This window comes from Muricoccus nepalensis (assembly GCF_006438825.1).
Classification (GTDB): domain Bacteria; phylum Pseudomonadota; class Alphaproteobacteria; order Acetobacterales; family Acetobacteraceae; genus Roseomonas; species Roseomonas nepalensis.
Window position 1 is genome coordinate 163093 of the sequence record NZ_RCZP01000004.1, and the last position, 55186, is coordinate 218278.

54 protein-coding genes and 2 tRNA genes (2 of these 56 running past the window's edge) are annotated in these 55186 nt (G+C 72.9%); 36 read left to right on the top strand and 20 right to left on the bottom strand.

Translation table 11 applies throughout. From position 1 onward, the window contains the following. Positions 1–451, bottom strand: the 5' end (the start) of a protein-coding gene (locus tag EAH89_RS07200) for an HlyD family secretion protein (protein WP_140882116.1). 752 nt of this gene lie to the left of the window's left edge; the window shows 451 of its 1203 coding nt (coding positions 1–451); the start codon lies at positions 449–451; the stop codon falls past the left edge of the window. A gap of 116 nt (positions 452–567) precedes the next feature. Here EAH89_RS07200 and EAH89_RS07205 point away from each other — a divergent pair, with 116 nt between their 5' ends. The 4 genes from EAH89_RS07205 to EAH89_RS07220 all read left to right on the top strand — a co-directional run bounded on the left by EAH89_RS07205 (position 568) and on the right by EAH89_RS07220 (position 4078). After that, positions 568–1197 carry a TetR/AcrR family transcriptional regulator gene (locus EAH89_RS07205; RefSeq protein WP_140882117.1) on the top strand — a complete coding sequence of 210 codons (630 nt, stop codon included), beginning with the start codon at positions 568–570 and terminating at the stop codon, positions 1195–1197. Positions 1198–1576: 379 nt separating this feature from the next. Continuing rightward, positions 1577–2707 carry a type III PLP-dependent enzyme gene (locus EAH89_RS07210; RefSeq protein ID WP_140882118.1) on the top strand — a complete coding sequence of 377 codons (1131 nt, stop codon included), beginning with the start codon at positions 1577–1579 and terminating at the stop codon, positions 2705–2707. Positions 2708–2858: 151 nt separating this feature from the next. Then, positions 2859–3428, top strand: coding sequence for a DedA family protein (locus tag EAH89_RS07215; RefSeq protein WP_140882119.1), 570 nt, complete (start codon positions 2859–2861; stop codon positions 3426–3428). A gap of 185 nt (positions 3429–3613) precedes the next feature. After that, complete coding sequence (locus tag EAH89_RS07220) at positions 3614–4078, top strand: Lrp/AsnC family transcriptional regulator (protein ID WP_140882120.1); 465 nt, start codon at positions 3614–3616, stop codon at positions 4076–4078. Positions 4079–4105: 27 nt separating this feature from the next. Here the strand turns inward: EAH89_RS07220 and EAH89_RS07225 are convergent, their stop codons facing one another. Next, positions 4106–5728, bottom strand: coding sequence for an ABC transporter substrate-binding protein (locus tag EAH89_RS07225; RefSeq protein ID WP_408906286.1), 1623 nt, complete (start codon positions 5726–5728; stop codon positions 4106–4108). A 108-nt stretch (positions 5729–5836) separates the two neighbouring features. Between EAH89_RS07225 and EAH89_RS07230 the strand changes: the two genes are divergently transcribed. From EAH89_RS07230 to EAH89_RS07260, 7 genes are all read left to right on the top strand, one after another. Continuing rightward, positions 5837–7426, top strand: a complete 1590-nt coding sequence (locus EAH89_RS07230; protein WP_140882121.1) for an ABC transporter substrate-binding protein — start codon at positions 5837–5839, stop codon at positions 7424–7426. Positions 7427–7447: 21 nt separating this feature from the next. Then, positions 7448–9031 (top strand): ABC transporter substrate-binding protein, encoded by a 1584-nt coding sequence (locus EAH89_RS07235; protein ID WP_140882122.1) that lies wholly within the window; start codon positions 7448–7450, stop codon positions 9029–9031. A 47-nt stretch (positions 9032–9078) separates the two neighbouring features. Further along, positions 9079–10053 (top strand): ABC transporter permease, encoded by a 975-nt coding sequence (locus EAH89_RS07240; RefSeq protein WP_140882123.1) that lies wholly within the window; start codon positions 9079–9081, stop codon positions 10051–10053. Beyond that, entirely contained in the window at positions 10050–10973 is a 924-nt protein-coding gene (locus EAH89_RS07245) for an ABC transporter permease (RefSeq protein ID WP_140882124.1), read from the top strand. The genes EAH89_RS07240 and EAH89_RS07245 overlap by 4 nt, the downstream gene beginning before the upstream one ends. Position 10974: 1 nt before the next feature. Then, entirely contained in the window at positions 10975–11985 is a 1011-nt protein-coding gene (locus EAH89_RS07250; protein ID WP_194152309.1) for an ABC transporter ATP-binding protein, read from the top strand. Beyond that, the gene (locus EAH89_RS07255; protein ID WP_140882125.1) at positions 11982–13046 is read left to right on the top strand and encodes an ABC transporter ATP-binding protein; all 1065 of its coding nucleotides are present in this window, start codon (positions 11982–11984) and stop codon (positions 13044–13046) included. The genes EAH89_RS07250 and EAH89_RS07255 overlap by 4 nt, the downstream gene beginning before the upstream one ends. Positions 13047–13168: 122 nt before the next feature. Then, complete coding sequence (locus tag EAH89_RS07260; protein WP_140882126.1) at positions 13169–13549, top strand: VOC family protein; 381 nt, start codon at positions 13169–13171, stop codon at positions 13547–13549. On the opposite strand, the gene EAH89_RS07265 is transcribed toward EAH89_RS07260, so the two are convergent. The 4 genes from EAH89_RS07265 to EAH89_RS07280 form a co-directional block, all read right to left on the bottom strand. Beyond that, entirely contained in the window at positions 13546–14067 is a 522-nt protein-coding gene (locus EAH89_RS07265; protein ID WP_241666897.1) for a DinB family protein, read from the bottom strand. The two genes, EAH89_RS07260 and EAH89_RS07265, sit on opposite strands and share 4 nt — an antisense overlap. Beyond that, entirely contained in the window at positions 14064–15077 is a 1014-nt protein-coding gene (locus tag EAH89_RS07270) for a GNAT family N-acetyltransferase (RefSeq protein WP_140882127.1), read from the bottom strand. Before EAH89_RS07270 ends, EAH89_RS07265 begins: the two co-directional genes overlap by 4 nt. After that, a complete protein-coding gene (locus tag EAH89_RS07275; protein WP_140882128.1) occupies positions 15074–16276 on the bottom strand; it encodes a pyridoxal phosphate-dependent aminotransferase in 1203 nt (400 codons plus the stop codon). The genes EAH89_RS07270 and EAH89_RS07275 overlap by 4 nt, the downstream gene beginning before the upstream one ends. Before the next feature lie 86 nt (positions 16277–16362). Beyond that, the gene (locus tag EAH89_RS07280) at positions 16363–17250 is read right to left on the bottom strand and encodes a LysR family transcriptional regulator (RefSeq protein ID WP_140882129.1); all 888 of its coding nucleotides are present in this window, start codon (positions 17248–17250) and stop codon (positions 16363–16365) included. A gap of 116 nt (positions 17251–17366) precedes the next feature. Between EAH89_RS07280 and EAH89_RS07285 the strand changes: the two genes are divergently transcribed. Further along, positions 17367–17825 carry a cupin domain-containing protein gene (locus EAH89_RS07285; protein ID WP_161993499.1) on the top strand — a complete coding sequence of 153 codons (459 nt, stop codon included), beginning with the start codon at positions 17367–17369 and terminating at the stop codon, positions 17823–17825. Between the two features lie 21 nt (positions 17826–17846). Here EAH89_RS07285 and EAH89_RS07290 read toward each other — a convergent pair whose 3' ends face one another. The 6 genes from EAH89_RS07290 to EAH89_RS07315 form a co-directional block, all read right to left on the bottom strand. Beyond that, complete coding sequence (locus tag EAH89_RS07290) at positions 17847–18218, bottom strand: GNAT family N-acetyltransferase (RefSeq protein ID WP_140882131.1); 372 nt, start codon at positions 18216–18218, stop codon at positions 17847–17849. 80 nt (positions 18219–18298) lie between these two features. After that, the gene (locus EAH89_RS07295) at positions 18299–19501 is read right to left on the bottom strand and encodes a pyridoxal phosphate-dependent aminotransferase (protein ID WP_140882132.1); all 1203 of its coding nucleotides are present in this window, start codon (positions 19499–19501) and stop codon (positions 18299–18301) included. A gap of 88 nt (positions 19502–19589) precedes the next feature. Beyond that, positions 19590–20384: an ABC transporter permease gene (locus EAH89_RS07300; protein ID WP_140882133.1), complete on the bottom strand. Its 795-nt coding sequence runs from the start codon at positions 20382–20384 to the stop codon at positions 19590–19592. Next, a complete protein-coding gene (locus EAH89_RS07305; RefSeq protein ID WP_140882134.1) occupies positions 20381–21217 on the bottom strand; it encodes an ABC transporter permease in 837 nt (278 codons plus the stop codon). The genes EAH89_RS07300 and EAH89_RS07305 overlap by 4 nt, the downstream gene beginning before the upstream one ends. Further along, positions 21214–22263 (bottom strand): ABC transporter ATP-binding protein, encoded by a 1050-nt coding sequence (locus EAH89_RS07310; RefSeq protein ID WP_140882135.1) that lies wholly within the window; start codon positions 22261–22263, stop codon positions 21214–21216. The genes EAH89_RS07305 and EAH89_RS07310 overlap by 4 nt, the downstream gene beginning before the upstream one ends. Further along, a complete protein-coding gene (locus EAH89_RS07315; protein ID WP_140882136.1) occupies positions 22260–23348 on the bottom strand; it encodes an extracellular solute-binding protein in 1089 nt (362 codons plus the stop codon). The genes EAH89_RS07310 and EAH89_RS07315 overlap by 4 nt, the downstream gene beginning before the upstream one ends. Before the next feature lie 236 nt (positions 23349–23584). Here EAH89_RS07315 and EAH89_RS07320 point away from each other — a divergent pair, with 236 nt between their 5' ends. Genes EAH89_RS07320 through EAH89_RS07340 form a run of 5 tightly spaced genes read left to right on the top strand, consistent with a single transcriptional unit; the run spans position 23585 to position 28339 of the window. Continuing rightward, positions 23585–24235, top strand: a complete 651-nt coding sequence (locus tag EAH89_RS07320) for a hypothetical protein (protein WP_140882137.1) — start codon at positions 23585–23587, stop codon at positions 24233–24235. A 52-nt stretch (positions 24236–24287) separates the two neighbouring features. After that, on the top strand, positions 24288–26696 hold the full coding sequence (locus EAH89_RS32460) for a glycosyl hydrolase family 28-related protein (protein WP_277753782.1): 2409 nt from the start codon (positions 24288–24290) through the stop codon (positions 26694–26696). Continuing rightward, positions 26696–27202, top strand: coding sequence for a hypothetical protein (locus tag EAH89_RS07330; protein WP_140882138.1), 507 nt, complete (start codon positions 26696–26698; stop codon positions 27200–27202). Before EAH89_RS32460 ends, EAH89_RS07330 begins: the two co-directional genes overlap by 1 nt. Beyond that, entirely contained in the window at positions 27133–27951 is an 819-nt protein-coding gene (locus EAH89_RS07335) for a hypothetical protein (RefSeq protein ID WP_140882139.1), read from the top strand. Before EAH89_RS07330 ends, EAH89_RS07335 begins: the two co-directional genes overlap by 70 nt. A gap of 13 nt (positions 27952–27964) precedes the next feature. Then, positions 27965–28339 (top strand): phage tail fiber protein, encoded by a 375-nt coding sequence (locus EAH89_RS07340; RefSeq protein WP_140882140.1) that lies wholly within the window; start codon positions 27965–27967, stop codon positions 28337–28339. Positions 28340–28358: 19 nt separating this feature from the next. On the opposite strand, the gene EAH89_RS07345 is transcribed toward EAH89_RS07340, so the two are convergent. Next, positions 28359–31544: an error-prone DNA polymerase gene (locus EAH89_RS07345; protein WP_241666898.1), complete on the bottom strand. Its 3186-nt coding sequence runs from the start codon at positions 31542–31544 to the stop codon at positions 28359–28361. Further along, positions 31541–33094, bottom strand: a complete 1554-nt coding sequence (locus EAH89_RS32465; RefSeq protein ID WP_241666899.1) for a Y-family DNA polymerase — start codon at positions 33092–33094, stop codon at positions 31541–31543. The genes EAH89_RS07345 and EAH89_RS32465 overlap by 4 nt, the downstream gene beginning before the upstream one ends. 471 nt (positions 33095–33565) lie before the next feature. Between EAH89_RS32465 and EAH89_RS31120 the strand changes: the two genes are divergently transcribed. Then, on the top strand, positions 33566–33733 hold the full coding sequence (locus EAH89_RS31120; protein WP_161993500.1) for a hypothetical protein: 168 nt from the start codon (positions 33566–33568) through the stop codon (positions 33731–33733). A 193-nt stretch (positions 33734–33926) separates the two neighbouring features. Here EAH89_RS31120 and EAH89_RS07350 read toward each other — a convergent pair. Beyond that, positions 33927–34001, bottom strand: a tRNA-Thr gene (locus tag EAH89_RS07350). Positions 34002–34461: 460 nt separating this feature from the next. On the opposite strand from EAH89_RS07350, the gene dcd reads away from it, so the two are divergent. The 10 genes from dcd to EAH89_RS07400 all read left to right on the top strand — a co-directional run bounded on the left by dcd (position 34462) and on the right by EAH89_RS07400 (position 41252). Beyond that, positions 34462–35016: a dCTP deaminase gene (gene dcd / locus EAH89_RS07355; protein ID WP_140882142.1), complete on the top strand. Its 555-nt coding sequence runs from the start codon at positions 34462–34464 to the stop codon at positions 35014–35016. 11 nt (positions 35017–35027) lie between these two features. Next, on the top strand, positions 35028–36287 hold the full coding sequence (gene murA / locus EAH89_RS07360; protein WP_140882143.1) for a UDP-N-acetylglucosamine 1-carboxyvinyltransferase: 1260 nt from the start codon (positions 35028–35030) through the stop codon (positions 36285–36287). A 49-nt stretch (positions 36288–36336) separates the two neighbouring features. Further along, positions 36337–37029: an ATP phosphoribosyltransferase gene (hisG, locus tag EAH89_RS07365; RefSeq protein WP_140882144.1), complete on the top strand. Its 693-nt coding sequence runs from the start codon at positions 36337–36339 to the stop codon at positions 37027–37029. Beyond that, positions 37026–38321, top strand: a complete 1296-nt coding sequence (gene hisD, locus EAH89_RS07370; RefSeq protein ID WP_140882145.1) for a histidinol dehydrogenase — start codon at positions 37026–37028, stop codon at positions 38319–38321. Before hisG ends, hisD begins: the two co-directional genes overlap by 4 nt. Positions 38322–38559: 238 nt before the next feature. After that, positions 38560–38778 carry a translation initiation factor IF-1 gene (infA, locus tag EAH89_RS07375; protein ID WP_043836045.1) on the top strand — a complete coding sequence of 73 codons (219 nt, stop codon included), beginning with the start codon at positions 38560–38562 and terminating at the stop codon, positions 38776–38778. After that, positions 38775–39410 carry a Maf family protein gene (locus EAH89_RS07380; protein ID WP_140882146.1) on the top strand — a complete coding sequence of 212 codons (636 nt, stop codon included), beginning with the start codon at positions 38775–38777 and terminating at the stop codon, positions 39408–39410. The genes infA and EAH89_RS07380 overlap by 4 nt, the downstream gene beginning before the upstream one ends. A gap of 16 nt (positions 39411–39426) precedes the next feature. Continuing rightward, entirely contained in the window at positions 39427–40581 is a 1155-nt protein-coding gene (locus tag EAH89_RS07385) for a ribonuclease E/G (protein ID WP_140882147.1), read from the top strand. After that, complete coding sequence (gene yacG / locus EAH89_RS07390) at positions 40571–40738, top strand: DNA gyrase inhibitor YacG (RefSeq protein WP_140882148.1); 168 nt, start codon at positions 40571–40573, stop codon at positions 40736–40738. The genes EAH89_RS07385 and yacG overlap by 11 nt, the downstream gene beginning before the upstream one ends. A gap of 88 nt (positions 40739–40826) precedes the next feature. Continuing rightward, a tRNA-Phe gene (locus tag EAH89_RS07395) sits at positions 40827–40902 on the top strand. Positions 40903–41018: 116 nt separating this feature from the next. Then, complete coding sequence (locus EAH89_RS07400; RefSeq protein ID WP_140882149.1) at positions 41019–41252, top strand: hypothetical protein; 234 nt, start codon at positions 41019–41021, stop codon at positions 41250–41252. 64 nt (positions 41253–41316) lie between these two features. Here the strand turns inward: EAH89_RS07400 and EAH89_RS07405 are convergent, their stop codons facing one another. Then, a complete protein-coding gene (locus tag EAH89_RS07405; RefSeq protein WP_140882150.1) occupies positions 41317–41622 on the bottom strand; it encodes a hypothetical protein in 306 nt (101 codons plus the stop codon). Positions 41623–41751: 129 nt separating this feature from the next. Between EAH89_RS07405 and EAH89_RS07410 the strand changes: the two genes are divergently transcribed. The 5 genes from EAH89_RS07410 to EAH89_RS07430 all read left to right on the top strand — a co-directional run bounded on the left by EAH89_RS07410 (position 41752) and on the right by EAH89_RS07430 (position 47469). Continuing rightward, positions 41752–42432, top strand: coding sequence for an HAD family hydrolase (locus tag EAH89_RS07410; RefSeq protein ID WP_194152310.1), 681 nt, complete (start codon positions 41752–41754; stop codon positions 42430–42432). A 178-nt stretch (positions 42433–42610) separates the two neighbouring features. Further along, on the top strand, positions 42611–43069 hold the full coding sequence (locus tag EAH89_RS07415; RefSeq protein WP_140882151.1) for a (2Fe-2S)-binding protein: 459 nt from the start codon (positions 42611–42613) through the stop codon (positions 43067–43069). 4 nt (positions 43070–43073) lie between these two features. Then, a complete protein-coding gene (locus EAH89_RS07420) occupies positions 43074–45320 on the top strand; it encodes a xanthine dehydrogenase family protein molybdopterin-binding subunit (protein WP_140882152.1) in 2247 nt (748 codons plus the stop codon). Positions 45321–45643: 323 nt separating this feature from the next. Then, positions 45644–46474 carry a flocculation-associated PEP-CTERM protein PepA gene (gene pepA / locus EAH89_RS07425; protein ID WP_161993501.1) on the top strand — a complete coding sequence of 277 codons (831 nt, stop codon included), beginning with the start codon at positions 45644–45646 and terminating at the stop codon, positions 46472–46474. 317 nt (positions 46475–46791) lie between these two features. Next, positions 46792–47469 (top strand): GNAT family N-acyltransferase, encoded by a 678-nt coding sequence (locus tag EAH89_RS07430; protein ID WP_140882154.1) that lies wholly within the window; start codon positions 46792–46794, stop codon positions 47467–47469. Between the two features lie 95 nt (positions 47470–47564). On the opposite strand, the gene EAH89_RS07435 is transcribed toward EAH89_RS07430, so the two are convergent. From EAH89_RS07435 to EAH89_RS07445, 3 genes are all read right to left on the bottom strand, one after another. Then, complete coding sequence (locus EAH89_RS07435) at positions 47565–49508, bottom strand: ThiF family adenylyltransferase (protein WP_140882155.1); 1944 nt, start codon at positions 49506–49508, stop codon at positions 47565–47567. Beyond that, a complete protein-coding gene (locus tag EAH89_RS07440; RefSeq protein WP_140882156.1) occupies positions 49508–49861 on the bottom strand; it encodes a hypothetical protein in 354 nt (117 codons plus the stop codon). The genes EAH89_RS07435 and EAH89_RS07440 overlap by 1 nt, the downstream gene beginning before the upstream one ends. Before the next feature lie 273 nt (positions 49862–50134). Next, a complete protein-coding gene (locus EAH89_RS07445; protein ID WP_140882157.1) occupies positions 50135–50425 on the bottom strand; it encodes a hypothetical protein in 291 nt (96 codons plus the stop codon). Positions 50426–50579: 154 nt separating this feature from the next. Here EAH89_RS07445 and EAH89_RS07450 point away from each other — a divergent pair, with 154 nt between their 5' ends. Then, entirely contained in the window at positions 50580–51791 is a 1212-nt protein-coding gene (locus EAH89_RS07450) for a pyridoxal phosphate-dependent aminotransferase (RefSeq protein ID WP_140882158.1), read from the top strand. On the opposite strand, the gene EAH89_RS07455 is transcribed toward EAH89_RS07450, so the two are convergent. After that, positions 51788–52123 (bottom strand): HPF/RaiA family ribosome-associated protein, encoded by a 336-nt coding sequence (locus EAH89_RS07455; protein ID WP_140882159.1) that lies wholly within the window; start codon positions 52121–52123, stop codon positions 51788–51790. The genes EAH89_RS07450 and EAH89_RS07455 overlap by 4 nt on opposite strands. Positions 52124–52426: 303 nt before the next feature. Here EAH89_RS07455 and EAH89_RS07460 point away from each other — a divergent pair, with 303 nt between their 5' ends. After that, positions 52427–53152 carry a response regulator transcription factor gene (locus tag EAH89_RS07460; protein WP_140882160.1) on the top strand — a complete coding sequence of 242 codons (726 nt, stop codon included), beginning with the start codon at positions 52427–52429 and terminating at the stop codon, positions 53150–53152. Continuing rightward, on the top strand, positions 53149–55186 hold the 5' portion of the coding sequence (locus EAH89_RS07465) for a PAS domain-containing protein (protein WP_140882161.1). The gene runs 1370 nt beyond the window's last position; only the first 2038 of its 3408 coding nucleotides appear in the window; it begins with the start codon at positions 53149–53151; the stop codon falls past the right edge of the window. Before EAH89_RS07460 ends, EAH89_RS07465 begins: the two co-directional genes overlap by 4 nt.

Below are 55186 nucleotides of genomic sequence, written 5' to 3' on the forward strand. Positions count from 1 at the left end.
CGGCCTGGGCACGCTGGGCGGCGAGGGTGCCGATGTTCGCCTCGGCCTCGGCCTGGGCGGCGGCGGCCTGGTCGCGGCGGGCCTGCCAGTCGCGGCGGTCGAGCTCGATCAGCGGCTGGCCGGCCTCGACGGGCTGGTTGTCGCCGACGAGGATGCGGGCGACGTCGCCCTCGATCCGGGCCGAGAGCACGGCGATGTCGCCGCCGACATAGGCGTTGTCGGTGGACTGGATGAAGCGGCCGACCTGCCAGTACCAGGTGCCGCCGAGCGCCCCGGCCGCCAGGACGAGCAGGGCGGCGAGGGGAAGGAGGCGGCGGGCGCGGCGGGGCCGGGCGGCCGGGGGCGGCGGCGCGGTGGCCTCGGCGCGGGAGCCGGGCGCGGCTTCCGCCACGGTCTCGGGGGCGCTGCTGCGCGATTCGGGGTCGGGGATGGTGGAGGTCCGGGCGTTCATCTTCTAACTGAACCGTTCAGTTCAGTCCCTCAGATGGGGCGCTCTCCGCGCTTTGTCCATGGAAAACTGAACGGTCCAGTATCACATACGGGCGGTCACCATCCGGAGCCCTCTTGTTGTCCCTTTCCGCCAGTACCGCTTCCGAAGCCTCTCCCAAGCGCGCCGCGATCCTCGACGCGGCGGCGCGCCTCTTCATGGCGGGGGGCTACGCGACGGTCTCGATGGACGCGGTGGCCAAGGAGGCCGGCGTGTCGAAGGCGACGCTCTATGCCCATTTCACCGGCAAGGAGGCCTTGTTCGGCGCCATCGTGGGGGGGCGCTGCGCGGCGATCGCGGCCCAGGCGGAGGACCTTGCCTCCTCGAGCGCTTCGACGGACCGGGCCTTGCGGGAGACCGGGCGGCTCTGGATGCGCTTCCTGCTCGATCCCGACAGCATCGCGATCCACCGGATCGTCATCGCGGAATGCGCCCGCTTTCCCGACCTGGCGGCCGCCTTCTACGCGGCGGGGCCGGCGACCGGGCGGGCCTGGCTGACGCGCCGCCTGGTGGAGGACCAGCGCCAGGACCGGCTGCGGGCCGATGCCGATCCGGCGGTGGCGGCGGACCACCTGATGGGGCTTCTGCGGGGGGAGCTCTACCTCCGGACCATGCTCGGCGGGCCGACGCCGGATGAGGCCGCGATCAACGCGGTGGTGGAGGCGGCGGTGGAGGTGTTCCTCCGGGCCTACGGGGTGGCGGCGCCGTAAAGCGGCCGGTCTGGACCGGGTTTAGCCCCGGGAATGCCGGGCCGCCCGGCTTTTCCCCAGGCCGCTTTCCGGCCCGGGCGCCCTGGCTGCGGAAAAATCGGTAACCGGCCCTCGAAGTCCCTTGCACCCCGGGGAGGCCGGGGCTATCTGCCCCCTCAGACGCAGCACGCACGTGCCTCTGGCCCACAAGGTTACGCAACGACGTCAAGCGTTCTGGCAACCCCCTGCCGGTCGCCTCCTTCCCCTCACGACAAAGAGGGTGGCGGGCTCCGCCAGGGCTCTCACTTGGTCGCTGGTTCGTTCGACCGTTCGTCAACCTGAGCATGGCCGTATCGCCGCTGGCGTACGCCTGCCGCCTCATCATGGGGAGGGTGGTGCGATGACTCCAAAGATCGCGCAGTATCTGGCCGATGTTCAGCCGGCGACGCCGTGCCTCGTCCTCGACGTGGATCGGGTCGAGGTCAACTACCGGCGCCTCCAGGCGGCCCTGCCGCTGGCCCGCATCTACTACGCCGTGAAGGCCAACCCGGCCGCCGCCATCCTGGAGCGGTTGGCGGGGCTCGGTTCCTGCTTCGACGCGGCGTCCTACGAGGAGGTGTCGGCGGCGCTGGAGGCCGGTGCGGCACCGGAGGCGGTGTCCTACGGGAACACGGTGAAGAAGGAGAGCGCCATCCGGGCCGCCTACGCGCGTGGCGTGCGGATGTTCGCCTTCGACTCGGAGGGGGAGCTGGAGAAGCTCGCCCGCGCCGCACCGGGGTCCCGCGTCTACTGCCGCATCCTGGTGGGCAATGACGGGGCCGAGTGGCCACTGTCGCGCAAGTTCGGCTGCGAGGTCGAGATGGCGCGGGAGCTGATGATCCGGGCGGGCGAGCTGGGGCTGGACCCCTTCGGCCTGTCCTTCCACGTCGGCAGCCAGCAGGTCCACACGGCGGCTTACGCGGCGGCGATCGCCAAGGTGGCCATGCTCTTCACCGACCTCCGCGAGGCCGGGGTGAAGGTGCGCATGGTGAACCTCGGCGGCGGCTATCCCGTCCGCTACCGCTCCGAGGTGCCGGAGATCGACGACTTCGGCGCGTCGATCATGAGCGCCATGGCCGAGCACTTCGGCAACGCGCTGCCGGACATCGTGGTGGAGCCGGGCCGCTTCATCGCGGCGGACGCGGCGGTGGTCTTGGCCGAGGTGGTGCTGGTGTCCCGCAAGTCGAAGGACGACCCGGTGCGCTGGGTCTACCTCGACATCGGGCGCTTCGGCGGGCTGGCGGAGACGGAGGGCGAGGCGATCAAGTACGCCTTCCGCACGCCGCGCGACGGCGGCGAGGACGGGCCGGTGACGATCGCCGGGCCGACCTGCGACAGCACGGACACGCTCTACGAGAAGTCCAACTACCGGCTCCCCTCCGGCCTCGAGCCAGGGGACCGGATCGAGATCCTCTCGGCGGGCGCCTACGTGACGACCTACGCGAGCCAGGGGTTCAACGGCTTCGCTCCCCTGGCCGAGCACTACATCTGAAAACGGAATTAAGGGGGGAGGCGCTTTCGGGCGCCTCCTCTCGTTTTTGGTTCTGCGCAACGATCCGTCTCGAATGGTGCAACGCGGCACTGAATCTGCTTTGTTAAGCATGACGTGTCGGTAATAATGCGGCAAAAGACCGGGGGCTTGCGTGGCAGAGTTCTGGGCTGAGTACGGCGCCGCAGCGTATCTGCTGGCCGCCGTCTGGGCGTTCTTCGAGGGCGAGACCTTCGTCCTCGCCGCCTCCGCGATTGGCTCGATGACGGGGGCGATCGATCCCTTCATCCTCATGGGCTCGGTCTGGATCGGGTCGTTCCTCGGGGACCAAACCTGGTTCATCCTCGGGCGGCGCTACGGGCCGCGGGTGATGAAGCGGTACCCGAAGGCCGAGGCGAAGATGGCCAGCGCCACCTCGATGCTCCTGCAATACGGCACCCTCTTCGTGCTGACCTTCCGCTTCCTCTACGGCATCCGCAACGTGGCGGCGGCCGCCTGCGGGCTGGCGGGGATGGGGCAGTTGCGCTTCGCCCTGCTGAACTTCATCGCGGCCGGCGTCTGGGCGGGGAGCTTCGTGGCCGCGGGCTGGTATCTCGGCGCGCTCATCGGCCCGGAGCGGCTCTTCCACTTCATCGCCGGCGGCGCCCTGCTGATCCTCGCGGTGGTGCTGTTCCGCCGTTTCTACCTCAGGCGTCGCTCGGCCCGGACGGTCCCGGTGGTCTGAGGCTGTCCGGGCCAACCGGGCCTTGGGCCCGGCCCGCGTGCCCGCGCTGCGGGCCTGCCGAAAGGGGCATGCCGGCGGATCGCCGGCGTGCCCTTCTCGTTTTGGCGGCCCGCCGGCCGCCGCCGGGGAGACGGCCCCTTGGCCGGTGGCTTCCCAAGAGCGGATGAGGCTCTAGTCTGCACCCTATGGACGAGATCGACCGGAACATCCTCATTGCCGTGCAGCAGGACGGCGCTGCGGGGCTGGCGGAGCTATCCAAGGTCGCGGGCCTCTCGGTCTCGGCGACGGCGGAGCGGGTGAAGCGGCTGGAGGAGCGCGAGACGATCCGCGGCTGGCACGCGGCGCTGGACCCGGCGGCCGTGGGCTGCGCGCTGCTCGCCTTCGTGATGGTGGGGCTGCGGCCGGGCCGCGACGATGGCGCCTTCCGCAAAGCTATGCGGAAGGCGCCGGCGGTGCTCGAGTGCCACGCGATCAGCGGGTCCTGGGACTACCTGCTGAAGCTGCGCCTGCCGGACCTCTCCGCGCTGGAGCGCTTCGTGGCGGACGAGGTGCGGGGGCAGACCGGGGTGGAGCGGACCGAGGTGGTGGTCGCGCTCTCCTCGGCGAAGGAGACGATGATCCTGCCGGTGGCCGAGGCGGACGAGGAGTAGTCCCCTCCCCGCTTCGGCCCGCCGGCGTCAGGCTGCCGGGGTGACGCCGGTGGCCAGGGTGCGCTCGTCGGCGCGGGCGTCGTAGGCGAGGCCGCGCTTGAGCGCCCAGATGTTCACGAGCTGGAACAGGGGCATGAAGGCTTGGTCGTCCATGGCCATCTTCACGGCCTGCTGGAGCAGCTTCTCGCGCTCCTCGTTGTCGAGCGTGGCCGTCGCCTTCTCGGTCAGGGCGTCGAGGGCGGGGTTGCTGTAGCGGGCGGTGTTGTTGGTGCCCATGCGCTTGGCGGCGTCGTAGGTGCCGGTGATGTTGACGAGGGTGTAGGAGGCCTCGCCCGTCACGCTGCCCCAGCCCGTGAGGCGGGCGGCGAATTCCTGGCGGTTGCTGCGCACGGAGTAGGTGGTCCAGGGCAGGGCCTCCACCTGCGTCTGGACGCCGACGCGCTGCCACATCTGGGCGACGGCCTGGATGGTGCGGGAGTCGTTGGGGTAGCGGTCGTTCGGGCCGTGCAGCGTGAGCTTGAAGCCCTGGGGGAAGCCGGCCTCGGCCAGCAGGGCCTTGGCGCGCTCGGCGTTGAAGGGGTCGGGCTTGACCTCGGGGTTGTAGGAGTAGGAGCCGGGGGGCAGCCACTGGCCGGTGGGAGCGGCGGTGCCCTCCATGACCTGGCGGCAGAGGGCCTCGCGGTTGATGGCCAGCGACAGGGCCTGGCGGATGCGGAGGTCGTGGAAGGGGTTCTTCGGCAGAGGCTGGCCGGCGTTGTCGGTCACGAAGGGCACCGCGCCATCCCGCGAGCGGTCGAGGGTGAGGTAGATGACGCGCACGCCCTGGACCTCGGCCAGCACCACGCGGCTCTCGCGCTTCAGGCGGGCGAGATCGCTGGTGGGGACCTGGTCGATCAGGTCGACGTCGCCGGCGAGCAGGGCCGCGGTGCGGGCGCTGTCGTTGCCGATGAAGCGGTAGGAGACGCGGGCCCAGGGCTGCTTCGGGCCGAACCAGTCGTCGTTGCGGACGAGCTCCGTGCGGTCCCCAGGGGCGTAGGAGACGACCTTGTAGGGGCCGGTGCCGATGGCGGCCTTGCCGGAGTTGTAGTCCTCCGTGCCCGCGCCCGCGCCGGCGTGGCGGGAGACGATCGCGACCGAGCCGAGGTCGGTCGGCAGGAGGGGCGAGGGCGCGGCGGTGTGGAAGCGCACCGTCAGCGGGTCCACCACCTCGGTGCGCTGGATGGCGCGGACGAAGCCGCCGAAGCCGCCGGGGGAGTTCGGGACGTTGGGCGCGCGCTCGATCGTGAAGGCGACGTCGTCGGCGGTGAAGTCGCGGCCGTCGTGCCACTTCACGCCGGGACGGAGCTTGAACTCCCAGACCTTCTCCGAGACCGGGTTCCAGGAGAGGGCGAGGCCGGGGACGAGGCGGGTCTGGGCGTCGCGCTCCACCAGCCGGTCGAAGACGTGCATCGAGAGGCTGTTGTTCGGGGAGGCGTTGTAGAAGTGCGGGTCGAGCGAGGTGACGGCGCCGCCTATGCCGATGGTGAGCGGCCGGCCGGCCGGGGCGGCCGTGCCCTGGGCCTTCGCGAGGGAGGGGGCGAGGCCGCCGGTGATCGCGGCGAGGGCGGCGGGTGCCGTGACGAAAAGGCGCCGGCTGATGGGCTGGGTCACGCGTAGCTCTCCCGTTTGTAATGTCTTGGGGGCGCAAACTAGCGGCAGGGTGGGCGGACTGCTAGAAGGGCCGCTGGGGAAGCGCCATCGGGAAACCCGGGGAACTGCATGCAGCGAGTAGCCATGGCGGCCTGTGCCGCCTTCCTGTCCTGCGCCGCCCTCGTCCCGCCCTCCGCCGGGCAGACGCTCAACCTTGCGGTGGGCGCGCCGGTCACCTCGCTCGACCCCCATTACCACGCGCTGTCGCCGAACTACGCGGTGGCGGACATGCTGTTCGACAGCCTGACGAGCTTCGACGCGCGGGCGCGGGTGGTGCCGCGGCTGGCGGCGAGCTGGCGCCCGGTGGCGGAGGACGTGTGGGAGTTCAGGCTCCGGCCCGGCGTCACCTTCCACAACGGCAACGCCTTCACCGCCGAGGACGTGGCCTTCACCATCGCGCGCGTGCCGACGGTGCCGAACAGCCCCTCCTCCTACGGGATCTACACGCGGGCGGTGCGGCGGGTGGAGGTGGTGGACCCGCTGACGGTGCGGCTGCACACGAACGGACCCTACCCGCTGCTGCCCACCGACCTCGCACAGGTAGAGATGCTCGACAGCGAGACCCACGCGAACCCGCTGACCGAGGAGTTCAACTCCGGCAAGATCGCCATCGGCACCGGGCCGTTCCGGCTGGTGAGCCACCGCAACGGCGACCGGATCGAGTACGCGCGCAACGACGCCTATTTCGGCGAGCGGCCGCACTGGGCGCGCGTGATTTACCGAATGATCACGAACGACGCGGCGCGCACGGCGGCGCTGCTGTCGGGCGACGTCGACTTCATCGACCAGGTGCCGACGAGCGACATCGCGAAGCTGCGGGGGGATTCCCGGGTGCAGCTGAGCGAGGTCGACGGGCTGCGGCTGATCTACCTCGCGCTCGACCACTCGCGGGAGGCGGCCTCGCCCTTCGCGCTGGGGGAGGACGGTCGGCCCCTGCCTCGCAACCCGCTGAAGGACGCGCGGGTGCGGCGGGCGCTCTCCCTGGCCATCGACCGCGGCGCCATTGCCGAGCGGGTGATGGAGGGGGCGGCGACGCCGGCGGCGCAGCTGCTGCCGGCGGGGGGCTTCGGCTCCATCCCGGGGCTGGTGGCGCAGCGGGGCGACCCGGACGGCGCGCGGCGGCTCCTGGCGGAGGCGGGGTATCCGAACGGCTTCCGGCTGACGCTGCACGGGCCGAACGACCGCTACATGAACGACGCGCGCATCATCCAGGCGATCGGGCAGATGTGGACGCGGGCGGGGGTGCGGACGAGCGTGGGGGCGCAGCCCTGGGCGACCTTCGTGGGGCGAGCCGGGCGGCAGGAGCTCTCGGCCATGCTGGCGGGCTGGGGGACCTCCTCCGGCGAGGCCTCGAGCCCGCTGCGGTCGCTGCTGGCGACCTACAACGCGGCGCGGGGCTTCGGGGGGTCCAACCGGGGGCGCTACAGCAACCCGGAGATGGACGCGGCGATGGAGGCGGCGCTGCGGACGCTCGACGACGAGCGGCGCGAGGCGCTGCTGCGCGAGGCGACGCGGATCGCGATGGAGGATGTCGGCATCATCCCGATTCACATCCAGCGGAACATCTGGGCCATGCGTCGGGGGCTGCGGCACGAGGCGCGGGCGGACGAGCTGACGCGGGCACAGGATGTGCAACCGGCGGAATTAGCGCAGCGGTGACGCGCGCGTGAAGGAGGGCTGATGAGGAAGCTTCTGCTGGGTGCGACGGTGGCCTTGGCGGCCATGGCCGGCGGTTCGGTGCCGGGGCGGGCGCAGACGCTCACCATGGCCGTCGGCGCGCCGGTGACGTCGCTCGACCCGCATTACCACCAGCTCTCGCCCAACAACGCCGTGTCGGACATGGTGTTCGACAAGCTGGTGAACACGGACGCGCAGTCCCGCAACGTCCCGGGGCTGGCGACGGAGTGGCGGGTGGTCGGCCCGACGACCTGGGAGTTCAAGCTGCGGCCAGGGGTGCGGTTCCACAACGGCAATCCCTTCACGGCCGAGGACGTGGCCTTCACCATCGCCCGCCTGCCGAACGTGCCGAACAGCCCGGCCTCCTACGCCGTCTACGCGCGCCCAATCACGCGGGTGGAGGTGGTGGACCCGCTGACGGTGCGCTTCCACACGGCGCAGCCCTACCCGCTGCTGCCGCTCGACATGACGAACGTGCGCATCCTCGACAAGGAAACGCACGAGAACGCGACGACGGACGACTTCAACGCGGTGCGGGCGGCGGTCGGGACCGGGCCCTACCGCGTGGTGAGCTACCGCAACGGCGACCGCATCGAGTTCGCGCGGAACGACGAGTACTGGGGGCCGAAGCCGGCCTATCAGCGCGTCAACTACCGCATGATCACGAACGACGCCTCCCGCACGGCGGCGCTGCTGGCGGGGGACGTGGACTTCATCGACCAGGTGCCGACGACGGACCTGACGAAGCTTCGCACCGACAACCGCGTCGCGCTGAGCGAGACGGTGGGGCTGCGGCTGATCTTCCTCGGGCTGGACCACCTGCGCGGGCCGAACGAGAACTCGCCCTTCATCACCGACAACGACGGCAAGCCGCTGGGGCGCAACCCGCTGCGGGACGTGCGGGTCAGGCGGGCGCTGTCCATGGCCGTCGACCGGCAGGCGATCGTCGAGCGGCTGATGGAGGGGGCGGCGACGCCGGCGGGGCAGTTCCTGCCGCCGGGGGTCACGGGCCACGTGCCGGACGTGCAGCCCACCCGCTACGACCCCGAGGGCGCGAAGCGGCTGCTGGCGGAGGCGGGGTACCCGAATGGCTTTCGCATCCAGCTGAACGGACCGAACGACCGCTACATCAACGATGGGCGCATCATCCAGGCGATCGGGCAGACCTGGACGCGGATCGGGGTCCGGACCGCGGTGGAGGGGCAGACCTGGTCGGTCTTCGTCGGGCGGGCGGCGCGGCAGGACTTCTCCGCGCATCTCATCGGCTGGGGGTCAAATCCGGACGGGTCGCACCCGCTGCGTAACATTCTCGCGACCGTGAACGCGGAGAAGGGCTGGGGCGCCTCCAACCGCGGGCGCTACTCCAACCCCGAGGTGGACCGGTTGCTCGAGGCATCGCTGACGGAGCTCGACGAGGAGAAGCGGCAGAAGCTGGTGCTGGACGCCGAACGGATCGCGGCGGAGGACGTGGCGGTGATCCCGATCCACATCCAGACGAACATCTGGGCGATGCGGCGCGGCATCCGGCACGATGCTCGCAATGACGAGCTGTCGCGGGCCCAGGACGTGCGGCCGGCGGGCCCCTGAGGGCACGGCTTGACGGGAGCGGCGGTGATGACGGAAAGGGATAGGGCATGAGCGTTTACCTACTGCGCCGGCTTATCCAAGCCGCGTTGGTCATGCTGGCCATGTCCGTCATCGTCTTCGTGGGCGTCTACGCGATCGGCGACCCCGTGGAGATCCTGATCTCCCCGGACGCGGACCAGTTCGAGCGGGCGCGGGCGATCGCGGCGCTCGGCCTCGATAAGCCGTTGTACGAGCAATACTTCTCCTTCCTCGGCAACGCGCTGCGGGGCGATCTCGGGCGGTCCTTCGTGTTCAACGAGCCCGCGCTGCAGCTCATCGGGCAGCGGGCGCCGGCGACGCTGGAGCTTGCCTTCGGGGCGACGATCCTCGCGATTCTGGTCGGGCTGCCGCTCGGGCTCTACGCGGGGCTGCGGCCGAACGGGGCGGGCGCGAAGGCGATTATGGCGGGGTCAATCCTCGGCTTCTCGCTGCCGACCTTCTGGGTCGGGCTGATGCTGATCATGGTGTTTGCCGTGCAACTGGGCTGGTTGCCCTCCACGGGGCGGGGCGAGACGGCGGAGTTCCTGGGGATGCGCTGGTCCTTCCTGACCTGGGACGGGCTGCGGCACATGGCGATGCCGGCGCTGAACCTCGCGCTGTTCAAGATCAGCCTCGTGATCCGCCTGACCCGCGCCGGTGTGCGCGAGACGATGCTGATGGACTACGTGAAATTCGCGCGCGCCAAGGGGCTCTCGCCCCAACGGGTGATCGGGGTGCACGTGTTCAAGAACATCCTCATCCCCGTGGTGACGGTGGTGGGGCTGGAGCTGGGCTCGACCATCGCCTTCTCCGTGGTGACGGAGAGCGTCTTCGCCTGGCCGGGCATGGGCAAGCTGATCATCGACAGCATCAACGTGCTCGACCGACCCGTGATCGTCGCCTACCTCATGAGCATCGTGCTCATGTTCATCATCATCAACCTCGTGGTGGACCTGCTCTACTCGGTCCTTGATCCGCGCGTTCGGCTGGAGAGCAAGGGATGAGCGCGACCACCGCGGGCGCCGCGCCGGCCGCCAAGGCGCCCCGGGTCGAGACGCCGTTCCGGCGCTTCGTCTCGGAGTTCTTCGAGAGCAAGATCGCGACGGGGGCGCTGGTGGTCCTCGTCGCCATTGTACTGGTCGCGATCTTCGCGCCGCTGATCTCGCCGCAGAACCCCTACGACCTCGCGCAGCTCGACATCATGGACGGGCGGCTGGAGCCGGGGTCGCGCAACGGCGACGACACCATGACCTACTGGCTCGGCACCGACGACCAGGGCCGGGACATGCTGTCGGGCATCATGTACGGGCTGCGCATCAGCCTCATCGTCGGGGCGGGATCGGCCATCGCGGCGGCGGTGGTGGGGGCCTCGCTGGGGATGCTCGCGGCCTATGCCGGCGGGCGGACCGACACGATCATCATGCGGCTGGTGGACCTCCAGCTCTCCTTCCCGACCATCCTTTCGGCGCTGATGATCCTCGCCTTCCTCGGCAAGGGGATCATGAACGTCGTCATCGCGCTGATCGTGGTGGAGTGGGCCTACTACGCGCGGACCGTGCGAGGGACGGCGCTGGTGGAGCGGCGGCGGGAGTATATCGAGGCGGCGCAGTGCCTGGCGCTGCCGACGCGGCGGATCATCTTCCGCCACCTGCTGCCGAACTGCATGCCGCCGCTGATCGTGGTGGGGACCATCCAGATCGCGCGCGCCATCGCGCTGGAGGCGACCTTGTCCTTCCTCGGCCTGGGCGTGCCGATCACCGAGCCCTCGCTCGGGCTGCTGATCGCCAACGGCTACGAGTACATGCTCTCCGGCAAGTACTGGATCTCCTTCTACCCAGGCATCGCGCTGCTGATCACGATCGTCTCGATCAACCTGGTCGGCGACCATCTGCGCGACGTTCTCAACCCCCGGCTGAAGAAGTAACGTGCAGCCCAACATCCCCGCCTCCGCCGCCCCTCCCACCCTGCAGGTCCGGAACCTGCGGACGCATTTCTTCACGCGGGCCGGGGTGGTGCCGGCGGTGAACGACGTGTCCTTCAACGTGGGGCGCGGGAAGGTGCTCGGGCTCGTCGGCGAGTCCGGCTCGGGCAAGACGGTCACGGGCTTCTCCATCATGCGGCTGGTGGACGAGCCCGGGCGGATCGTGGGGGGCGAGATGCTCTTCGGCGGCCGGGACCTGGTGAAGACGTCCGAGGAGGAGATGCGGGCGATCCGGGGGAACCGGATCGCGATGATCTTCCAGGACCCGATGATGACGCTGAACCCGGTCCTGCGGATCGACACGCAGATGATCGAGACGATGCAGGCGCACCGGAAGATCAGCCACGACGACGCGCGTCAGCGGGCGCGGGACACGCTGGGGATGGTGGGCATCCCTTCCCCGGACGAGCGGCTGAAGGCCTACCCGCACCAGTTCTCGGGCGGCATGCGCCAGCGCGTGGCCATCGCGATCGCGCTGCTGCACGAGCCCGAGCTGATCGTGGCGGACGAGCCCACGACGGCGCTGGACGTGACGATCCAGGGGCAGATCCTGGCGGAGGTGCAGAAGCTGGCGGCGAACACCGGCACCTCCATCATCTGGATCACGCACGACCTCTCGGTGGTGGCCGGGCTCGCGGACGACATCGCCGTGATGTACGCGGGCAAGATCGCGGAGTACGGCGCGGTGGACGAGGTGCTGGACCATCCGCTGCACCCCTACACGCACGGGCTGCTGGGCTCCGTGCCCAGCCGCAACAAGCGGGGGCAGCCGCTGCTGCAGATCCCGGGGATGACCCCCTCCCTGCTCAACCTGCCGGTGGGCTGCCCCTTCCGCACGCGCTGCCCGCGGGCGGCCGAGGTTTGCGCGCAGGACCCGCCGATGGCCGAGATCCTGCCCGCGCACGAGGCGCGCTGCTTCCGGCCGCATCTCGAGGAAGCGGGAGTGGCCGCATGAGCGCGACGGTTGAGGCTCCGAAGGCTTTCGCGCGCGGGGCGGACGCGGAGAAGCTGATCGAGGTGGTGGGGGTGTCCCGCCGTTTCGCCAAGCGGCTGGACTTCGCGGGGAGGATCGCCGCCAAGCTCGGCGCGCCGCTGCGCGACGAGGTGGTGCACGCCGTCGACAAGGTGGACCTGACGATCCGCAAGGGCGAGGTGGTGGGGCTGGTCGGCGAATCCGGCTGCGGCAAGTCCACGCTCGGCCGGATGGTGGCGGGGATCCTGCCGCCCTCGGACGGGACGATCCTGTGGAAGGGGCGCGACCGGACGGGGCTGGGGGCGAAGGACGCGCGCGCGGCGATGCTGCAGGCGCAGATGATCTTCCAGGACCCGATGTCCTCGCTCAACCCGCGGCTGAAGGTGGCGGAGATCATCGGCGAGGCGCCGCTCTACCACGGGCTGACCACGCGGGCGGGCTTCTCCGCCTACGTGGACGAGCAGATGCGGCGGGCGGGGCTCGATCCCGTGTTCAAGGCGCGCTACCCGCACCAGTTCTCGGGCGGGCAGCGGCAGCGGATCGGCATCGCGCGGGCGCTGGCGGTGCAGCCGGAGTTCCTCGTCTGCGACGAATCCGTCGCGGCGCTGGACGTGTCGATCCAGGCGCAGGTGCTGAACCTGTTCATGCGGCTGCGCGGCGAGTTGAACCTCACCTACCTCTTCATCTCCCACGACCTCGGCGTGGTGGAGCACCTGAGCGACCGGGTGGTGATCATGTATCTCGGGCGCGTGGTGGAGGAGGCGGCGACGGAGACGGTGTTCGCCCGCGCCAACCATCCCTACACGCAGTCGCTGCTGGCGGCGGTGCCGAAGATCGAGGCGCGGAAGAAGTCCTTTGCCACGGTGAAGGGTGAGATCCCCTCCCCGCTCAACCCGCCCGCCGGATGCCACTTCCACCCGCGCTGCCCGCACGCCTTCGACCGCTGCCGGGTGGAGGTTCCCGCGCTGAAGGAGGTGGCGCCCGGGCATCGCAGCCGGTGCCACCTGAACGACCTGCCGGACCATGGCGGGATGCCCGTCTGATGCGCGCGGTGCTGGTGCTGCTCGCGCTGATCGGGCTCGCGGCCTGCGAGACGCGGGAGGGGTCGCGCGGGGCCTATGTCGGTGGTAGTGGCGGATTCAACAGCCTTCGCTGAGGAAACGCCATGAGCCGCTTCGCCTTCGACCACGTGCACCTGCGCAGCCCCGACCCGGACGCGACGGCGGCCTGGTTCGTGGAGCACTTCGACTGCGCGCCGAAGGGGCGGAACGAGGGGCCGTCGAGCCTTCGGGTGATGCTCGACCTCGGCGGCATCAACGTCTTCATCGACCGGGTGCCGGCCTCCACGCCGGGCAACCCGCCCGCGCCCTTCCTCGGGATCGAGCACCTGGCGGTGGCCGTGAGCGGGATCGACGCGATCGTCGAGGGGATGCGGGCGAAAGGCGTGCGCGTGGTGGTGGAGCCGAACGACGTAAGGCCGGGCACGCGGATCGCCTTCGTCGAGGGGCCGGAGAACGTGCGCGTGGAGCTGCTCCAGCGAGGCTAGGCGTCGTCCAGGACGAGGAAGAGGTCGGTGTCGCCGGTGTCCTCGCCGGCGGCGGTGAGCAGGGCGTGGGCCTGTCCGCGGTGATGGGTCTGGTGGTTGAAGAAGTGGGTGACGAGGAGGGCGCGGGGGCGCGTGACCTCGCGCCCGGCGGCGCCGCTGAACCAGGTGAGGTCGCCGGCGAGCCATTCGGGTGAGAGGCCGGCGGTCCAGCCGGCGATGCGGGCGTCCATGGCCGCGCGCCTGGCAGCCAGGGCGTCGAAGTCGGGCTCCAGGCCGGTGCTGGCTTGGCCGCCGCCGACGGGCGGCTTCTCGCTGCCGGTGAAGCGCGACATCCACTGCATGTCGCCCCAGAGGATGTGGTTCAGCGTGCCGTGGAGGCTGCCGAAGAAGGCGCCGCGGTCCTCGCGCCGGGCGGCGTCCGGCAGCCGGGCCGCCGCGGCGAGGAGGCGGCGGTTCATCTCGGCGTTGTAGGCCGCCATCATGCGGCACCAGTCCGGCGTGATCATGGGCGTGGTCATGGGCGTGATCCTCCGGGCCTCTTCCAGAAGAAGACCGTGTCGTGCGGCCGGCGGTCGTGGTCGAGCGCGTAGCCGGGGACGCGGCCGGTCTCCTGCCAGCCGAGGGCGCGGTAGAGGCGCTCGGCGGGGCCGTCCGCCTCGGTGTCCAGCACGAGGAGGCTGCGGCCGGTGCCGCGGGCGGTCTGCTCGGCGCGGCGGATGAGGGCGCGGCCGATGCCGCGGCGGCGGAAGGCGGGGTCCACCAGCACCTTCGAGACCTCCGCGCGGTGCGGGGCGTTGGGCTGCTGGGCGAGGACGAGCTGCACGGTGCCGGCGAGCTGGCCGTCGCACCAGGCGCCGAGGAGGACCTTGGCGCCGGTGGCGACGTCGGCGGAGACGCCGCGCCAGAAGGCGCGAGCGACCTCGGGCGCGAGGGGCGGCAGGAAGGAGACGGAGGCGCCGGCCGCGACGCAGGCGACGAGGATCTCGGCGAGACGGCGCTCGGCGCTGGAGGCAGCGGCGGCGTCCAGCACCTCCACCACCACGCCGGTGGCGGGCTTGGCGTAGCGGAACTCGAGGGAGTTGGAGAGGTCGTCGAGGATGCGGATGGAGCCGGCGCGGACGTAGCCGCGCTTCTCGTAGAAGCGGTGCGCGGCCTCGAAGCGGGTGTCGGTCCAGAGGATCATGCGGCGCGCGCCGTGGGCGACGGCGTGGGCCTCGGCGCGGTCCAGCAAGGCGTGGGCGAGGCCGGTGCCGCGGGCCGCCTTGGCCACGTACATGCGGCCGATCTCCCAGGCTTCGTCGTCGTCGCGCAACGGACGGGTGGCGACCATGCCGACGAGGGCGCCGTCCCCCTCGGCGGCCCAGAGGGCGCCGCCGACCTTGCCGAAATGGGTGGCGAGGGCGCGGAGCTCGGGCACCTCGGCGTCCACGTCGAGGACGCAGTTGGGGTACTCGGCCCAGGCGTCGCCGATGAGGCGGATGAAGCCATCCGCGTCGGCGTCGGTGCCGGGGCGGATGGCGGGGGTCACGACAGGCCCTGGCAGAAGGCCTGGATGCGCGCGCAGGCCTCGCGCAGCGTCTCCGTGTCGGTTGCATAGGAGAGGCGGATGTAGGGGCTCATCGCGTAGGCGGTGCCGGAGACGGTGGCGACGTGGTTCTCCTCCAGCAGGGCCATGGCGACGTCCTCGTCGGTCTCCAGGCGCCGGCCGCCGGCGGTGGTGCGGCCGAGGAGGCCGGCGACGCTGGGGTAGACGTAGAAGGCGCCTTCCGGGCGGTGGCACTGGATGCCGGGGGCCTCGTTCAGCATGCTCACGACGAGGTCGCGGCGGGCGCGGTAGAGCGCGCGGCGCTCCTCCACGGCGTCCTGCGGGCCGTCCAGGGCGGCGATGGTGGCGGCCTGGGCGACCGTCGCGATGCCGTTCGTCGTCTGGCTCTGCATGTTGGTCATGGCCTTGATCAGCGCGCGCGGGCCGCCGCAGAAGCCGACGCGCCAGCCGGTCATGGCGTAGGTCTTGGAGGCGCCGCTGACGGTCAGCACGCGGTCGCGCAGGCCGGGCTCGACGGCGGCGATGCTGTGGAAGCCGGTCTCGACGTAGGAGATGTGCTCGTACATCTCGTCCGACATCACCCAGACATGGGGGTGGCGCATCAGCACGGCGGCGAGGGCGGCGACTTCCTCGCGCGTGAGGGCGGCGCCCGAGGGGTTGTTGGGGAAGTTCAGGACGACCCACTTGGTGCGCGGCGTGATGGCGGCATCGAGGTCCTCGGGGCGGAGCTTGAAGCCGTTGTTCTGCGGGCAGGGCACGAGGACGGGCACGCCGCCAGCGAGCTTGCCGATGTCGGCATAGGCGGACCAGAAGGGCGTGGGGATGACGATCTCGTCGCCCCCATCCACGGTGGCGAGGATGCCGTCGAGGATGACCTGCTTGCCGCCGTTGGCGACCATGATCTCGTCGAGCGCGTAGTCGAGGCCGTTCTCGCGCCGGAACTTGCGCTGGACCGCGGCCTTCAGCTCGGGCCAGCCGTCGTTGGGCGGGTACTTCGTCCGGCCGGCCAGCGCCGCCTCGTGCGCGGCCTCGATGGCGTGGGGCGGGGTGGCGAAGTCGGGCTCGCCGACCGTCAGGCTGATGACCTTGTGGCCGGCCTCGCGAAGCTCGCGCGCGCGGATGGACATGCGTGTGGAGCCGGAGAGGGTGATCTCCTGCAGCCTCTGGGCGAGGGCGGGCATAGGGTGCGTTCCAGTGCGGGCGGGGCCTTGAGGGGGCGGAAACTAGGCCTGGGGCGACGTGCCGCCAACCCCGCTTCAAGCCTCCTTCAGGGCGGCAGGCCGCGCTCGCGCAGCATGGCGGCCACGTGGTCGGCGAAGGCGCGAACCTTGGGGACCATGAGGCGGTTGGTCGGGTAGACGGCGAAGATGCCGCTTTCCGGCGTCTCGCAGGCGGACAGGACGCGCTGCAAGGCGCCGGAGGCAAGCGCGTCCGCGACCGCCCAGTCGGGGATTGCTGCCAGGCCCACGCCGGCGATGGCCGCGGCGCGGAGGGTTTCGGCGTGGTCGGTCAGCAGGACGGGGCGGATCGCGACCGTCTCGTTGCCGAGGCGCCATGTGTCGCGCCAGGGGAGCGGCGCGAAGCCGATGCAACGGTGGCGTGCGACATCGCCGGGTGCGGCCGGGGCGCCGTGCTGGGCGAGGTAGCCGGACGAGGCCACGATGACGACGCGGGAGGTGGCCAGGCGCCGCACGACGAGGCCTGGTGCCGGCACTTCCGTCACGCGAATGGCGAGGTCGAAGCCGTCCTCGACCAGCCGGGCCAGACCGGCGGCCTCGACGAGGTCGATCTCGATGGCTGGATGGGCCGCGAGGAAGGTGGCAAGGCCGGGGATGAGGTGACGGGCCGCGAAGCATTCCGGCGCGGCGACACGCAGGGGGCCGGCCGGGGCCTTCTGCATGGCCTGGGCCTCGAGCCGCGCCGCCTCCTCCTCGCGCAGAAGGAGGCGGCAGCGGGCGTAGAAGGCGCGGCCTGCCTCGGTCGGCTGCACCTTCCGCGTGCTGCGGTCCAGCAGGCGGACGCCGAGGCGGTCCTCGAGGGCGCGGACGGTCTCGCTGACCGACGACTTGGCGGTTTGCAGCCGCTCGGCGGCGGCGGTGAAGCTGCCGGTCTCCACCACCCGGACGAAGGCTTCGATGCCGAGGAAGGCCCGCATGAGGCCATTGTTCGCCAGGGCGAACGGCCTGTCCAGAACAGGGATCTGCCGCCCGCGCGGGCGATGCCGCAGTCTGCCCCGGCGGGATGGATGCCCGTTTCAGGGAGGCGAGAGGGATGTCTGACGTGATGGATCAGCGGGTCGGCCTGCTGGAGGCTGGCGAGGGCGAGGCCCTGGATGTCTTCGGTGCGACGATGGTGGTGAAGGCGGAGCCCGGCCCGCACGGCCTGTTCCTCGGCGAGCACCTGACGCCGCCCGGCTTCTTCGTGCCGCCGCATGTCCATGCTGAGGACACGGAGGTCTTCCACGTCCTGGACGGTGAGCTGACCGTGTTCGACGGCGTGGCGGAGCGCCGGCATGGGCCGGGGACGACCGTGACGCTGCCCGCGGGATCGCGCCACGGCTTCCGCAACGACACGGCGGGGCTCGTGCGCTTCCTGGTGATGGCGAGCCCGGGCGTGCAGTGCCTCGAGATGTTCCGGCACTTCGACCGGGCGGGCCGGGCGGCGCCGGGCGGGCTGACGCCGCCGGAGATCGTCGCGATCTGCGGGCAATACGGCGTCAGGATGGGCTAAGCCGGGACGGGTGGCCCGCCTTCACGCCGAAGGCCGGACGGGCCGCTCGAGGAGAAGGTCGAACGCGCTCTCCCCGGTCAGGCGGAAGCCGGCGCGCTCGTAGAAGCGGGCGGCGGGGCTTCCCTTGAGGACTTCCAGCCGCACGGGGCGGTCGGGCTGCTCGGCCAGGATGGCGTCCAGCACGGCGCGGCCGAGGCCACGGCCCTGGGCCTCGGGCTCGAGGTAGAAGGAGTGGATCTCGCGGTGGTCGGGGTGGGCCACGACCGCGACGCAGCCGGCGGTGCGACCCTCGCGCTCGATGAGGCGGAAGGCGGCGGGGTCGAAGGCGGCGCGCATCCGGGCGCGGCGGCGGGCGGGGTCGAAGCGCCCTACCCGCTCCAGATGCGCGCGCATGACGCGGATCGAGAGGTCGAGCAGGGGCTCGAAGTCGCCCTCCGCCGCGGGGCGGAAGGCGAAGCCCCGTTCAGGCGTGCTCAGTGCAGGCCTTGGCAGAAGCGCTGGATGCGCTCGCAGGCGGCCTTCAGCTGATCGTCGGCGGCGGCGTAGGAGATGCGCATGTAGCCGGGGAAGAGGAAGGCCGAGCCGTGGACGGTGGCGACGCCCTCCTCCTCCAGCAGGGCGAGGACGAAATCCTCGTCGGTGCTCAGCCGCTTGCCGCCCTTGGTGGTCTTGCCGAGGCAGCCGGTGACGGAGGGGAAGACGTAGAAGGCGCCCTCGGGCGTGTTGCAGTGGATGCCCGGCGCCTGGTTCAGCATGGAGACCACGAGGTCGCGGCGGCGCTCGAAGGCCTGGCGCATGGTCTCCACCGTGTCCTGCGGGCCGTTCAGCGCCTCGACGCCGGCGGCCTGGGTGATGGAGGAGGTGTTGGAGGTGGACTGGCTCTGCAGCTTGTCCATCGCCTTGGCCAGCGCCGCCGGGGCGCCGGCGTAGCCGAGGCGCCAGCCGGTCATGGCGTAGGCCTTGGAGAGGCCGTTCATGGTGACGGTGCGGTCGCGGAGCCTGGGCTCGACCTCGACCACGGTGGCGAAGCGGAAGCCGTCGTAGACGAGCTTCTCGTAGATGTCGTCGGTGAAGACCCAGACGTTGGGATGGCGGAGCAGCACGTCGGTGAGGGACTTCAGCTCCACGGCCGTGTAGGCGGCGCCCGTGGGGTTGCAGGGGTTGTTCAGCATGAACCACTTGGTGCGCGGCGTGATCGCGGCCTCGAGCTGGTCGGCGGTGATCTTGAAGCCCTGGTTCGGGCCGGCCTCGACGATCACGGGCGTGCCGTCGGCGAGCGCCACGATGTCGGGGTAGGAGACCCAGCAGGGGGCGGGGATGATGACCTCGTCGCCCTTGTCGAGGGTCGCGACCATCGCGTTGAAGATGACCTGCTTGCCGCCGGTGGAGACGACGATCTCCTCCACCCTGTAGTCCAGGCCGTGGTCACGCCGGAACTTGTCGGCGGCGGCCTGGCGCATCGCCTTGGTGCCGGAGACGTCGGTGTAGCGGGTCTCGCCGGCCTGGATGGCGCGGATGGCCGCGTCCTTGACGTTCTGGGGGGTCTCGAAGTCGGGCTCGCCGGCCGAGAGGCTGATGATGTCCCGCCCCGCCGCCTTCATCTCCCGCGCCTTCGTGGAGATGGCGATGGTCTGGGAGGGGGAGATCTTGTTCAGGCGCTCGGCGGTGAGGGTCATTGGTCTCGGACTTCGAGGTTTGGAGAACGGCGCGGACCCTAATGCGACCGGGCGCCCGGCGGAACCGCCGATCGGCGCATTCCTGCCCTCAATTTCGGTCGCGCGGCCGCAACAACCACCCGACCAGGGCGAGCGCGATCCCGGCGGCGGCGAGGAGGAGGGTGGCGAGCGCGTTCACCTCGGGGGTCATGCCCAGGCGGAGCATGGAGAAGAGGGCAACGGGCAGGGTGGTGCCGGCGGGGCCGGAGACGAAGGAGGCGATCACCACGTCGTCGAGCGAGAGGGTAAAGGCGAGGAGCCAGCCGGCGGCGAGGCTGGGCGCCATGAGCGGCAGGGTGACGGTGGCGAAGGCGGTGGCGGGGCCGGCGCCGAGGTCGCGGGCGGCCTCCTCCAGGTCGCGCTCGGCGGAGGCGAGGCGGGACTGGATGACGACGGCGACGTAGGCGGTGCCGAGGGTCGCGTGGGCGAGGAGGACGGTGAGGGCGCCGCGGCCCTCCGGCCAGCCGGTCGCGCCCTCCAGCGCCACGAAGAAGAGGAGGAGGGAGAGGCCGGTGACGACCTCGGGCAGGACCAGGGGCGCGCCGGCGAGGGCGCCGAGGGCGGCGCGGCCGGCGAAGGGGCCGTGGCGGGCGAGGACCCAGCCGGTGGCGCCGCCGAGGAGGACGGCGAGGCTGGCGGCGCCGGCGGCGACGCGGAGCGAGAGCCAGGCGGCCTCGAGCAGGCGGTCGTTGGCGGCCAGGGCCGCGAACCAGCGCGTGGAGAAGCCGCCCCAGCGGAAGGGGACGGGATCGGCGGAGAAGGCGTAGGCGACGAGGAGCGCGACGGGCAGCCAGAGGAAGGCGATGCCGGCCCCCATCGCCAGCCGCAGCCAGCGGGGGGTCATGCCGCGCGGCCCAGGCGCTGGAAGAGGATGATGGGGCCGATCAGCAGGGCGAGCAGCGCGACCGCCAGGGCGGCGGCGACGGGCCAGTCGCGGTTCTGGAAGAACTCCTGGAAGAGCACGCGGCCGACGAGGGTGGCGTCGGCGGGGCCGAGGAGCTCGGGGATGACGTACTCGCCGGCGGCCGGGATGAAGACGAGGAGGAAGGCGGCGGCGAGCGCCGGGAGGAGCTGCGGCAGGGTGACGGTGACGAAGGCGCGGCCGGGGGTGGCGCCGAGGTCGGCGGCGGCCTGTTCCAGCACCGGGTCCAGCCGCGTGGCGGCGGCGAAGATCGGGAGGACGGCGAAGGGCAGGTAGGCGTGGACCATGCCGAGCAGCATGGCGCCGTTCGAGTAGAGCAGCGGCAGGGGCTGGTCGATCCAGCCGAGGGCGCGGAGAAGGGAGTTGATCCAGCCCTCGTCCCGCAGGAGGCCGATCCAGGCGCCGATGCGGATGAGAAAGCCCGTCCAGAAGGGCAGCAGCACGGCGCCGAGCAGCGTGTTGCGGGCGCGGCCGGCGCGGGCGATGGCGATGCCCATGGGGGTGGCGAGAAGGAGGCAGAGGCCGGCGGTGAGGGCGGCGGCGACGAGGGACTGAGCGAGGGCGTCGCGGTAGTGCGGGTCCTCGGCGAGGAGGCGGAGGTTCTCGGGGTTCACCCCCTCCCCGGCCCAGGGTGGGCTGTAGGGAGGCACGCCCTCGGCCTGCCAGGAGAGGGCCATGACGGCCACGAGCACGAGGGGGGCGGCGACCAGCAGCGCGAGCCAGGCGCCGGGGAGGAGGCGGAGGAGGGCTCTCATTCAGCGAGGGGGACCACGGCCTCGGCGTCCCAGGCGAGGCGCACCGCCGTGCCGCGCGGGGGCGGGGCGCCGTCCTCCTCGGCGTGGGAGACGCGGATGAGGGCACCGCCGGGGAGGCGGACGAGGAGGAGGCTGCTCTCCCCGCGGAAGGCGGCCTCCTCGATGGTGCCGGCGGCGGTGTTGTCGCCGGTGGCGGGGGCGATGCGGATCCGCTCGGGGCGGAGGGCCGCGGCGAGGGTGCCCGGGGGGACGGGGGCGGCGGCGCGGAGGGTGCAGGCGGCCTCGGGGCAGTCGAGGGCGCCGTCGGCGGTGCGGGTGCCCGGGAGGATGTTGGCGGCGCCGAGGAAGTTCGCGACGAAGCGGGTGGCGGGGCGCTCGTAGAGCTCCCGCGGGGGCGCGACCTGCAGGAGGCGGCCGCGGTCCATGACGGCCACGCGGTCGGCGAGCGCCAGGGCCTCGGCCTGGTCGTGGGTGACCATGACGAAGGCGGCGCCGCTCTCCCGCTGGATGGCGCGGAGCTCGAAGCCGGTGCGCTCGCGGAGGTTGGCGTCGAGGGCGCCGAGGGGCTCGTCGAGCAGGAGGAGGCGGGGGCGCTTGACCAGCGCGCGGGCGAGGGCGACGCGCTGGCGCTGGCCGCCGGAGAGGCGGTCGGGGCGGCGGGACTCCAGCCCGTCGAGGCGGAGCATGGCGACGGCCTGGGCGACGCGGTCCGCGATCTCGCCGCGCGGGCGCCCCTCGCGCCGCAGGCCGTAGCCGATGTTGGCGGCCACGCTCAGGTGCGGGAAGAGGGCGTAGGACTGGAACATCATGTTCACGGGGCGGCGGTGCGGCGGCACGCCGGCGAGGTCGGCGCCGTCGAGCGCGACGGTGCCGGAATCGGGCGCCTCGAAGCCGGCGACCACGCGCAGCAGGGTGGACTTGCCGGAGCCGGAGCCGCCGAGGAGGGCCAGGAACTCGCCGGGGGCGACGTCGAGCGAGACGGCGTCGAGCGCGGCGACCGCGCCGAAGCGGCGGGTGACGGCGCGGAGGGAGAGGCGTGGGGTCAACGGCCGGCCTTGAAGCGGGACCAGGAGCGGGCGCGGGCGCGCTCGGCCGCGGGGCCGGGGGCGGCGACGGTGAAGGCGCGGGCGACCGCCTCGGGCGAGGGATAGACGTTCGGGTCCGCCGCGACCTCGGGCCGGAGGTGCTGGCGGGAGGCGGGGACGGCGTTGGGGTAGCGCACGAGGTTGGTGACGCCCGCGATGACCTCGGGGCGGAGCATGTAGTCGATGAAGCGCTGCGCGGCCTCGGGGTTCGGGGCGTCGGCGGGGATGGCCAGCATGTCGAACCAGACCTGCGCGCCCTGGCGCGGCTGGGCGTAGGTGAGGCCGGAGTCGCGGCCCGCGGCCTCGGCGCGGGCACGGGCCTGCACGACGTCGCCGGAATAGGTGAGCACGGCGCAGTACTCCCCCTGCGCCAGGGCGTCGGTGATGGCGGAGGAGGGGATGATGGCGCGCACGTGCGGGCGGATGGCGAGCAGCGCCGCCTCGGCCGCGCGCTGGTCGGCGGCGTCGGCGCTGTTGGGGTCCTTGCCCAGCCAGCGGAGCACGCTCGGGATAATGTCGATGCCGCTGTCCATGATGGCGATGCCGCAGCGGGCGATCCGGGCCGCGTTCTCGGGCTTGAGGATCAGGTCGAGGCTGTCGAGCGGGGCGTCGGGGGCGAGGGCGCGGATGCGGTCGGCGCGAAGCCCCATGCCGATGGTGCCCCAGAGATAGATGGCGCCGAAGCGGTTGCCGGGATCGCTGCTGGCCACCTGCGCGAGCAGCGCGGGGTCCTGGTTGCCCCAGTTGGGAATCGCCGCGCGGTCGAGCGGGCGGAGGGCGCCGGCGCGGGCCAGGCGGGCGAAGCTCGGCTCGCTGGTGGGGACGATGACGTCGTAGCCGGAGCGGCCGGCGGAGAGCTTGCCCTCCAGCGTCTCGAGGCTGTCGAAGACGTCGTAGCGGACGCGGATGCCGGTTTCCCGCTGGAAGCCCTCGATCGCCTGGGGATCGATGTAGTCGGTCCAGTTGTAGACGTTCAGCACGGGCTGCTGGGCCGCGGCGGGCGCGGCGAGGGCGAGGAGCAGGATCAGGGCGCGGAGGAGGGTCATGCCGTCTCGCAGTGCGGGGCCGAAAGGGGCGAGGTTATGGGCCTGGGGCGCGGACGCAAGATGGGTATAATTTCTGGCCGTATGGAGGAATTATTTCTTGACATGAGGCCAGCCGTCCTGTAATTCCCACTTGCCAACGGGACAACCGCGCCCGCTTCCCACCCGATCCCTGTCCGCCCCGCCCGGCCCTGCCGGCGCGGGGTTTTTCGTGTCCGCCCCGCAGGAGCCATGCCCGGATGCCCTACATCGCCAGCAACCTGATCTCGCTCGTCGCCGCGGACAGCTTCACGCTGTGGCTGTACAAGACCACGGACAGCCGGGCCACCGTGCTCTCGCCGGGCTACTTCGGCAACGCCGCGGGGCGGCTGCTGCCGGGCCACATGGTGGTGGTGCAGGCGGGCGACGCGACCTCGATCCTTCCGGTCCGCAACAACGGCGAGGTCGGCAACGGCATCGTCGTGGACGCCACCTCCGCGCCGCTCCGCCTCGTCGCGCGGGGCTCGCTCGGCATCGAGGCGGACCTGGCGGCCAGCGCGGTCGCCCGCGGCGTCACCCTCGGCTCCATGCCGAGCGGCCTGACCCAGGGGCAGAACTTCACGGTCCAGGCCAGCGCCGCCGGCGCGACCACCACGGTGAAGTTCACCATCCTCAGCGCGGCCGGCACGCCCGTCCTCGGCCCCACCAGCGTCCCGGTCACGGCGGGCAGCGCCAGCGCCACCTTCGCCGCGCCGACCCCGGGCAACGGCTACCGCCTGAAGGTGGAGGACGCGGTGGACCCGCTCGTCGCGCAGGTCTCGCCCTCCTTCGTCGTCCTCTCGGCCTTCGCGCTCCTGCTCGAGAGCGGGGTGAGCATGCTGCTCGAGGCCGGCGGCCGGGTCGTCCTGTAGCGCCTTCCCCTCCCCACGCCGCCCGCCCCCTCCAACGGAGCCGTCCGCCCCGATGCCCGACAGCAGAATCAGTGACCTCCCAGCCGTCTCCGCCCTGCAGGACACGGACCTCGCACCCATCGTGCAGGCCGTGGGGGGCGCGACGGAGACGCGCCGTGCCACCTTCGGCCAGATCCGCAGCGCCCTCGGGGCCGACCGCCCGCTCTATGTCCGCGACTACGGCGCCGTCGGGAACGGCACGACGGACGACACCGCGGCCATCCAGGCCGCGCTGAACGCCGCCGCGGCCGCCGGCGGGGGCGTGGTCATGTTCGGCCCGCGCCGCTACCTCGTGGACAGCGCGGACCTGGTGATCCCGCCCGACGTCACGCTCCGGGGCGGCGCCGATCCCGGCGGGTTCCGCCTCAACAACGACTACACCGCCCTGCCCTACTCCATCGTCCTGAACCCGCTGCGCACCATCCGCCTGCGCCGGAACGCGGCGCTGATGGGGGTCGCGATCCTGCGCAAGGGGCTGACCGTTCCTTCCAGCCTGCGGGAGGCGCTGGACTGCGCGGCCGCCTTCTCCGGCACGGCGGTCAGCATCGGCGACGGCACCACGGGAACGAGCCCCACCAACGCGACCGATGCCTCCGTCCGCAACCTTCTGATCATCGGCTTCACCTGGGGCATCTACAGCAACGGCTCGAGCAGGACGCGCATCCTCGACGTGCTCGGCGACTGCACCAACGGACTCTATCTCGGCAAGTCCTACGACATCGCCCACAACGAGCGCATCAACTGGCACCCGCTGGCCACCACGGGCCGGAGCTTCTCGGGCAACACCTACAGCGTCACCGGCTGCGCCAACAACGGGTCGGGCCTTGTCCGGCTTACCCTCTCCGCCGCGCACGAGCTGCGCGCCGGCGACGTGGTGGTGGTCAGCGGCGTCGGCGGGGTGGCCGGGGCGAACGGGCGCTTCACGATCGCCGCGGCGCCGAGCACCACGACGCTCGACCTGGCGGCCAGCGCCTTCTCCGGGACCTTCACGAGCGGCGGGTCGGTCAACCCGATGGCCAATCACCGGCGGGGCAAGGGCTTCTGGGTCTACGACGCCGACATGCCGAACTTCGTGAACTGCTTCGAGTTTGGCCATGACGTCGGCTGGCACCTGGACGACGAGACCCATTCCGCGCAGATCGTGAACTGCGGCCTCGATGGCATGGTCGTCGATCCCAACACGATCGGCGTGCAGATCACCGGCCTCGCGAACCGCAACAAGTGGTACGGCGGCTTCTGGTCCAGCAAGGGGCGCGCCCTCGTGGTCGACGTCCAGGCGTCCGACCAGAACACGATCGCCGGCGTCATGCTCCCCGCCGGCTCCGGCCGGTCGCTAGAGCTGATCGACGGCGGCCTGGTGCTGATGGGCTGCGACATCTACGGCGCGGTCCACCTCTTCGACAACGCCGACAGCCTGCAGCTGGTGGGCTGCGACCTCAAGACCGCGAGCTTCACGGGGCAGAGCGCGGCGGCGCTGCAGAAGCTCCAGGTCTCGGGCAGCCGCATGGCCTCGAGCGTGGGGGTGAACCGGGCAATCGGCGGCCAGTCGGAGCTGGCGGCGATCTCCTCCGCGGGGGCCGTCGAGACGCGGCTCTCGGCGCGCAGCGACGGCATCGTCGCGGTGCACCGCCGGAGCGCCAGCGCGGGCGCCATGCTGCGGCTGCACGGCAGCGGCGACACGGCGGCGGCCTCGGTCAGCGTCGCGGGCAGCGACGTCTTCCTGTCCGGGGACCAGACGCTGAACCCGAACGCCGTCTTCAACTTCGGCGGCGCCGGCATGACCCAGCCGATGACGCTCCGCGTCCGCCGCCTCTCGGCCACGCCCGCGACCAACGATCGCCTCTTCACCCTGGAGGCGACCGGCTTCAACAACAGCGCGGCCGAGGTGTCCTTCAGCCGGATCGGCACCATCGCCGAGACGGTGACGACGGGCGCGGAGGGGGGCGCGGTCGTGATCGAGACCCGCTCCGCCGGCACGATGGCGGAGCGGGTCCGGATCGCCGCCTCGGGCGCGGTCACGCTGACCGGGCCGCTGACGCTGCCGGCCGACCCGGCCGCGGCGATGCAGGCGGCGACGCGCAACTACGTGGACAACAGCTTCACGCAGCGCGCGATGCCGATCGTCGTCCTCGCCGCGGCGACGCCGCTGACCTTCGCCGCGCACAACGCGCGGATGCTGGTGGCCAATCCTGGTACCACCCTGTCGATCGACTGGGCGAACACCGGCAGCGGCTTCTCCTGCATGGTGCTCAACCGGAGCGGCGCGGACCTCGCGCTTCCGCTGACCGGCTTCTCGGCGGTGATCGGCAACCCCGACGGCAGCACGAAGATCCGGTCCGGCGGCGTCGCCAGCCTGATCGTCTTCTCGCCGGACGGCGGGACGACGAAGCTCTGCCAGCTGACCGGCGCGGGAGCGGCCTGATGATCGGGATCACACCGGTCTTCCACGCCCTTGCCGGCGGCCCGCTCCGCCTGGTGGGCACGGGCGGGCTGGCGGCGGCGATGGGCTTCGCCCGCGCCTCCGCCGCCGCGGCACTCGGCGCGGACGGCACGACGCTGCAGTCCTTCGCCAGCAACGCGCCGCGCCTCCAGGGCACGGCGCAGCGGCTGCTGGTGGAGGGCGCGCGCACCAACGTCGTGCTGAACTCCCGCTTCGGCGGCGCCGTCAACGGCATCGTCGGCAGCGGCGGGGTGTTCCCGTCGGGCTTCGGATTCTCGGGCACGGCGACGCGGGAGATCGTGGGGAGCGGCGTCGAGGACGGGCTGCCCTATGTCGACCTCCGCGTCGCGGGGGACACGGCGGCCTCCTACCTCAACCTGACCGGGAACCTGTCCGGCGCCGCGGCGGGCAGCAATGGGTGGCCAGCCTTTTCGCCCGGCTGGTCGGCGGGAGCACGACGGGGCTCGTCGGGATCACGCTGGAGCTGATCGAGCGGAGCTCGGCCGGCGCCTTCCTGATCTCGTCGACGCTGGAGCTTCGTCCCCTCGTCTCGAACGCGGCGCTGAGGACGCAGCGCTACGCCCTCCTGCGCACCTACGACAACGCGGGGACGGCGCTTCACAACCTGCGCCTGGGGCTGAGAACCACCGGGCCGGCCTATGACATCACGCTGCGCCTCTCGGTGCCGCAGCTCGAGCAGGGGGCCTTCGCGTCCACGCCGATGATCTCGCCGGCCGGCACCACCGGATCGGCGACGGCGCGGGCCGCGGACGCGCCGACGCTCGCGCTGACCGCGTCGCAGCAGCAGCGCGGCACGCTCGTCGGCACCTTCATGCTGCCCCAGCTCGCGCCCGCGGGGAGCGAGCAGGGCCTGCTGCAGCTCGACAGCGGGGCCGACACGAACCGCATCCTGCTGCGCAACGCGGCCGGCGGCGGCGCGGTGGAGGCGGTGCTGGCCTCGGGCGGCAGCACGGTGGCGACGCTGCCCGGCGGCACCATCACCGCCGGCACGCCCTTCCGCGCGGCACTCGGCTGGAGCTCCGCGGGCGTGGCGATCTGCGTGAACGGCGGCGCGGTGCAGTCCAGCGCCTCGCTGCCGGCCGGGCTGACGCGCCTGCTGATCGGCCATGCCACGGCCGCGCTCACCCGCGCGGCCTTCGGCGAGATGGGGTCGCTAGACCTTCATCCCACCCGCCTGCCGGACTCGAGCCTGCAGGCGCTCACCACCCTCAGCTAGACGGAGACACCACATGTCCGCACTCACCGATTACGCGCGCAACCTGCTGGCACGCGCCGTCTGCGCCCGCGGGCCCAGCCTTCCTTCCGCGGTCTTCGCGGCCCTCGGCACCGGCGGCACCGCGGCCGCGGGCCTGACCGGGGAGCCGGTGGGCAACGGCTATGTCCGCCAGCGCGTGACCTTCACGGGCACCGGCCTGCAGCGCAACGCCGACGCGATCCGCTTCACCTTCTCCGCCTCGGCCGGCACGCTGACGCATGTGGGGCTCTACGACGCGGCCTCGGGCGGCAACCCGCTGCTCGTCGCCCCCCTCACCGCCCCCGTGGCGATGACCGGGACGGGCACCGTGACGGTGGCCGCCGAGAGCCTGACCGTGAACCCGACCTGACAGGGGCCTTTCGTCGGGATCAGTGCCAGTCCCGGCTTCCGGGAAAGGCAGGGGAGCGCGGGTCGGGCCGGTGGTCCGTCCCGCGCGACACCTCGTCGGCACGGGCGAGCGGCACGGGCACGGGGCCGAGCCGATGCAGCCCGTCCAGCAGGTCGGAGCGGTCCTCCAGCGTCTGGCCGAGAAGGTGGACGAGCGGCACCGCGCCCTCGTCGAAGCGCTCCACCCGGCCCTCCGCCAGCAGCAGGCGCGCGGCGACGACGGGCGCGCGGTGGGCCGCGATGGTGGCCGCGTGGAGGACAAGGTTCACCGTGCCGAACTCGTCCTCCAGCGTGAAGAACACGACGCCCTTGGCGGTGCCCGGGCGCTGGCGCACGAGCACCAGGCCGGCGACGCGCATCCGCTGGCCCTGGCGTGCCGCCGCGACCGCCCGGCTGTCCCGGGCGCCGATCTCCGCCAGCCGGGGGCGCAGGAGGGCCAGCGGGTGCGCGCGCAGGCTCAGCCCCGTCGCGCCGTAGTCGAGCACCGTCGCCTCGCCGCGCGTCTCGGCCGGCAGGCGCGGCGCCGCCTCGGCCGCGACGAAGAGCGGCAGCGGGGGCAGGGCGCGCTCCACCGCCGCCGCCTCCCAGAGCGCGCGGCGGCGGTCGAGCCCGAGGCCGCGGAACGCGTCCGCCCGCGCCAGCGCCTCCTGCGCCGCCCGGCCCAGCCCCGCGGCCGCGAGCTCGGCCGGCCGTACCGCCGGGCGCAGCGCCGCGATCCGCTCGCCGTCCTCCCGCGGCAGGCCCGCGACGAGGCGCAGCCCGAGGCGAAGCGCCCATCCCTCCCCGTCCCGCTCCAGCGTGCAGTCCCAGTCGCTGGCGGTGACGTCGGCGGGGCGGATCGCGACCCCGTGCTCGCGCGCGTCGCGCACGATCTGCGCGGGCGCGTAGAAGCCCATCGGCTGGCTGTTCAGCAGCGCCGCCGCGAAGGCCGCGGGGTGGTGGCGCTTGATCCAGGCGGAGACGTAGACGAGCTGCGCGAAGGAGGCCGCGTGGCTCTCCGGGAAGCCGTAGCCGCCGAAGCCGCGGATCTGGGAGAAGCAGCGCTCGGCGAAGTCGGGCTCGTAGCCGCGCCGGACCATGCCGCCGACGAACTCGTCGTGGAAGGTCTCGAGCTTCCCGTCGTGCTTGAAGGAGGCCATGGAGCGGCGCAGCTCGTCCGCGCGGGACGGCGTGAAGCCGGCGGCGACGATCGCCATCTCCATCGCCTGCTCCTGAAAGAGCGGCACGCCGAGCGTCTTCTCGAGCACGGCGCGCAGCTCGGGCTTGGCGTAGTCCACCGCCTCCTGGTTGTTCCGGCGGCGGAGATAGGGGTGCACCATGTCGCCCTGGATCGGGCCGGGGCGGACGATCGCGACCTCGATCACGAGGTCGTAGTACTCGCGCGGGCGCATGCGCGGCAGCATGTTCATCTGCGCGCGGCTCTCCACCTGAAAGACGCCGAGGGAGTCCGCGCGCGCGAGCATGGCGTAGGTCTCGGGGTCGTCCTGCGGCACGGATTGCAGGCTGTGGTCCAGGCCCTGGTAGCGCCGCAGCAGGTCGAAGGCGCGGCGGATGCAGGAGAGCATCCCGAGGCCGAGCACGTCCACCTTCAGCATCCGCAGCTCGCCGATGTCGTCCTTGTCCCACTCGACGGTGTGGCGGTCCTTCATCGCGGCCCGGGTCACGATCGCCAGCTCCGTCAGCTTGCCGCGCGTGATGACGAAGCCGCCGACATGGGTGGCCAGGTGGCGCGGGAAGCCCTGCAGCTCCTCCGCCAGGTCCATGGCCATGCCGAGGCGCGGGTCGGCGTCGGGGTCGAGACCCGTGGAGCGCGCCACGTCCCGCAGCCCCTCCGCCCCGTCGTGCCAGGAGGCCTTCGCGAGGCGGCCGGTGATGTCGTCGGACAGGCCCATGGCGCGGCCGACCTCGCGCACGGCGCTGCGGGTGCGGTAGCGGATGAGGGTGGCGGTGATGGCGGCGCGGTCGCGCCCGTAGCGCTCGTAGATGTGCTGGATCACCTCCTCCCGCCGCTCGTGCTCGAAGTCGATGTCGATGTCCGGCGGCTCGCCGCGCGCGTCGCTCAGGAAGCGCGCGAAGAGCAGGCGGTGCTTGGAGGGATCGACGGCGGTGATGCCGAGGACGTAGCAGACCGCCGAATTGGCCGCCGAGCCGCGCCCCTGGCAGAGGATGCCGCGCGCGACGGCGAAGCGGACGATCTCGTGCACGGTCAGGAAATAGGCGGCGTAGCCGCGGCGCTCGATCAGCGCCATCTCCTCGGCGATCTGGGCGGCGACCCTTTCGGGCGCCCCCATTGGCCAGCGGGCCGCCACCGCCTCGGCCACCCGTCGCGCGAGGGTCGCCTGCGCGGACAGGCCGGGCTCCAGGATCTCCTCGGGGTACTCGTAGGAGAGGTCGCGCAGGCTGAAGCGGCAGGCCTCCACCACCCGCAGCGTCGCCGCCACCGCCTCCTCCTGGCCGGCGAAGAGGCGGCGCATCTCGGCGGCCGGCTTGAGGTGCGCCTCGGCGTTCGGCGCCGCGTGCAGGCCGAGGGCGTCCACCGTCACCCCCCGCCGGATCGCGGCCACCACGTCGGCCAGGCGCCGGCGGCGGGCGACGTGCATGCGGACCCCGCCCGCGGCCAGCAGGCTGGCCCGCGCGCCCCCGGCCATGGCCGAGAGCAGGCGCAGCCGCCGCCGGTCGTCGCCGGCGAAGCGGTGGTGCGCGGCGAGGAAGAGCGGCAGGGCGAGGGCGCGGCGCAGGGCGGCGGCGTCGCGGCGCAGGCGCTCCGCGAAGGCCTCGCCGGGCTCGTCGGGCGGCACCAGGGCCATCACCTGGCCCTCCGCCGCGGCGATGAGGGCGTCGCGCGGGATGGCGCACTCGCCCTTCTCTCCCTCCATCCGCGCGGCGGAGAGCAGGCGCGAGAGCCGCGCGTAGGCCGCGCGGTCGGTGGGCCAGACGAGGACTTCCTGGCCGTCCTCCAGCGCCACGCGGCAGCCGGGCACGAAGCGCAGGCCCGCCTCCTCGGCCGCCGCCATGCCGCGGACGAGGCCGGCGAAGGAGTTGCGGTCGGCGAGGCCGATGGCGGCGTGGCCGAGCGCCTTGGCCGCCGCAACCAGCTCCCACGGGTGCGAGGCGCCCTCCAGGAAGGTGAAGTTCGACATCGCCCCCAGCTCGGCGAAGCCGCTCACGGCATGAGTCCGTGCAGGTACCAGCCGCCCTCGCCCGGGCCGCCGGCCCGGCAGATCCAGAGACGGCGCCCGTCTGCCACCTCCAGCCAGTAGTAGTCCCGCATCGGGCGCCCCGGGCGGTCGCGCCACCATTCCGGCTCCAGCCGCTCCGGCCCCTCCGCCGCGCGCACGTGGAACCAGGTGCCGCGCCAGCGGATGCGGAAGGGCGGCTCGTCCGGCAGCACCGCCATGGCCTCCAGCCGCTCCGGCCGCCGCAGCAGGCGGAGAGGGCGGCGGCGCGCGGCCCAGCCGAGGGGCACGGGCACGGGCGCCAGGGGGGCGGCGCGCTCCACCGCGCGCTCGGGCCAGTGGCTCTCGCGCGGGCGGAGGCGCCAGGCGGGAAGGCGCTGCCCGACGCGGTCGAGCAGGGCGGCCAGGACGGCGCGCTCGTCCTCGCCCCCGAAGCCGGCCTGGCTGGCGGCCAGGGGCTCCGTCTCCTCGGCCATCAGTTCGATGCGGTCGAAGCCGAAGCCGGGGGAGAGCGCCTCGAGCTTCGGGGCGAGGAGGCGCGCGAGGTGGCGGGGGGCGCGCCCGGCCAGGCCGAGCCCGACCGAGACCTCCTGCACCCCGCCATCCACCCGGTGCGCGCGCAGCACCAGCCGCCGGAGCCCCCTCCCCTCCCCCGCCAGCGCCGCGCAGAGGCGCGCCAGCAGGCGCTCGGCCGCGATGTCGATGGCGGCGCGGGTGATCAGCGGCTCCTCGACCTCGAGGGAGACGTGGCGGTCGGGCGCGGGACGGATGCTGCGGAAGGGTTCCGCCACGGCGCCGGTCGCGCGGTCCAGCGCGAGGCCGAGGCCGGCGCCGAAGCGGCGGACGAGCGGGGCCCGGGGCTGGGCCAGCACGTCGCCGATGCGGTGCAGGCCGAGGCGCGCCAGGGCCTGGTGGGACAGGTCCCCCGCCCGCAGCACCGAGACCGGCAGGGGCGCGAGGGCCGCCGCCTCCTCCCCCGCCGGCACGCGGGCGGGGATGCCGCAGCGGGCCAGGGCCATGGCCGCGCCCGCCGTGCCCGCCACGGCCGCCGCGGCCGCGTGGCCGAGCCGCGCGAGCCCCGCGACCGCCCGGCGCATCAGGGCCTCCTCCCCGCCCGGGACCCCCGCGATGTTCACGAGAAGGCCGTCCGGCGGGTCGGCGGCCACGAGGGGGGAGATCCGCAACCCCCAGAGGGCAAGGGCCGAGAGCCGCGCCGCCGCCCGCTCCGGCGCGTGGGGGTGGACGGCGACGCCGGGCGCCATGGCCTGGGCGTCGGCCAGGGCCTGGCCGGGCCGCAGGCCGAGCGTCGCCGCCGCCGCGTCCACCGCGGCCACGAGGCGCCGGTTGCCGACCGCGTGCCAGGTGAGGACTGGACCGGGGAGGCGCAGGACCTCGGTGGGCAGCCAGGGCAGGTGGAGGGCGAGGATGCGCGGTCCCGCCTCGCGGCCCTCCTCCTCTGCGACGGCCGGGACGTCGCACGGCATGGCGGCGGCCGGCGCCCCCATCGGCAGGCGAGGCGGCCGGCAGACACGACGCCTCATCCCGGCCCTCCATGGGAGGAAAGGTCCGGACGGCGGGGAAGGATGAACGAATCGGCGGCCATCGTTCGCTAAATGTTCTTTTTGTAGCCCACTATGGCAAGCGCCCGTGAAGGGTGGAGGGCATAGCCCTTTTCGCGGCCGGCTCGGGGTGGAAGGCCGCGCCGAGGCCTGTTTTGGCGGGTTGGCAAGGGCGGAATCTGGTCTTCGTGGCCGCCCGCGCCTGATCTGAACGGAAGGTTAATTAACGAAGCTCACCGCAAGATTCATTTCGTTAACATCACAAATCGGTGACAGTGTCACTTTCGGGTCTTTATTCGGCTCGAAGGGGGAACGTGCCGCGCTGATTCCCCTCCCCTTCCGACCCGTGGCAGGGTAGCGTGACGGGATCGTGATAAATGCAGTCCACCTCCCCAGGAACGCCGGGCGGGCGCCGGGTGGCTCATTGAAATGGAGATGACCGTGAGGGGTTCGATGATCCCGCCTCTGCAGCCCTCCCCGCCCGCGCCGGCGCGGCCGCGCGACGGCGTGCTGTCCGCCATCAGCGAGCTCGCCGACCATGTGCGGGCCTGCAACCTGAAGCAGGCGGACGACCTGCTGACGGAGCTTCTCGTGCTCCTTCACACCCGGAACGAGCGCTGACGCCATCCTGCGTGGCGCAGGTTCCGGCGGTCACAATCCTCGCCGCCTTGCAGTGGCTGGCATGGCCGGTGCCGAGCGGTTAGGCGCTGGCAGAAGGACGCGCGTTGCGCGCGGCCCTCATGACGAAGCGCGCGACCGCTGCGACAGAACAATGAGGATCTAGGGAGCGAGCCTCGGCACCACGGCCGGGGAATGGTGCTGCCAGAGAGGATTGAACTCTCGACCTCTCCCTTACCAAGGGAGTGCTCTACCACTGAGCTACGGCAGCGTGCTGGCCCGCGGGCGTGGCGCTACCTAGCCGCTGGCCTCGCCCCGCGCAAGCCTGAGCCTTCACAAAGCCCCGCCCTCGCAAAACGGCGCCGGCGCCAGGCGCAGCCTTAAATAGAGGAACACCGCCTCGGCGCGCGCCGCTTGACCGCCTTGCCCACCCGCCCGATGCCTTGGGCACCATGACCGACGATCCGTCCAAGACCCCACCGCCTGCCGCGCCCAGGCCCACCGCCCCGCCGCCAACGCCCGCCCAATCCGCCCGGGAGCAGCGCCTAGCCGCCGCGCTGCGAGAAAACCTGCGGCGCCGCAAGGCGCAGTCGCGGGAACGCCTTCCCCGCACGCCGCCGGAGGATTGAGACGGCCCCGCGGCACCCAACCGGTTGCCCCCCCGCGGCCCAGGGTCTATCCCCGGCCCGCCCCCCTCCGCCACCCGGGGAAGCGCCCGAGGGAACCCCACCATGTCCATCATGCCCGACCACTGGATCCGCCGCATGGCGACGGAGCAGGGCATGATCGAGCCCTTCGTGGAGGCCCAGCGGCGGGAGGGCGTGATCTCCTACGGCCTGTCGAGCTACGGCTACGACGCCCGCGCCGCCGGCGAGTTCAAGATCTTCACGAACGTCGACAACGCCCTCGTCGACCCCAAGCGCTTCTCGGACGAGGGCTTCGTCACCCGCACCGGCGACACCTGCATCGTGCCGCCCAACTCCTTCGTGCTGACCCACACGGTGGAGTATTTCCGGATCCCCCGCGACGTGCTCGTCATCTGCCTCGGCAAGAGCACCTACGCCCGCTGCGGCCTCATCGTGAACGTCACCCCGCTCGAGCCCGAGTGGGAGGGCCAGGTCACGATCGAGATCAGCAACACCACCCCCCTGCCCGCCCGCATCTACGCGAACGAAGGCATCTGCCAGTTCCTCTTCCTCAAGGGAGAGGCGCCGCCGGACGTCTCCTACGCGGACCGGGCCGGCAAATACATGCACCAGCGCGGCGTCGCCCTGCCGCGGCTCTAGGAACCTCCCGAATGGACCGCATCCGGCTCCGCGGCGGCCGCCCGCTGCGCGGCAGCATCCCGATCGGCGGCGCGAAGAACGCCGCCCTCCCGCTCATGGCCGCGGCCCTGCTGAGCGAGGGACCGCTGGTGCTGACCAACGCGCCCGCGCTCGACGACACGCGCACCATGGCCGGCCTCCTCGCCCAGCACGGCCTCTCCGTGGAGCACGACGCGGGCGCGCGCAGGATGACGCTCGGCGGCACCGCCACGAACCTCGTCGCGCCCTACGACCTCGTCCGGAAGATGCGCGCCTCCGTCCTCGTCCTCGGCCCGCTGCTGGCGCGCTACGGGCAGGCGAAGGTGTCGCTCCCCGGCGGCTGCGCCATCGGGACCCGGCCCGTGGACCTCCACCTCAAGGGGCTGGAGGAGATGGGCGCGAAGATCGACCTTGATTCCGGCTACATGAACGCGACTGCCCCGGGCGGGCTCCGCGGCGCCAAGGTCTACTTCACCCAGGTCTCGGTCGGCGCCACCGAGAACCTGCTGATGGCGGCCACGCTCGCCGACGGCCTGACCGAACTCGTCAACGCGGCCCGCGAGCCCGAAATCGACGACCTCGCCCATTGCCTCGTCGCCATGGGCGCGCGGATCGAGGGCATCGGCACCGACCGCCTGCGGATCGAGGGCGTGAAGGCCCTCCACGGCGCGACCCACCCCATCGTCCCCGACCGCATCGAGGCCGGCACCTTCGCCTGCGCCGCCGGCATCACCGGCGGCGAGGTCCTGCTGGAGGGCGCAAGGCTCGAGCACCTCGGCACCGTCGCCCGCGTCCTGCGGGAGGCGGGCGTGGAGGTGGAGGAGGCGCCGAAGGGCGTGGTCGTGAAGCGCCTGTCGGGCCTGCGCGGCGTGGACGTGATGACCGAGCCCTTCCCGGGCTTCGCGACGGACATGCAGGCCCAGTTCATGGCCCTGATGGCGGTCGCCGAGGGCGCCTCGATGATCACCGAGACGATCTTCGAGAACCGCTTCATGCACGTGCCCGAGATGAACCGCATGGGCGCCCGCATCAACGTCCACGGGTCGTCCGCCATCGTGCGCGGCGTCTCCCGCCTCTCGGGCGCGCCGGTGATGGCGACCGACCTCCGCGCCTCCGTCTCCCTCATCCTGGCCGGGCTGGCGGCGGGGGGCGAGACGATCGTCAACCGCGTCTACCACCTCGACCGCGGCTACGAGCGGCTGGAGGCCAAGCTCGCGGCCGTCGGCGCCGACATCGAGCGGCTTCCCGGCTAGCTCAAGAATCCTTCATCGAAACGTCGCGCGCGCGATGCTAGGCTCCCCCATGGACCACCCGCTCAATGCCCCGCACCTCCAGGCCAAGGCCTCGGCCGGCCTGATCCTCGCCCTTCCGAAAGGCCGCATCCTCAAGGAGGTGCAACCCCTCCTCGCCCGCGTCGGCTTGGTGCCCGGGGGCGACTTCGCGGACGAGGACAGCCGCTACCTCCGCTTTCCCACCAACCACGCCGGCGTCGACGTCGTGCGCGTCCGCCCCTTCGACGTCGCGACCTTCGTCGCCCATGGCGGCGCTCAGATCGGCGTCTGCGGCGCCGACGTGCTGATGGAGTTCGACTACGCGGAGATCTACGCCCCGCTCGACCTCGGCGTCGGCCGCTGCCGCGTCAGCGTCGCGGGTCCCGCCGAGGACCCGGTGGCGGAGGAAGCCGCCCGCTGGTCGCGCGTGACGGTCGCGACCAAGTACCCAGGCATCGCCCGCCGCCACTTCGCCGCCCGCGGCGTGCAGGCGGAGATCGTCCACCTGAACGGCGCCATGGAGCTCGCCCCCTCCCTCGGCCTCGCCCGCCTGATCGTGGACCTCGTGCAGACCGGCTCCACCCTGCGCGCGAACGGGCTGGTGGAGCGCGAGGTGATCGCCCCCGTCACCTCCCGCCTCATCGTCAACCGCACGGCGCTGAAGACGGAGCCGGAGCTGATCGGCGCCTGGCTGGCCCGCTTCCGCGAGGCCTTAGCGGCATGAGGCGCCTCGACACCCGCGACCCCGGCTTCGAGGCCGGCTTCGCCGCCCTCCTGGACATGGCCCGCGACACCACCGCCCGCGTCGACGGCGCGGTCGCGGAGATCATCGCCCGCGTCCGGGCCGAGGGCGACGCCGCCCTGCTGGACCTGACCGCCCGCTTCGACCGCTGGCAGCCGCGCGACGCCGCGGCGCTCCGCGTGACGGCCGGGGAGATCGACGCCGCCACCGCCTCCATCCCCGCGGCGCTGATGGCGGCCCTCGACACCGCGGCCGCCCGGATCGAGACCTTCCACCGGGCGCAGATGCCCGCCGACATCACCGTGCCGGACCCGGCCGGGCTGACGCTCGGGATGCGCTGGGGCGCGGTGGACGCGGCGGGCCTCTACGTGCCCGGCGGCAAGGCGGCCTACCCGTCGTCCGTGCTGATGAACGCCATCCCGGCGCGGGTGGCCGGCGTGCCGCGCGTCGCCATGGTGGTGCCGACCCCGGACGGGGAGCTGAACCCCCTCGTGCTCGCCGCCGCCCGCCGCGCGGGGGTCACCGAGGTCTGGCGCATCGGCGGCGCCCAGGCGGTGGCGGCGCTGGCCTGGGGCACGGCCAGCCTCGCGCCCGTGGACAAGATCACCGGCCCCGGCAACGCCTACGTGGCGGAGGCCAAGCGCCAGGTCTTTGGCCGCGTCGGCATCGACAGCATCGCCGGCCCCTCCGAGGTCGTGGTGCTGGCGGACGGCGCCCAGGACCCGGCGCGCGTCGCCATGGACCTGCTCGCCCAGGCCGAGCACGACGAGGCCGCGCAGTCGATCCTCCTCACCGACAGCCCGGCGCTGGCGGACGCCGTGCCGGCCGCGGTGGAGGCGGCGCTCGCCACCCTTCCCCGCGCCGCCATCGCAGGGGAATCCTGGCGCCGCCACGGCGCGGTGATCCTCGTCCGGGACTGGGACGAGGGCGCGGCGCTGACCGACCGGCTGGCGCCCGAGCACCTCCAGATCATGACCGCCGACCCCGCCGCCCTCTTCGCCCGCATCCGCCACGCGGGCGCGGCCTTCCTCGGCCCCTGGTGCCCGGAGGCGCTCGGCGACTACGTGGCCGGGCCGAACCACGTCCTGCCGACCGGCCGCACCGCCCGCTTCGCCTCGGGCCTCTCGGTCTTCGACTTCCTCAAGCGCACGACCTGGATCGCCGCCGAGGAGGCCGGGCTGCGCGCGACCGGCCCCGCCGCGGTGGCCCTGGCCCGGGCGGAGGGGCTGGAGGCCCACGCGCGGAGCATCGCCGAGCGGATCGGAATGGGCTGAGCCCCGGCCCCGCGCCGCCCCCGGCCCTTGCAGGTCACCAATGCGGGCGCGCGGCCGCGCTTTCCTTGACCCGGCTGGCCCGAAGCATCATCTTCGGCGTGCTCTGCCACAGGATGCGCGGTTTCCCGAGGGAACCGCGCTCGTTTTGCGTGCGGGGCCGGGCGCGCATCGGCGCCTCCCGTGGACCATGCGCCGCCCCCTCCATGGCAGGGCGCCGCGCTCTCAATGAAGGATAGGCATGTCGAAGGAAGACATGATCGAGTTCAGCGGCCAGGTGATGGAGCTTCTGCCCAACGCCATGTTCCGCGTGAAGCTGGACAACGAGCACATGCTGCTCGCCCACACCAGCGGCAAGATGCGCAAGAACCGCATCCGCGTCCTCGCCGGCGACCGCGTCAACGTCGAGATGACCCCCTACGACCTCACCAAGGGCCGGATCACGTTCCGCTTCAAGTGAGCCTTCCTGCCGGTGACGGGCCCGAGACGGGCCCTGCCGCGGGGCCGGACGCCGCCCGCCCGCCCCTGATCCTTGCCAGCGCCAGCCCGCGCCGCCTGGACCTCCTGGCCCGGCTGGGCATCGTGCCCGACCGCGTCGACCCCGCCGACCTCGACGAGACGCCGCGCAAGGCCGAGGAGCCGCGCCGCCTCGCCCAGCGCCTCGCGCGCGCCAAGGCCGCGGCCGTCGCCGCCCGATCCCCCGGCTGTCTCGTCCTCGCCGCCGACACGGTGGTGGGCGTGGGCCGCCGCATCCTCGGCAAGCCCGCCGACGCCACCGAGGCGCGGCGCTTCCTCGACCTCCTCTCCGGCCGCCGGCACCGCGTGACCACCGGCGTGGCCCTCGTGACCCCCGACGGGCGGCTGCGCGAGCGCGTGGTGGAGACGACCCTCGCCTTCCACCGCCTGACCGACGCCCAGGCGGAGGGCTACGTTGCCTCCGGCGAGTGGGAGGGAAAGGCCGGCGGCTACGCCATCCACCAGCGGGCCGAGGTCTTCGTGCGCTTCCTCTCCGGCAGCCACTCCAACGTGGTGGGACTGCCGCTCTTCGAGACCGCGCAGCTTCTCCGCGGGGTCGGCTGGCTGCACCCCTGACGAGGGCCGCCCGACCATGACCGGGGCACGGCCGGGCGCCGCGGCGGAGGCGGGCATCCTCGTCTCGACTTCCCCCGGGGAGCGCCGCGTGGCGCTCTGGCGGGACGGCGCCCTGCAGGCCGCCTTCGTCGAGCGCCCCGCCCTGCCCGACGGCGTGGGCGACCTCCACCTCGCCCGCGTCACCGCCCGCGTCTCGGCCCTCTCGGGCGTCTTCGTGGCGCTGGAAGGCGAGGTCAGCGGCTTCCTGCCCGATGCCCAGGGCGGCGCGGGCGTGACCGAGGGCGCCTCCCTTCCCCTTCGCGTCACGCGCGCGGCCCAGGGCGGCAAGGGGCCGCGGCTCTCCGGCACCGGACTTCTCAAGGATCTTCCGCGCGAGGGCCCGCCGCGCCTGCTCCGGCGCGGGCCGGACGCCGCGCTGCGCCTGGCTGCCGCGCATCCCGCCCTCCCCGTCGTCTCGGACCACCCGGGCGAGGCCGCGCGGCTCCGCGCCGCGCTCGGCGCCGGCCGGGTCCGGCTCCTTTCCCGGCCCGCCTTCGACGAGGCGGTGGAGGCCGCCTTCGACACCCTCGCCTCGCCGGAGGTGCCGCTGCCCGGCGGCGGGCGCCTCCTCGTCCACCCCACGCCGGCCCTGACCGCGCTCGACGTCGACACCGGCGCCTCGGCCGGGCGGGACAGCGGGGCGCATCGGGCCGTCAACGCCGCCGCCCTGGCCGAGGCCGCGCGCCAGATCCGCCTGCGCCACCTCGCCGGCCCGATCCTGCTCGACCTTGCCGGCGGCACCGCGAAAAGCCGCGCCTCCCTCCTGCCCGCGCTGCGCCAGGCGGCCGGGGCGGACCCGCTGCTGCGCGTGGTGGGGCTGACAGGGCTCGGGCTGATGGAGATGGTGCGGACGCGCGTCCACCCGCCGCTGCACGAGGTGCTGGGCCAGCCGCCCTCGGCTCTCACCCACGGGCTTGCCGCGCTGCGCCGCGCGGCGCGGGAGGCCGCTTCCCGCCCGGCCGCGGCGCTGGCGCTGCGGGCGCATCCCCAGGTGGCGGAGGCGCTCCGCGCGCATCCCGGCGCGCTGGAGGACTTCGCCGTGGGGGCCGCGCACCCCATCTCTCTTGTTACCGACCCGGCCCTCGCGCCGGGCGGGGAGATGATCGAGGACGCCGCGCCCCATGCCCGATGAGAAGACCGCCTGCCCCGTCTGCGGCAAGCCCGCCCAGCCCAACGCGCGCCCCTTCTGCTCGCCGCGCTGCCGCGCCGTGGATCTCGGGCGCTGGCTCGGCGAGACCTACGCGGTGCCCGTCAAGCCGGAGACCGCCGAGGAGCAGGACGTCGACTAGGGCGGAATGATCGCGGGCGGGATGGACAGGCGCCACGGCATCGTCTATCCCCCGCGACCTCTGCCGGCGGCAACGCCGCTTCGCTTGGGCCCAGGTAGCTCAGTTGGTAGAGCATGCGACTGAAAATCGCAGTGTCGGTGGTTCGATTCCACTCCTGGGCACCACTCCCCTCCCCGACGATGGCGCCGCGCCCGGTGGGAGGATGAACCCCGCCCCGCCCGATCTTACATGCCGGGGGTCGCCGTGCCGCGGCCCGGCGCGGACAGGAGAAGCATCGGGAATGTCCACCAGGCTCTGGTCGCTCGGGATCGTCCTCGTCGCCCTCGGCTTCGCCGCGCGCGAGGTGGGATGGGACACCCTCCTGTGGCTTCCCATGGCCGCGATCCGCTCGCTTCTCTGGATACCGGCCGCCGCGATCGACGCGATCCGCTCCGATCCCGCCAGCTACGGCGTGGTCGCGGTCGGGGTGCTGCTCATGGTGGTGGCGAGCCTGCTGCGGCGGCGCGGCGGCTAGGGACAGCGGCACCGCGCCGCCATCCGGAATGCATGGTGCGGCCCGCCGGGGCGGGCCGCGGGGGTCAGACCCCGTGCTTGCCCATGGCGGTGGTCTTCGCCTTCGTCTCCTCGGTCACGCCGTTGTCCGGGTCGGCGGTCTCGTCGGGCTGGCCAGGCGCGTCGCCGTCTGCGCCCTTGACCTTGATGTTCACGGGTCCGCCGGGGGCGTCCGGACCCTTGAAGTTGTTGTTGTCGCCCGGGCTCGGCTTGTACTGGTGCTCCGGCGACTTGTCCCGCGCGCGGGGCACGGGCCCGCTCATCGTCGTCTTGCTGGAGACGGCGTTCTCCTCGGGCAGGATGTGGGCGCCCTTTTCGACGGGCTCGGTCATGGCGCGCTCCTTCTGGTTCTCCCTTCCTGAACGCCCGCTGCGCCGCGGGGTTCGTCCGAGAAGCGTTCCATCGGTCAGAGCATCGGCTTCGCGCCCACCGCGTTGAGCGAGGGCATCAGGAGCTTGCGGATGATCGAGGCCGTTGTTTTCGACGTGGACGGGACGCTGGTCGATTCCGTCGACCTTCACGCCCGGGCCTGGCAGGACGCCTTCAGCGACTTCGGGCACGAGATCGGCTTCGGGGAGATCCGCGGGCAGATCGGCAAGGGCGGGGACCAGCTCATGCCCGTCTTCCTCAGCCCGGAGGAAATGGAGGCGAAGGGCGAGGCGCTCTCGAAGCACCGCGCCCGCCTCATGCAGGAGCGCTACCTGCCGGAGATCCGCCCCTTCCCGGGCGTGCCGGCGCTCTTCCGGCGCCTGCGGGAGGACGGGGTGCGGATCGCCCTCGCCTCCTCCGCCAAGGCGGACGAGTTGCAGGAGTACAAGAGGATCGCGGGGATCGAGGACCTCGTGGACGTCGAGACCTCCTCGGACGACGCCGAGCGGTCGAAGCCCTTCCCCGACATCTTCCGGGCTGCCCTCTCCCGCCTCAAGGGCGTGGCGCCGGCGGCGGCGATCGCCATCGGGGACACGCCCTACGACGCCGAGGCCGCGGCGGGCGCCGGGCTGCGGACGATCGGCGTGCTCTGCGGCGGCTTCCCGGAGAGCGACCTGCGCCGGGCCGGTTGCGTCGCGATCTTCGAGGGGCCCGCCGACCTTCTCGCCCGCTTCGACGCGTCGCCGCTCGCCAGGAAGGCCCCTGCCGGCTAAGGCGCGGGCGCTCCCCGCACAAAGGTTTGCCCGGGGCGACAAAGCTCTTCCAGACGGCACGGCGATGGTTCCATCCTTCGCCGCGTCAGCCGGCTCCCCCGCGCGCTCGGGCGGCCGCGCCGGCCAAGCGCAACGGCCGCCCGCCCCGGGCGCCGGCACGGGGAGGAGCGACGGGATCATGGCGAAGCTCACGGTCAACGGCCGCGGGGTGGAGGTGGACGTCGATCCCGCCACGCCGCTCATCTACGTGCTCCGCAACGACCTCGCCCTGAACGGCCCCAAGCTCGGCTGCGGCCGGGCCCAGTGCGGGGCCTGCACGGTGCACCTGGACGGCGAGGCCATCCGGTCCTGCCAGTTTCCGGTCGGCGAGGCCGAGGGGCGCCGGGTCACCACGCTGGAGGGCCTGGGCACGCCCGAGCGGCCCCACCCGCTGCAGGAGGCCTTCCTCGCGGAGCAGGCGGCCCAGTGCGGCTACTGCACGAGCGGCATGATCATGCAGGGCGCCGCCCTCATCCAGGCGCGCCCGGGCATCACCGAGGCGGAGGTGCTGGCGGGCATGGAGGGCAATCTCTGCCGCTGCGGCACCCAGCCGCGCGTGGTGCGCGCGGTGCTGAGCGCCGCCCGGAAGGGGGCCTGACGCCATGCCCGGCCCCGCCCCCCTCTCCCGCCGCGGCCTCGGCCTGGCCGCCGCGGCCGCCGGCCTGGCCATCGGCTTCCGCCTCGACGCCCCGGCGCGCGCCGCCGAGGGCGAGGTCACGCCCATGCTGCTGGCCAACCCGCGCCTCGACACCTGGGTCCGCCTCGCGCCCGACGGGCGGATCACCGTCCGCACCGGGCGGGTGGAGCTCGGCCAGGGCGTGCTGACGGCCATGCGCCAGATCGCCGCCGAGGAGCTCGACCTCGACCCCGCGGCGATCGAGGTGCTCTCCGCCGACACCGACGCGGCGCCGAACGAGGGCTTCACCGCGGGCTCCATGTCCGTCCGCTACGGCGGCGAGGCGCTGGGCGTGGCCTGCGCCGACCTGCGCGCGAGCCTCCTGCGCGTCGCGGCGGAGGCCTGGGGCACGGAGCCCTCGCGCCTGACCGTCGCGGACGCCACCATCCAGGACGCCGACGGCCGCCGCATGACCTATGGCGAGGCCGCGGGCCGCGTCTCCGTCGCCCGCCCGGTTGATACCTCGGTGCGGCGGAAGGACCCGGCGCTTGGCCGGCTCGTCGGGACCTCCCTCCCGCGCACCGACCTTCCCGCGAAGGTCTTCGGGCAGCAGGTCTTCATCCACGACCTCCGCCCGGAGGGGATGCTGTTCGGCGCGGTGGCGCGGCCGCCCGGCTACGCCGCGCGCCTCCTCTCCTTCGACGAGGCGGCAGCCCGTGCGCTGCCGGGCGTGGTGGCGGTGGTGCGCGACGGCTCCTTCCTCGGCGTGGTCGCGCGGCGGGAGGAGCAGGCGCGCGAGGCCGCCCGGCGCATCGCCGAGGCCGCGGCCTGGGAGAACGGCGACCCGCTCTTCGGCGGCAAGGGCGTGTTCGACCACATGAAAGGCATCGACGCGGAGGAGAAGGTCCTCCACCGCACGGCCGGCGACGCCCAGGGCAGCGTGCGGGCCCACCGGGTGGAGTACCGCCGCGGCTACCAGGCCCATGCCTCGATCGGCGCCTCCTGCGCGCTCGCCCAGTGGGAGGGCGGGCGGCTGACGGTGTGGTCGCACACGCAGGGCCCCTTCCCGCTGCGCACCGACCTCGCGAAGGCGCTGCGGGTGGAGGAGGCGTCCATCCGGGTGGTCCACGCCCAGGGCTCGGGCTGCTACGGCCACAACGGGGCGGACGACGTGGCCCTCGACGCCGCGCTGCTCGCGCGTGCGGCCGGCGGGCGGCCGGTGCGCGTTCACTGGACCCACGAGGAGGAGATGGCCTGGGAGCCCTGGAGCTCCGCCATGATCGTGCGGATGGAGGCCGGGCTCGGCTTCGACGGCACGCCGACCTCCTGGACGCACGACGTGCGGAGCTTCTCGCACAACACCCGGCCGGGGCAGCCGGGGGCGCAGGGCTGCAACCTGCGCTCGGCCTGGATGCTGGAGCGGCCGGTCGGGCCGCCGGTCTCGACCGACGCGCCCCTGCCGGCGGGCGCCGCCGCGCGGAACGCGGTGCCGATCTACGCGGGCATCCCGAACCAGCGGGTCTCGACGCACTTCCTGAAGGAGGCGCCCATCCGCACCTCCGCGCTGCGGACGCTCGGCGGCTACTTCAACGCGCTCTGCGGCGACCTATTCATCGACGAGCTGGCCGCGCTGGCGGGGAAGGATCCCGTCTCCTACCGCCTGGCGAACCTGCGCGACCCGCGGCTGGCCGCCGTGCTGCACCGGGCGGTGGAGCTCGCGGGCTGGACGCCCGAGGCGGTGCGGCTCTCGCCCGCGCTGGAGCCGGTGATGACCGGCACCGGCATCGGCCTCACCCGCTACAAGAACACGGACTGCTACGTCGCGGTCGTCGCCCGGGCGGAGGTGGACACCCGCAGCGGGGCGGTGCGGCCGATCGCCCTCTGGGCCGCGGTCGATGCCGGGCGCGTGGTAAACCCGGACGGGCTCCGGAACCAGATCGAGGGGGGCATGGTGCAATCCACGAGCTGGACGCTGCTGGAGGAGGGGCGCTGGGACGCCAACCGCATCGTCAGCGACAGCTACGCCGACTACCCGATCCTTGCCTTCCCCTCCCTGCCGCGGATCGAGAGCGCGATCATCGACCGGCCGGACCAGGCGCCGCTCGGGGCCGGCGAGGGCAGCCAGGCGCCGACCGGCGCGGCCCTCGCCAACGCGGTCTTCGCGGCGACCGGGCGGCGGGTGCCGGAGATCCCGCTCACCCCCGGGCGCGTGCGCGCCGCGCTCCTGGCCTGAGGGGCGGAGGCCCGCCGGGGAGGAGAGCGCGGGGGGTGCCGGCGTGGCGCACCCCGCCCTGGCGACGGCCCGCGATCATTTTTGCGATAATGATTGAAGATCTGGAAACTATTTGGCATAAGGCAATAAAACCGCCGCCGAGAAGATATTATCGCGATGCCGTTATAAGTCGATAGATTTGACACGCGAGGTAGACCAAGGGCGCGTTTTGCGCAAAGCCCTTGATGCCTCGCGTTTTTTTCTCTGGCACGGTGCGTGCGATACAGTGCCTGCGATCAACCAGGAACGGTAATTCCGCCGCTCCGATCGTAAGGAAGCAGCGCATGCGCAATATCTCTGCGACGGCGAAGGCCCTCACGAGGGCGACTCTGGCGGGTACCGCTGTTGCTCTCACGCTGACCCTCGGTAGCGTGGCCGTGCAGGCGGCGACCGCGGTGACCTTCAACCCCGGCGCCTTCGCCCCCGGCGCGTCGCAGTTCACCGCCGACGTCCTCAACCTGAAGGACTACTCGCGCGTCGATCTCGGCACGACCAGCGGCAGCTCGACGGCCTTCACCGAGACCGGCTACCTGCTGGTGAACAACGCCTCGCTCGGCAGCAACACCTTCAACCCGACGGGCAACCGCGACGCCTACACCCTGTACTTCCAGTACACCGGCACGGGCACCCAGAACGCGACGAACTTCAACACGAGCTCGCAGGGCTCTTTCAACACCCTGACCTACTCGCTGATCGGCGCGACCGGGGCCTCGGCCTTTACCTTCAACGGCAGCCAGCAGCCGACCGTCACCAACGCGGGGACGACGACCACCCTCGCGACCGGCAGCCTGATCAACGGCACGACCAGCTTCTCGGCCAACCCGACGGGCGCCGGCGCCAACATCAGCGCCTCCTACGTCGAGCAGCTCGCGAACTTCATCCTCTCGCCGACCAACTCGACCCTTCGCCTGTTCGGCGCCTTCAACAACAACGAGCAGATCGTGACGGTCGTCAACGGCGGCCGGAGCTTCCTGATCAACGGCGGCGGCGGCGATATCTCCTTCACCGCCACGGGCAACCCGACGCCGGTTCCCGAGCCCGCCTCCATGATGATCTTCGGCACGGCCCTCGCCGGCCTCGGCGCCCTGACGCGCCGCCGCCGCAAGACCGCCTGAAGGTCTAACCTCTCCTTTTCGGCCCTTCTTCGGCCGGGGCGGTGCCAGCGTGGCACCGCCCTTTTTTTGTGCCCGCGTTTTCCCAAGCCAGCAAACATGGTGTGAAAACGGAATAATAATTAGGGCCGGATAGCTGACAATCCGGCGTCGCTGGCGGATGTCGGAACCGCAACTTTAGGAATATGTTGATCAGGCTTTAGTCCCGGCCGTTCCTCTCCCGGATAAATAAGCCTTGGGCACCCTGATCGGCGCATCAGGCCTTGCAACTTGTGCGGAATCTCGTCACCACACGGTTACGTGAACAGAAAAGGCGAGCGATGACGTCATCAGTCAGCGGCCTCCTAGACGCCGCGAAGGATTTCGAGGTCACCATCGCGGATACGCCCGAGCGGCTCCGCGCAGCCTACCGCCTCCGCCACCAGGTCTACTGCATGGAGCGCGGCTACGAGCCCGGGGACGGCACCCTGGAGACCGATCGCTTCGACCGGCGCGCCGGTCACGCCCTGCTGACCCAGCGCAGCACCGGCCGCCTGGTGGGCACCGTGCGGATCGTGGCGCCCTCCGGCCGGCCGCACGACCTCGACCTGCCCATGCAGAAGCTGTGCGGCGACGTGGCCATGCGCGCCCTTCCCACCCGCGCCACCGGCGAGATCAGCCGCTTCGCCATCTCCAAGGCCCTTCGCGACGCCTCGGCGGACGGCATCCCGCTCCGCCTCGGCCTCATGCGCGGCGTGGTCCAGCTCAGCGCCAACATGGGCGTGCGCCACTGGTGCGCCGTGATGGAGCACACGCTGCTCCGCCTTCTCCGCGGCAGCGGCATCCACTTCCAGCCCCTCGGCCCGGCCATCGAGTTCCGCGGCCTGCGCCAGCCCTGCTGGGGCCCCGTGGACCAGGTCCTGGGCCGCATGCGCGACGAGCGCCCGGGCGTGTGGGACTACGTGACCGACGGCGGCTCCCTCTGGCCCGACCGCCGCCTCCAGGCCGTGGCGGCCTGACGGGGCGCCCGACACCCCTCCGACGGCACGCCCCGCCGGGCGTCCGCTCAACCATCCCTGACTGAGACCCCCGTCCGGGTTCGCCCCGGGGGCTCCTACCCGCCCCTCAGCTCCGCCAGGGGGCGCCGCACCGAGCGCTGACGCGGCGGTGCGTCCCGCGGCTCCCCGATCCGGGCAAGGAAGACCAGGCGGTCCGTCTCGGGCCCGGCCAGCGCGCGCAGTTCCTCGGCGCAGCGCTCGGCGTCGCGCGCCAGGGCCGCGTTCGGAAGGCTCGTTCCCGCGGCCTGGGCGCAAAGCAGCACGGCAATGCCCGGCTGCATCGCCAGGCCCAGCCGGGTGGCCGTCAGCCAGAAGCGCAGCAGGCTGGCCCCGGCGACGAGCAACCCCTCCCTGTCCCGCGGCGCGTCCTTGGGAAGCGCGACGCTGAGGAAGGCCGCGCTGCCGAAGGCCGTGGCCCAGTCGAGCTGCAGGGCCGCGCTGTGGGCGCCGCCGAGGCGGTTCACCGCCACCATCCGCCGCCAGTCGCGGATCGCCCAGCGCATGACGGGCAGGGTCGGCCGCCAGAGCCCGGTCGCGCCGGCGGGGATGCCGGTCTGGCTGTCGCCGGGCGCCCAGTCGATGGCGCTGCGGTGGACGGCGTGGGCGCCGGGCAGGCGCAGCCGGAAGCGGGTGGCGCGGGCGCCGAGCCGGGCGAAGGCCATGCGGCCGTTGTCGTCCTCGTGCCAGCGGAGCCGCAGGCCGGGGCCGATCGCCGCCTCCAGCGCCGTCCGCTCGCGCGGGAGCAGCCCGCGGCGGCGGTAGGGGCGCCGGTCGACGGAGCGCAGCGGGAGAAGCGCGTAGAGCGGGTCCGGCTCCTGCTTGGGCGCCGGGACGAAGCGGAGCTCGGCGACCAGCCGGTCGGATCCCTCGTCGATGCGGCACTCCATGGCCCGGCCGTGCATCGTGGCCGCGATCCGCAATGCCTCGAGCATCATGCCGGCCGAGAGGACCGAGGGCTCGCCGCCCCGGTACTCGTAGGGGTTCGCGGGGTCGTGGGGGTCGAAGCGGACCCGCACCTGATCCTCGCCGAGCACCTCGAAGCGCCAGGGCTGGACGTTGTCGCCGCTCGGCGCCCAGCGGGCGGCCTCCAGGATGGCCTCCAGCGGGGTCGCGGGCGGCTCCGGCGGGCGCGGGGCGCGGAGCATGGCCGCGAACTGCCGCCGGGCGATGGCGAGCTTCAGGCGCTGCACCGGCTCCGCGTTCCCGCGCCGCAGCCGCGTCTGCACGAAGCGCTGGAGGTAGGCGTCGTAATGGTGGTGGACCGGCGCCGCCTCCACGCCGCCCCGCATGAGGAGGATGCGCGTGGCCATCGCCGCCACCGCGCCGGCGCAGAGAAGGCAGGCCGCTCCCGTGGAGGGGCCGCGGTGGTTCGCGAGGTCGATGCGGGAGGGGTCGACGAGATAGGCCCGGTGCAGGCCGCGCGGCGCGACGCCGAGGAGGAAGCGGAGGTACTGCTCGTCCTCCGTCTGCCCCTCGAGGCGGAAGTAGCTCTCGAAGCTCATGCCGGTCGGCATGAAGGCGAGCAGCCCGACGCCCATGCCGATGGGGGCGGCCGTGACAGCGGGAATGCCGAGCTCCCGGCAGCGGGCGAAGGCCAGGCGCCGGATATCCATGGCGAAGAAGTCGATCCCGTCCACGAAGAGGTCGGCGCCGTCGAGGAAGTCGTCGAGGTTCTCGGGCGTGATGCCGTTCGGGAAGACGCGGAGCCGGATCTCAGGGTTCACCTCGCGCGCCATGCCCGCCAGCGTCTCGGCCTTGGGGCGGCCGAGGGTGCTGGTGAAGGCGCCGGCCTGCCGGTTCATGTTCGGCAGGTCGAAGCTGTCGAGGTCGGCGATGGTGAAGGCGCCGATGCCGAGCCGCGCGAGCGCCATCAGGTGTCCGCCGCCCACGCCCCCCATGCCCGCGATCGCCACCCGGCGCCCGCGCAACGACTCCTGCTCCTCCGCCCGCACCCAGCCAAGGTTGCGCGAGAAGGCGGCCTGGTAGTCGAAGGGCTTCATCAGCGGCTGGCGGACCGGGTCATGGCCAGAGGGTCGGCGGAGGGGGTCGGGGAGGGCTGCATGGCCTCATCATAGGCCTCAAGCTGCGCGTCGGTCAGGTCGTCGACCTGAAGAAGCCGCCATCCGCCGCGCTCGTCGCGGCGGACGAGGCGCCCGCCCTCCTCCCCGCGCAGCGAGACCCGCCAGATCCCGTCCCCCGCCAGGGGCTGGCGGTTGCGCAGGGCACCGATCAGGCCCTGCATCCCGTGGCCGGCCGCACGGTCCCCAGGGACCGGCTCGTCGGCCGTGTGGCCCGTTGCCTCGAAGCGCCCCTCCGGCAGGGGTCGGTCGAGGTCGGAGGCTGCCGCCGTCAAAGGCTTGTCCCTTGCTGCGAGGGTTTGTGGTGAATTTCGTTCGTAAAACGTTCTTCGCGGCCCGCGGTTGCGAGGCCGGCGGACGACGGGAAAAACCCCCGCGTCGTCGGCACCGCGTCGCCACGGGAGCGCGCGGATCATCATAGCTCGCCCGGCAAGGGGGAGAGAGGGGCTTCGGCCCTGTTCCAGGGGGCGCCGCGTCGATTTGCCGGCGCGCCGGCAAGGGCGCCACAGGCCCAGGCTCATGTCCCGTGCCCGGCCGGCGGCCCGCGGTTACCCCTTCGGGCGGTGGGGCGGCACGAAGGAGAGGCGCGCCGGCAAGGGGAAGGGAAAAGCGAAGGACCCGCCCCGAGGCTCCTCCCCCTCTGCCGCCGCGGCGCGGCCGCGAAAGGGCAGGACCGCGTCGTCGCGCGCGGCGGCGCCGGGCTTGTCCGGGTGGCGGGTCAGCACGCGCGCGGGGAAGTAGTCCAGGCCAGGAATGGGATGGCGCATGGCCGCCTGCCTTTGGTCCGTCAGCCCGCCACTCTCCGCCCGCCCGCCGGGCGGCGCCTTAACAGAGATCAAGTAATAACGTTCCCGGCGCGCGGCCGCGGAACCCGCCCGCTCCCCCTTCCCCCACCCCCGGCGGCGCGGCAGAAAGGCGGCCCCGCCGTTCCGCTCCTCCCACCCCATCCACGGGGACCGCCGGGGGGGATGCCCGCCAGGATCACCGCCCCGCATGAGCGCCGCCGCCCTCCCCGCCGCCGACCCGCTTCCCGAGCTCGCGGGCACCCTGCCGGCCCGCATCCAGGCCGTGGGCACGAGCCAGATCGGCCTCGTGGCCGACCGGGGCCGCGACGACCCGGAGGTGGTGAAGCTCTGGATCGGCGAGGGCGACCTGCCGACGCCCGACTTCGTGGTGGAGGCCGCGCACCGCGCCATGCAGGAGGGCGAGACGCGCTACACCTACTCCCGCGGCATCCCGCGGCTGCACCAGGCGCTGTCCGACTACCACCGGCGCCACTGGGGCGTGGAGGTGGCGCCCGAGCGCTTCGCCATCACCGCCGGCGGCATGAACGCCATCATGCAGGCCTGCCAGGCGCTGCTCGAGCACGGCGACGAGGTGATCATCCCGACCCCCAACTGGCCCAACCTGGCCGAGGCCGTGCGGGTGACCGGCGGCGTGCCGGTGACGGTCCCCTATCGCCGCTCGGCGGACGGGCGCTTCTCGCTGCCGCTCGCGGACATCGCCGCGGCCATCACGCCCCGCACGCGGGTGCTGGTGGTGAACTCGCCCTCCAACCCCACGGGCTGGGTGATGCCGATCGCCGAGATGCAGGCGCTGCGCGACCTCGCTCGCGAGCGCGGCCTCTGGATCATCTCCGACGAGGTCTACAACCACTTCACCTACGGCAACGCGATCGCGCCCTCCTTCCTGCAGATCTGCACGCCCTCGGACCGGCTGATCGTCGCCAACACCTTCTCCAAGAACTGGGCGATGACGGGCTGGCGCGCGGGCTGGATCGTCTACCCGGAGGGGCTGGCGGCCACCTTCTCCAAGCTCGGCCAGTACAACACGACCTCCATCCCCACCTTCATCCAGCACGCCGCCGTCACCGCGCTGGACGAGGGCGACGCCTTCATCCGCACGATGGTCGGGCGCTGCGCCGAGAGCCGCGCGATCATGGTGGAGGGCCTGTCGCGCCTGCGGGGCGTCACGGTCTTCGCGCCGGAGGGGGCCTTCTACATCATGGCGCGCGTGGACACCGGCGAGACGAGCCTCGACCTCGCCTTCCGCCTGTTGCGGGAGGCGAAGGTGGGGGTGGCGCCGGGCACCGCCTTCGGGCCGGAGGGCGAGGGCTTCGTCCGCATCTGCTTCGCCGTCAGCCCCGCGCTGGCGCGCGAGGCGGTGGCGCGCCTCACGCGGGTGCTCGGCGAGCGCGCAGCCTAGCCGCCGCTACGGGCCGCGGGCCGATTCGAGCTGCCGCTCGGCGGCCTTACAGGCGTCGCGGATGGCCGTGTGAACGTCGGGATGCGCGTAGCGCTCCCTCGTGCGGTGCGGCTCCCGCGACACCGCGCGGTCGTGGCCGCGGATCGACAGGTGATGTGCACCTCCGGCACGTTGCCCGTCCGGTGCCCGTTGTGCAGCGCCTCCACCGAGACGCGGCAGGCGACCAGCTCGGCATGGCGCCTCTGCAGTTTCTCGGCGTGCCGGCGGATCTCGGCCTCGACCGTCGGCGAGGGCTCGATGTTGTGGAAGGCGATGTCGAGCGGGCGGTCCATGGCGCGTCCGCTGCGAAGCGGCGCGTGGCGTCGGCGGGTCCCGCATGGGGGATGCTCACGCGGCAGTCCTGCCGCTCCGTCCGGCCGAGCTCAGCCTGACCATGAACGCCCGCTTCCTGAAGGCGTTGTTCCCTTTGAAGGCAGGGGCCACCATCGAGACAGGCAAGGTGGACCCCACCAAGGATCGGGCGGGCGAGCGTGCGCAGTAGCCGCAGTGATGGCCGATAAAACCATGACGTGTGGAATCAGTCTTGCCCTCGCCTCGGCAACGACCGATCATTGCTTACTTGTGGAGGGGCGCGCATGTCTGGCTTAAGGCCAGTCCTGGTTCTCGAAGACGATCCTGATGTTGCCGCAACGATCAGCAATGCCCTTGTCCGCGATGGGTGGAAGACCGAGACGGCGACGACCATCGCGCAGGCGCGTCTCCACCTCCAGCGCGACAACCCCCGCATTGCCGTCGTCGATCTCGGCCTGCCCGACGGCAACGGCATCGCCTTCGTGCGCGAGGCCGCCGCGCGCCCCGATCTTGGCGTCATCGTCGTCAGCGGGCGGGCGGACGAAATGGACCGCGTCGTCGGGCTCGAGGTCGGCGCCGACGACTACCTCGCCAAGCCTTTCTCCCTCCGCGAGATGGTGGCGCGCGTGCGGGCGCTCAGCCGGCGGCTGGACACCATCGCCGCGGCCAGCGAGCCGGAGCCGGCCGTGATCGCGCCGCCCGGGCCCACCGGATGGAACCTCGGCGGGCTGCAGATGGAGCCAGCCCGGCTGCGCGTGATCGCGGCCGACGGAACCGAGACGCGGCTGACCGGGGGCGAGGCCGGCTTCCTCGCGGTGCTGCTCGATTCCCCCGACCACCTGGCCGGGCGCGAGACGATCTCGGAGAAGGTGCTCGGGCGGCGTCTCCTCCCCGAGCAGCGCGGCGTCGACCAGCTCGCCTCCAACCTGCGCCAGAAGCTCAGCGCCGCCTCGGGCGGCCACGTCACCGTCGTGGCGGTGCGCGGCAAGGGATACCGGCTGGTGTGGTGAGCCGGGCGGCGGCCCCGGCAGCGACGCCCGCCCCCGACGGCGCCGAGAAGCGCGCCGCGACAACCCCGTCCGACGGGCGCGTGCCCCCCGCCGTCGCGACCCTCGACGAGGCCGGGCGGATCGAGGATGCCAGCCCCGGCTTCGGCGCCATCCTCGGGGCGGACGCCGGCGACGTGCGGGGCACCGACCTCGCGGCCTGGATGGTCCTGGAGGACGGCGCGCGCTGGGCCGCAGCGTTCGCGCGCTGGCGTCGGGAGGGCGGCGAGGGCTTCGCGGCCGAGTGCCGCTTCCAGGGCGGGGCGGTGCGCGCGCGGCTGGGCGCGACCGCGCTCGCCGGGCATCCCGTCGTCGTTGCCGAGCGGATGGCGGCGATTTGCTTCCGCTCCGTCTTCGAGGCCGCACCGGGCGCCTGCCTCGTGCTCGCCCCCGACGACTTCCGCGTCCTCGGCGCCAGCGACGCGTATCTCGCGGCCGCCGGCACGACGCGCCCCGCGGTGCTCGGCCGCCCGGTCTTCGACCTCGTCCCGGGCGGCTTGCCGGAGCCCCTGGCCGCGGCGCTGCGGGCCTCGCTCGGCCGGGTCGCGCGGGGTGGCACTGGGGAGGAGATGCCGCCGCAGCGCTGGCCCGCCGGCGCGCGCGGGGCGGAGCCTAGCGGGGAGCGGGCCTGGAGCTGGCTGAACCTTCCCGTGCTGGACGAGGCGGGCCGCGTCTCCTGCATCATCCATCGCAGCGAGGACGTCACGGAGCGGGAGCGGGACCGGCTCCGCCTTACCCAGGCCCTCCGGCTGCAGCGGGTGGCGGAGCGGACGGCGCGGCTGGGCGGCTGGGAGGCCGCGCTGGGGAGCGGCCTCGTCACCTGGTCCGCGGAGGCCTGCGCCATCCTCGACCTCGCGCCCGGCCACGTCTCCACCCTGCGGGAGGCGCTGCTCTTCGTGACGCCGGAATCGCGCGCCGGCCTGCGCGCGACGGCGCGCGCCTGCATCCGGAACGGCACCTCCTTCGCGAGCGAGTTCGAGGTCGCGACGGCGCGCGGCTGGCGGAAGTGGATCCGCCTCGTCGCCGAGGCCGAGCGCGACGAGGCGGGGCGGGTCGCGACGCTCTCGGGCGCGCTGCAGAACGTCTCGGAGCGGCGCGCGGCGGAGGAGGCGAACCGACGCCTGTCCGAGCGGCTCGCGGTGCGCGTCGGCAGCCTCGCCGACGCCTTCCTCACGCTCGACGGCGGCTTCCGCATCACCTACGCGAACGCCACCGCGCGGGAGGTGCTCGGGCTCGGCCCGGAGGACCCGCTCGGCCGGTCGCTCCTCGACTGCGCGGGCTTCGGCGGGTCCGGCCCGATCGGCATCCGCCTGCAGGCGGCTGCCCGCGAGCAGCGCACCGCCCGCTTCGAGGAGTTCCTGCGGGAGTCCGGGCGCTGGCTCGACGTGCACGCCTCCCCGGCCGAGGGCGGGATGACCGTCACCCTGCACGATGTGACCGAGCGCCGGCGGGAGCGGGAGAAGCTGCGCCTGCTCGAGGCCTGCGTCGCGCGGATGGACGACATGGTCGTGATCACCGACGCCGGGCCGGACGGCGAGGGCCTGCGCATCGTCTTCGTCAACGACGCCTTCGAGCGGCGCACCGGCCACGCCCGCGCGGACGTCCTCGGCCGCCCGCTCGCGGTCCTGCAGGGCCCGCGGACCCAGGCGGCGGAGGTCGCGCGCATCCGGGGCGCCGTCGCCGCGGGGCGGCCGGTCCGGGCGGAGATGATCAACCACACCCGGGCGGGCGAGGCCTTCTGGGTCGAGCTCGACCTGCAGCCCGTGGCCGATCGCGGCGGGGCGATCACGCACTGGGTCGCCGTCAGCCGCGAGATCACCGAGCGCCGCCGGATCCAGACGCGGCTCGAGGAGCAGGCGGCGCTGCTCGACCAGGTGGGGGACGGCATCGTGGTCCGCCGGATCGACGGCACCGTCTCCTACATGAACCAGGCGGCCGAGCGCCTCCACGGCTGGCGCCGGGAGGATTGGCTCGGGCGACCGGCGGCGCGCCTCCCGC

Excerpts from the sequence above, each read along its gene's own strand:
- EAH89_RS07210 (WP_140882118.1), top strand. The coding sequence starts at position 1,577 with ATGACTCCAAAGATCGCGCAGTATCTGGCCGATGTTCAGCCGGCGACG.
- EAH89_RS07220 (WP_140882120.1), top strand. The coding sequence starts at position 3,614 with ATGGACGAGATCGACCGGAACATCCTCATTGCCGTGCAGCAGGACGGC.
- EAH89_RS07230 (WP_140882121.1), top strand. The coding sequence starts at position 5,837 with ATGCAGCGAGTAGCCATGGCGGCCTGTGCCGCCTTCCTGTCCTGCGCC.
- EAH89_RS07235 (WP_140882122.1), top strand. The coding sequence starts at position 7,448 with ATGAGGAAGCTTCTGCTGGGTGCGACGGTGGCCTTGGCGGCCATGGCC.
- EAH89_RS07240 (WP_140882123.1), top strand. The coding sequence starts at position 9,079 with ATGAGCGTTTACCTACTGCGCCGGCTTATCCAAGCCGCGTTGGTCATG.
- EAH89_RS07245 (WP_140882124.1), top strand. The coding sequence starts at position 10,050 with ATGAGCGCGACCACCGCGGGCGCCGCGCCGGCCGCCAAGGCGCCCCGG.
- EAH89_RS07255 (WP_140882125.1), top strand. The coding sequence starts at position 11,982 with ATGAGCGCGACGGTTGAGGCTCCGAAGGCTTTCGCGCGCGGGGCGGAC.
- EAH89_RS07260 (WP_140882126.1), top strand. The coding sequence starts at position 13,169 with ATGAGCCGCTTCGCCTTCGACCACGTGCACCTGCGCAGCCCCGACCCG.
- EAH89_RS07265 (WP_241666897.1), bottom strand. The coding sequence starts at position 14,067 with ATGACCACGCCCATGATCACGCCGGACTGGTGCCGCATGATGGCGGCC.
- EAH89_RS07275 (WP_140882128.1), bottom strand. The coding sequence starts at position 16,276 with ATGCCCGCCCTCGCCCAGAGGCTGCAGGAGATCACCCTCTCCGGCTCC.
- EAH89_RS07280 (WP_140882129.1), bottom strand. The coding sequence starts at position 17,250 with ATGCGGGCCTTCCTCGGCATCGAAGCCTTCGTCCGGGTGGTGGAGACC.
- EAH89_RS07285 (WP_161993499.1), top strand. The coding sequence starts at position 17,367 with ATGTCTGACGTGATGGATCAGCGGGTCGGCCTGCTGGAGGCTGGCGAG.
- EAH89_RS07290 (WP_140882131.1), bottom strand. The coding sequence starts at position 18,218 with ATGCGCGCGCATCTGGAGCGGGTAGGGCGCTTCGACCCCGCCCGCCGC.
- EAH89_RS07295 (WP_140882132.1), bottom strand. The coding sequence starts at position 19,501 with ATGACCCTCACCGCCGAGCGCCTGAACAAGATCTCCCCCTCCCAGACC.
- EAH89_RS07300 (WP_140882133.1), bottom strand. The coding sequence starts at position 20,384 with ATGACCCCCCGCTGGCTGCGGCTGGCGATGGGGGCCGGCATCGCCTTC.
- EAH89_RS07305 (WP_140882134.1), bottom strand. The coding sequence starts at position 21,217 with ATGAGAGCCCTCCTCCGCCTCCTCCCCGGCGCCTGGCTCGCGCTGCTG.
- EAH89_RS07315 (WP_140882136.1), bottom strand. The coding sequence starts at position 23,348 with ATGACCCTCCTCCGCGCCCTGATCCTGCTCCTCGCCCTCGCCGCGCCC.
- EAH89_RS07320 (WP_140882137.1), top strand. The coding sequence starts at position 23,585 with ATGCCCTACATCGCCAGCAACCTGATCTCGCTCGTCGCCGCGGACAGC.
- EAH89_RS32460 (WP_277753782.1), top strand. The coding sequence starts at position 24,288 with ATGCCCGACAGCAGAATCAGTGACCTCCCAGCCGTCTCCGCCCTGCAG.
- EAH89_RS07330 (WP_140882138.1), top strand. The coding sequence starts at position 26,696 with ATGATCGGGATCACACCGGTCTTCCACGCCCTTGCCGGCGGCCCGCTC.
- EAH89_RS07340 (WP_140882140.1), top strand. The coding sequence starts at position 27,965 with ATGTCCGCACTCACCGATTACGCGCGCAACCTGCTGGCACGCGCCGTC.
- EAH89_RS32465 (WP_241666899.1), bottom strand. The coding sequence starts at position 33,094 with ATGAGGCGTCGTGTCTGCCGGCCGCCTCGCCTGCCGATGGGGGCGCCG.
- EAH89_RS31120 (WP_161993500.1), top strand. The coding sequence starts at position 33,566 with ATGATCCCGCCTCTGCAGCCCTCCCCGCCCGCGCCGGCGCGGCCGCGC.
- dcd (WP_140882142.1), top strand. The coding sequence starts at position 34,462 with ATGTCCATCATGCCCGACCACTGGATCCGCCGCATGGCGACGGAGCAG.
- murA (WP_140882143.1), top strand. The coding sequence starts at position 35,028 with ATGGACCGCATCCGGCTCCGCGGCGGCCGCCCGCTGCGCGGCAGCATC.
- hisG (WP_140882144.1), top strand. The coding sequence starts at position 36,337 with ATGGACCACCCGCTCAATGCCCCGCACCTCCAGGCCAAGGCCTCGGCC.
- hisD (WP_140882145.1), top strand. The coding sequence starts at position 37,026 with ATGAGGCGCCTCGACACCCGCGACCCCGGCTTCGAGGCCGGCTTCGCC.
- infA (WP_043836045.1), top strand. The coding sequence starts at position 38,560 with ATGTCGAAGGAAGACATGATCGAGTTCAGCGGCCAGGTGATGGAGCTT.
- EAH89_RS07385 (WP_140882147.1), top strand. The coding sequence starts at position 39,427 with ATGACCGGGGCACGGCCGGGCGCCGCGGCGGAGGCGGGCATCCTCGTC.
- yacG (WP_140882148.1), top strand. The coding sequence starts at position 40,571 with ATGCCCGATGAGAAGACCGCCTGCCCCGTCTGCGGCAAGCCCGCCCAG.
- EAH89_RS07400 (WP_140882149.1), top strand. The coding sequence starts at position 41,019 with ATGTCCACCAGGCTCTGGTCGCTCGGGATCGTCCTCGTCGCCCTCGGC.
- EAH89_RS07405 (WP_140882150.1), bottom strand. The coding sequence starts at position 41,622 with ATGACCGAGCCCGTCGAAAAGGGCGCCCACATCCTGCCCGAGGAGAAC.
- EAH89_RS07410 (WP_194152310.1), top strand. The coding sequence starts at position 41,752 with ATGATCGAGGCCGTTGTTTTCGACGTGGACGGGACGCTGGTCGATTCC.
- EAH89_RS07415 (WP_140882151.1), top strand. The coding sequence starts at position 42,611 with ATGGCGAAGCTCACGGTCAACGGCCGCGGGGTGGAGGTGGACGTCGAT.
- EAH89_RS07420 (WP_140882152.1), top strand. The coding sequence starts at position 43,074 with ATGCCCGGCCCCGCCCCCCTCTCCCGCCGCGGCCTCGGCCTGGCCGCC.
- pepA (WP_161993501.1), top strand. The coding sequence starts at position 45,644 with ATGCGCAATATCTCTGCGACGGCGAAGGCCCTCACGAGGGCGACTCTG.
- EAH89_RS07430 (WP_140882154.1), top strand. The coding sequence starts at position 46,792 with ATGACGTCATCAGTCAGCGGCCTCCTAGACGCCGCGAAGGATTTCGAG.
- EAH89_RS07435 (WP_140882155.1), bottom strand. The coding sequence starts at position 49,508 with ATGAAGCCCTTCGACTACCAGGCCGCCTTCTCGCGCAACCTTGGCTGG.
- EAH89_RS07450 (WP_140882158.1), top strand. The coding sequence starts at position 50,580 with ATGAGCGCCGCCGCCCTCCCCGCCGCCGACCCGCTTCCCGAGCTCGCG.
- EAH89_RS07455 (WP_140882159.1), bottom strand. The coding sequence starts at position 52,123 with ATGGACCGCCCGCTCGACATCGCCTTCCACAACATCGAGCCCTCGCCG.
- EAH89_RS07460 (WP_140882160.1), top strand. The coding sequence starts at position 52,427 with ATGTCTGGCTTAAGGCCAGTCCTGGTTCTCGAAGACGATCCTGATGTT.